This is a genomic window from Acinetobacter sp. 809848, from assembly GCF_000581275.1.
Taxonomy (GTDB): domain Bacteria; phylum Pseudomonadota; class Gammaproteobacteria; order Pseudomonadales; family Moraxellaceae; genus Acinetobacter; species Acinetobacter pittii.
Genome location: NZ_JEXG01000036.1, coordinates 1 through 41,048, shown reverse-complemented (window position 1 = coordinate 41,048; position 41,048 = coordinate 1). Strand labels below are relative to the sequence as shown.

Genomic DNA, 41,048 nt, shown 5'->3' with positions numbered 1-41,048 from the left:
TAACGCCATTCAATTTAGAAATTCCATTTGTTCCACCAGTATTCTGGTTTGTGATTAAAACAGCATTCTTTGTAATGATGTTTGTATTGGCACGTGGTTCTTTAATGCGTCCGCGTTATGACCAAGTCATGAACTTTGGTTGGAAAATTTGTTTGCCATTGGCGTTGGTCAACTTGTTAGTGACTGGTGCTGTGATTCTGATGAATCAGGCCTAGGACAGCAGGGAGTACAAAATGTATAAATTTCTAGCTGGATTCGGATCAATTGTACGTACGTTACTCATGGTGTTTAGCCATGCAACGCGTAAACGTGACACGATTTTATATCCAGAAGTTCCGGCTGAACAGATTGTGCCGCCACGCTTTCGTGGTCGTATCGTATTAACGCGTGACCCTGATGGGGAAGAGCGTTGCGTAGCATGTAACCTATGTGCGGTTGCATGTCCGGTTGGCTGTATCTCACTACAAAAAGCAGAAACAGAAGATGGTCGTTGGTACCCGGAGTTTTTCCGTATTAACTTCTCACGTTGTATTTTCTGCGGTATGTGTGAAGAAGCTTGTCCAACAACTGCGATTCAGCTCACACCAGACTTCGAGTTAGGCGAATATGTACGTCAAGACCTTGTTTATGAGAAAGAAAACTTACTCATTTCAGGTCCGGGCAAATACCCAGATTACAACTTCTACCGTGTAACGGGTATGGCAATTAACGGTAAAGAGAAAGGTCAAGCACAAAAAGAAAGTGCACCAATCGATGTACGGAGTCTATTACCATGATGTGGCCGTTTTATTTGATGGCACTCGTGGCCATCGTTTCTACGGTTCGTGTAGTGACTAACACGAACCCTGTACACGCTCTACTTAGTCTAATTGTTTCATTGCTTGCTGTTGCTGGTATTTTCATGATCGTGGGGGCGCCTTTTGCAGGTGCTCTTGAAATCATCGTTTATGCCGGAGCAATTATGGTTCTATTTGTCTTCGTGGTGATGATGCTTAACTTAGGTCAACACACCGTTGAACAAGAACGCAAATGGCTTTCTTCAGATGCTTGGGCATATCCAGCACTCATGAGTTTCTTACTCGGCTTGCTTTTAGTTTGGATGCTTGGTGGTGAATACACCACTATTTCAGCACCACTTGGGGCACAAGTGATTGGACCAAAAGTAGTTGGTCAAGCACTCTTTACTCACTATTTATTATTGGTTGAAGTTGCCGCGATGTTATTGCTAGCAGCCCTTGTTGCAGCATACCACTTAGGTAAACGTGAACCAGGTGCAGAAGAGGAAAAAGAATAATGGGCCAGATTCCTTTAGAACATGGTTTGATTGTTGCAACCATCCTTTTTGCACTCGGTTTTTACGGTGTAATGGTGCGACGCAACCTATTATTTATGTTAATGAGCCTTGAAATCATGATGAATGCTGCAGCATTGGCATTTGTTCTTGCGGGTAGCGTATGGGCACAACCAGATGGGCAAGTGATGTTCATCTTGATTTTGACCCTTGCAGCAGCAGAGGCATGTATCGGTCTTGCGATTGTCCTTCAGTTCTATCATCGCTTCCATCATTTGGATGTGGATGCTGCTAGTGAGATGCGCGGATGAGTTATTTATATTTAACAGTATTATTTCCGCTAATCGGTTTTATTTTATTGGCGGCAGGACGAGACAAACTCTCTGAAAATGTTGCAGCTGTTATTGGTGTAGGTTCTGTAGGTTTATCTGCATTATTTGCACTCATTGCTGGAATGGCATTTACTACGAGTGGTCAGCAAGTTTTTGTTCAAAACTTGTGGACATGGTTCAATGTTGGCGGTTTTGCGCCGGGCATTAGCTTACATTTAGATGGCTTATCTTTACTCATGATGGGCATGATCACGGGTGTTGGTTTCTTAATCCACATCTTTGCATCATGGTACATGCGTGGTGAAGAGGGCTATGCGCGTTTCTTCTCTTATTTCAACCTGTTTGTTGCAAGCATGCTTGTGCTTGTATTGGGTGACAACTTGGCGTTGTTATTCTTGGGTTGGGAAGGCGTAGGTCTTTGCTCTTACTTGCTAATCGGTTTCTATTATGCAAACCCTGCAAATGGTTGGGCTGCGATCAAAGCGTTTACAGTGACCCGCGTTGGTGACGTATTCTTGCTTATTGCTTTATTCTTGCTTTACCAACAATTTGGTACGCTGAATACTCAGTACATCGTTGAACACGCAGCAGAAGTAATGACGAAGAGTTCGTCACTTACAATCTGGACTGCATTAATGTTGTTCTTGGGTGCTGCTGGTAAGTCTGCTCAAATTCCATTGCAAACATGGTTGGCAGATGCGATGGCAGGTCCAACACCTGTTTCTGCATTAATCCACGCAGCAACAATGGTAACGGCTGGTGTGTACTTATGCTGCCGTCTATTCAGCGTATTTGAACTTGCTCCTGAAGTGATGCAATTCATTTCGGTAACTGGCGCGGTAACTTTGTTAGTTGCAGGTTTTGCTGCACTCGTTCAAACAGATATCAAACGTATCTTGGCTTACTCAACAATGAGTCAGCTTGGCTATATGTTTATGGCTGTAGGTGCGGAAGCTTATCAAGCTGGCTTGTTCCACATGTTGGCTCACGCATTCTTTAAGGCATTATTATTCTTGTCTTCTGGTGCGGTGATTTTGGCTTACCACCACGAGCAAAACATCTTCAAAATGGGTGGTTTGTTCAAACGTAACAAATTCCTGTTTGCTTGTTTCGCGATTGGTGGCGGTGCATTAGCAGCTATTCCATTCTTAACAATTGGCTTCTTCTCTAAAGATGCGATTCTTGGTGAAGTTTGGGTACAAGGTCAATCAGTTGCTTTATATCACACCTTATATTGGGTGGGTGTAGCAGGTGCATTCCTGACTTCAATCTATACATTCCGTTTAATCTGGGTTGTATTCTTTGGTCAAGAAAACACGCCTTACCATGAAATTAAAGGTGCAACTTACTGGGCTCCATTGGGTATTTTAGCTGTATTGTCTACTTTTGTTGGTGCGGTATTAAAAGCACCGGTAGCAGGTATTCTGAATACTGCAAAAATCCCTGAATTCCATGTCGCTGAACAATTTGTAGAGGGCATGCATGGGGCAGAGCACTTAGCAGTAGGTATTGCACTAGTTGGTCTAGTTGTTGGTATAGCATTATTTACATTTGCTTATGGTGCAGTGAAATCATTCGCTCAAACAAGTTTGGGTTCAGGTTTGGCACATATTTGCCGTACCGCTTTTGGTTTTGATGCATTGTATGACATCGTTTTTGTTAAACCTTATTTATTCTTCGCCAAAATCTTTGGCCGTGATCCGATTGACGGTTTGTGGTTAGTTCTTCCTGCACTCGTGAAAGGCGGAAATAGTTTTACAAGCTCACGTCAAACAGGTTCATTGCGTGAATACGCATCAAGCATGTCACTCGGTGTAGTGGTGTTATTGATGATCTTGATCGTTATTCAGGTAGTGGGGAAATAAAATGGAAAACAATTTAATTTTACCCGCGCTGATCCTTGTTCCGTTCATTGCCGGTTTTATTTGTTGGTTAGTCGATAAGCTCGACAAAACTTTGCCACGCTGGATTGCCTTAATTGGTATGCTCATTACTTTGGGCTTAGGTCTTGCACTTTGGCAAAGTGGAACTTATAGCTACGAGTTGGGTTCTAAAATCCCAACTTGGTCTGCTGAGTTCTATTTACCGTGGATTCAATCACTCGGTATTGGCATTCACTTAGCTGTGGATGGTTTATCTTTACTCATGGTGTTATTAACAGCGTTACTTGGTGTACTTGCTGTTGGTTGTTCATGGGGTGAGATTCAAAAGAACGTTGGTTTCTTCCACTTAAACCTATTATGGAGTTTAGGTGGCGTTATCGGTGTATTCTTAGCGATTGACTTGTTCTTGTTCTTCTTCTTCTGGGAGATGATGCTTGTACCAATTTACTTCTTGATTGCGTTATGGGGTCATAAAGGTTCAAACGGTCGTTCACGTGTTTACGCTGCTACTAAGTTCTTCCTTTACACGCAGATTGCCGGTCTAGTGATGTTAATCGGTATCCTAGGTCTTGTAGTTTATGGCTACATGATGACAGGCATGATCGGTTTTGATTACAACTATTTATTAGCTGTAGCTAACCACTTACCTGCAGGCTTAGCTTACGGTTTCATGATCTGTTTCTTCATCGGTTTTGCGGTGAAGTTACCAGTATTCCCATTACATGGTTGGTTGCCAGATGCGCATGCTCAAGCTCCTACAGCAGGTTCTGTAGACTTAGCGGGTATCTTGATTAAAACAGCTGCGTATGGCTTGCTTCGTTTTGTTATTCCATTCTTCCCGACAGCTTCTGCACAGTTTGCAGACATTGCGATTATTTTCGGTTTGATTGGTATTTTCTACGGCGCATGGTGTGCTTACCAGCAAACTGACATGAAACGTTTACTTGCGTATACATCGATTTCACACATGGGCTTTATCTTACTTGCAATCTATGCTGGTAATATTTTGACCTTCCAAGGTCTAATGATCATGATGTTGGCACATGGTTTGTCATCAGCTGCATTGTTCATTATGTCGGGTCAAATCTATGAACGTTTACATACACGTGATTTACGTTTAATGGGTGGTCTTCGTGGCCAGCTCCAGTACTTGCCATTTTTCTTGATGTTCTTCGTTGCTGCTCTTGTCGGTGTACCAGGTTTAGGTAACTTTATTGGTGAATTCCTGATTTTGATGGGTTCATTTAATAAATATCCTGTCTTCACGATTCTTGCTTCTATCAGCCTTGTATTTGCAGGTTTATATGGCTTGATCTTGATTCACCGTGCTTTATTTGGTGAACCAAATCCTGAACAAAAGCAACATTACACTAGTCCATTGAAAGACTTATCTGCTCGTGAAGTTGGTATTTTGATGATTTGTGCGATTGGTCTCGTTTGGCTTGGTATCTACCCACAAACATTCTTGGATGTATCTCATTCAAGCATGCAGTGGTTGGTCAATAGTTATGTGCCAGTACAAGAAGTCGTTGAAACTGTTCAGCAAACAGCTACTCAACTTGACCATGTGGAGATCCAATAATCATGAACTTCACAGTATCATTTTCTACGCTTATGCCTTTAGCTCCGGTGATGATTGTTGCTTTGACAACAATCGTCGTCATGTTGTTAATTTCAATTAAGCGTAATCATAATTTAATCGCAACAGCTTCTGTTGTCGGTTTAAACCTTGCTGCACTTTATATTTTATTTTCAGTATTTGGCGGTAAGTTTGTACCGGCAAATGTGATGGGCATGTTTATGGTTGATCCATTTACCATGTTCTATCAATTTATGATTTTGATTGCGGCATTGGCATGTTGTACTTTGTCTCATGCTTACATCGAAACTTATAAAGACAACCGCGAAGAGTTATACCTTTTGTTACTTGCTTCAGTAGCAGGTGCAATGTTGATGGTTGCAAGCTCTCACTATGCATCATTCTTCATTAGCCTTGAGTTAATGTCGATTCCTGTATATGGCTTACTTGCTTATACTTATCAACGTAGTAACTCACTTGAAGCGGGTATTAAGTACCTTGTACTTTCAGCGACAGCTTCTGCAATGTTGTTGATGGGTATGGCATATATCTATGCATATACAGGTTCACTTTCATTCTATGATTCTGTACAAGCATTATTTGAAGCAATCAAACAGCCAATGGTGTTATTAGGTTTAGCACTTATTATCTTTGCTGTTGCATTTAAATTGTCGCTTGCGCCGTTCCATAAATGGACACCGGATGTATATGCAGGTGCACCAGCGCCAATGGCAACTTTCTTAGCGACTGCTGCTAAAGTTGCAACAATTGGTTTGTTCGTGCGCTATATGCTTGCTTCAGGCGCAATGATGGTGAACTCGTTAGTAACTATTTTGACGATCATTGCTGTATTGTCGATTTTAGTTGGTAACTTACTCGCTGTTCGTCAAGTTAACTTAAAACGTATTCTTGGTTATTCATCTATTGCTCACTTTGGTTATTTGTTAATTGCTTTAATTAGCATGACTTATGCGAGCTTGGGTAGCGTAACTGTATATGTAGTGTCTTATGTATTAACAACTATTGGTGCCTTTGGTGCAGTAGCGTTAATGTCTAGCCCATATAACAACGTAGATGAAGCACAAAGCCTTGCAGACTACCGTGGTTTGTTCTGGCGTCGTCCAGTACTTACAGCAACTTTAACAGTCATGATGTTGTCTTTGGCTGGTATCCCATTAACAGCAGGCTTCATTGGTAAGTTCTTGGTGGTAATGGCTGCTGTAACAACTCAACACTGGTTCTTAGCTGCAATGATTATTGTGGGTAGTGGTATCGGTTTGTACTATTACTTACGTGTGATGGTTGTAATGTACATGACACCACCGGAAACTCCTCGTATTGATGCAGATGCTCATTGGGGACAAAAAGTGGGTGGTTTAATGGTATTGGCTGCTGCTGCATTAGTTATTATTTTGGGTGTTTACCCAGATCCAATGATTAATTTGGCACTAAAAGCAGAAATTTTATCTCCATTACATTTCATGCTTTCACAACAGTAATTCTGGTGTACAAAAAAGCCTCCAAATCTGGAGGCTTTTTTTTATTGAGCGTTAAAAAAAGATTATAATAAATACGTTTTTATATTTTTAGGTAACATCTGTGGCCATTCAAGAAATTCGTCACCCACTTATTCGTCATAAATTAGGCTTGTTACGCCGTGCTGACATCAGTACTAAAAATTTCCGTGAGCTTGCTCAGGAAGTGACTATGTTGTTGACTTATGAAGCAACAAAAGATTTGCCAGTTGTGGATTGTGAAATTGATGGATGGGCTGGAACTGTTACTACTCAGCGTATTGCTGGTAAAAAAATAACAATTGTACCGATTTTACGTGCCGGAATTGGTATGTTGGATGGTGTACTTAATCTGATTCCAAGTGCAAAGGTGAGTGTTTTAGGTCTTGAGCGTAATGAAGAAACACTAGAAGTTCGCACGTATTATAAAAAATTAGTTCCGGATGTGGCTAATCGTCTTGCGATGATTATTGACCCAATGTTAGCAACGGGTAATTCGTTAGTTGCTGCTATTGATGTGTTAAAGGCAAGTGGTTGTAAAGATATCCGTGTTATGGTGTTGGTTGCTGCACCTGAAGGCGTTGCTAAAGTTGAAGCGGCTCATCCGGATGTGCAAATTTATACGGCATCTATTGATAATGGCTTAAATGAACAAGGTTATATTGTTCCTGGCTTGGGCGATGCTGGCGATAAAATTTTTGGTAGTGTACAAAAAGATTAATTTTTTGAAATCGTAATAAAAAGAGACTTCATTCAACCGTATAATTTTAAAAACGGAATCGTGAGTCTCTTTTTTATTTACTGCAACGACTGGATTGGAAAAGTAGGGGAAAGATCATGAAGCAAGAGTTTTATACTGGATGGGTAAAACAATATAACCCTGATAAAGGTTTTGGTTTTATTGAAACTACTGAAGGAGATATTTTCTTTCATATTTCTGATTTCCCTGCATCAGAGGGCGAACCGAAAAGAAATGAAAAAGTGAGATTTCTTGCCGCAGATAATCAGGGCAAATTTAAAGCGATCAAAATTGAGCGTGTTGACCCGAATCCTGCGAAAACCAAGAAAAATAAAATTGCAGATCACAATAAAGCGATCACAAGCGAATTGCTATCAAATTTTCGACGCTAATCAATGAAAAGATCAGGTTTTAAACCTGATCTTCACAGAATTGTAAGAATGCTTTGAGACCTGGACCCTGATATTTTTGACGGTGTACCAGCATATAAAGCGGACGGGTAAGCTGCCAGAATGGTGTATCTAAAATTACTAATTGTCCCTTTTCAATTAAAGGTTCAATGGCAAGTTTAGAAATACATGACATACCTAAACCACCAGCAACGATTTTTAAAATTGCTTCATTGTGACCTAGGGTTAAGCGAATATTCGCGTCTGGCAGATCTTGCAATATCGCATTATCAAATACTTCACGCGTTCCTGAGCCTTCTTCACGTAAAATCCATTCGACTTGAAGAAAATCATGCGCTGTTAGAGGTCTATTTAAACGTGCTAACGGGTGATTTGGGGCGCAGCAAACTGCAAGCTCATCATCACGCCAATGAATACATTGGAGTTGAGGTAAGTGACATGAGCCTTCAATTAAAGCTAAATCAAGTTGGAATTGATTGACTGCTTCAATCATTTGGCGTGTATTGCCCACTTGTAATTGCAAATGCGCTTTAGGGTGATGCTGTAAAAAGTTTGCCATTAAATCTGGCATGAGGTAATCACTAATCGTTAAAGTGGCCCCAATACGTAAATCAATGCTTTGCAATTCACCTTTTGCAGCTTGCTCAAAAGCTTCACAGCGACCTAATATTTCTAATGCTTGAGGCAATAGAAAACGACCTAAATCATTAAGCTGTAATCGTTTACCTAAACGATCAAATAGAGGAGCACCAAGACCATCCTCTAAATCGGCTAAAGCCATACTTGCTGCACTTTGCGTCAGTCTGACCGCATCACTCGCTTTGGTGACAGTTCCTTCTTGAGCGACTGCTACAAAAACAGCCAACTGGCGTAATGTCATGCGCATGTTTAAAAAGCCTTAACGTTTAAAAGTATTCATTATTTCGGCTGTCATGCTAACATGAGCGCACTATTTCATGCCACGTTGAAATCATGTCAATTGAAAAATTTAGCGTAGAAAAAGTTTTATCTGTACACCGCTGGACTCCAACTCTTTTTAGTTTCACCATGACCCGCCCTGCACATTTTAAATTTACTGCTGGGCAATTCGCACGTATTGGGCTAAAAGTTGGAGAGGAACTCGTTGTTCGTGCTTATTCGGTAGTCTCATCACCATTTGATGAAACGCTTGAGTTTTTTTCGATTGTAGTACCAGACGGTGCATTTACGTCAAATCTTCAACATTTAAAGGTAGGAGATGAGCTGTATTTAGAAAAAATACCTTATGGTTATTTGACTTTAGCTCGCTATCAACAACCTTTACCCCATGATTTATGGTTATTGGCAACGGGTACAGGATTAGCTCCATTTTTATCGATGCTACAAGACTTCGATACATGGTCTAAATATCAAAAAATTAATTTGGTCTACAGTGTCCGTACCGCAGCTGAGTTAGCTTACGTTGATCGTATTCAAGAGATTGCTGAAACTTTTGGGGAAGGACATAACGGATTTAAATTTATTCCGATTATTACTCGAGATCCATCTGCGCCATTGCATGATCGTTTGCCGATTCTAATTGAAAATGGTGAATTAGAAAAATCTGCTGGTATAGAGCTGAATCCTGCCACAAGCCACGTCATGCTTTGCGGAAATCCGCAAATGGTAGATGACACGAAAGAGGCTTTAAAACGCCGTGGTTTGACGATGAACCGTCGAGGTGAGGGAAATATTGCGGTAGAAAATTACTGGTAATAAATTGCGGTGAAAACAACTTTATAATTAATTTTATGGATATGTTTATTAGTGGACAAACATATCCATAAATTCGCGAATTTCTGAAATTGCGCTGTCTACATCGGTTGAAAGCCAAGTTGGCTCAAAAAGACCTGCATAATGTTCCAAACGATCTTGTGGAACGACTAAGCGAACAGGACAGTCTTCTTCTAGTAAGCGCCAAGGTAAAATCGGAACATCATTGTCTAGAAAAATATTGATATTACGAATATCAACAATCATGGCATTAATGCAGTCAGGAAATGGCATGACGGAAAATTCTTCAGTACGGCGACGAAAATACTCTAAATCACCCCATTTGAGTTCATAACTTGGTTTATTAAATTCAATAATACCAATGAGATGTTCGTCTCTCGTCTGATGTATATAACATTGATGTGTGACGTCAGTGTCGAGATCAAGTGTTACGTTTTGCTGACGATACATCATAAAATAGAGCAGCTTTAAAACAAGGGGGCTTATTATAGCCTATTTTATAAAAAGTAAGCGCTAAAACATATTGTATTACAAATAGAACCTTAAAGAAGCTCGAGCATAACTTGTCATTATTTTTTAATGGCTAAATATTTTTGCCTAAATTTTATACTGTTTTTATTATTTTAATAGTAGAGTTTTGCAAACACAGACACCTTAGCATAATGCTTTTTCACACAATGCAACAAACCAAATTGCTATGATGATTATAAAGTTAATGATAAAAGAAGAGGGGAAAGAAGATGCATGATTTTTCAAAACCACCTCATGTGACGAGTCCTGAAGAAACTGCGAAAAAAAGAAGATTGCCAGTTTACATTTTAATTATTGTTGGGCTTTTTCTTATTGCACTCATCGTCTACATGGTTGCTGATCACAGCAAAACACCTAAAGAAGAAGCCGCTTTTCAACATGAGGTCACACCACATGTCATTAAGAGTACTTCAGATTTGAATATCTATAAAGGGTAATAAGCTAACCAGTATATCTTTATAGAAAGCCTTTGGGATGTGACCTGAAGGCTTTTTTTGCAACCTTTTGCATCAATTTGTTGTATTTATGCAGAAGTGTGTTGATTAGAAAATATTCAAAACATAAGGTGAGATAGACCGCATTTATCGTCATTTTTAACAACGAAAAGTGTTTTTCATAATTGATGGCACTGAAAAGAACATAACAATTGAGGACATAACAATATGAATGAATTTTTTGATGGGCCTCGCGGCGCTCAGTTTGATGCGATGTATTACTGGGATCAGTTTCATCCTATTTTAGCTGCAATCGTCATCTTACTGGTTGGCTGGATAATCGCTTTATTAGTTGCGGCAGGTGTAAAAAAACTTCTGCAAAAAGTAAATACCAATGCAAAATTATCTTCAGCAACTGGGCGTGCTCCAAACATAGAAGGTCTTATTTCAAAAGTCGTATTCTGGTTTATTCTAATCTTAGCTGTTGTCGCAGCTCTCAATGTACTTAACATTAGTGGAGTAAGTGGCCCGTTCAGCAATATGGTGAATCAGGTACTCGTCTATATTCCAAATATTATTGCTGCTGTTGTGGTGGGTTTTATTGGTTGGATCGTTGCTCGACTGGTGCGAGCAGGGGGGACCAATGTTTTATCCCGAACTCAACTTGACGATAAGTTAAGCAGTGAAGTGGGTGTAGGTGGAATTAGCCAGAATATTGGTGAAATTCTTTACTGGCTTGTATTGTTACTTTTCCTTCCGATTGTTCTTTCAATATTAGGATTAACAGGCTTACTGATTCCAGTTCAAAATATGGTAAATGATGCAGTAGCATTCTTACCAAATATCTTTATTGCTGGTGTTATCGTTTTTGTTGGTTATATCTTGGCAAAAATTGTACGCGGTATTGTTGAAGGTTTAGTAAATAGCTTAGGTGTTCAGGCTCAAGCTGAAAAAATTGGTCTTTTCAAAAGCTCTAATGTAGGCAAATTCTTAGGTTCATTTGTTTTTGCAATCATCATTATTACAACATTGATTGTAGCGTTTGAAGCTTTAGGCATTGAGACAATTTCTCAGCCAGCAACAGCTATGCTCAATGAGATCTTGCAGGCGATTCCAAACATTATTGCTGCTGGTTTAATTCTACTGGTTGCTTATATTGTTTCTCGTTTTGTTGGCCGCTTAGTAGCCGAATTAATTGCAGGTACAGGTGTTGATGAAATTCCTGCAAAGTTAGATGTACAACGCTTTTTAGGTCAAACTAAAGTTTCTAACGCAGTTGGCTGGTTAATTGTATTCTTTACTATGCTATTTGCAGTTTCTGAAGCTGCGGATCGTCTTGGTTTCGATCAAATTAGTGGTCTAATTGCAATGTTTATCCATTTCGGTGCAAACATTCTATTGGGCGCTGTAATCTTGGTTATTGGTTTCTGGCTTGCCAATGTTGTGGCGAACGTGGTTCAACGCGGCGAATATAATAGCTCGCGTTGGTTAGGTAGTTTAGTTCGTGTGTTAATTATTGGTCTTGTACTTGCGCTTGGTTTAAGAGCGATGGGTATTGCAGATTCAATCGTTAATCTTGCTTTTGGTTTGACTCTAGGCGCAGTTGCAGTTGCTTTCGCTCTTGCATTTGGTTTAGGTGGTCGCCAACCAGCAGAAAGACTGTTGAGTGATTTGTTAGATAAAGCTAAAAAAGAAGCGAATGAACCGAATCCGCTTTATCAACCACCGTCTACTACCACAACGAGCAGCCCATCTGCTGGTAGCTCATCTGCAACTACGAGTTCGTCAACATCTACAGTTGCACCAACGACTACAACCTCACCATCAACTGTTTCATCTGATGCAAAACCAGCTGATTCTGCACAAGTAAATCCAGCAGAACCACCAGTAAATAAACCGTTTGGATCTACTGGAGAAAATGACGAAATTTAGTAAGTAAAACTAATTTTCAGATAAACCGTACAAAAAATCTTTGATTTTTGTGATAAGTTCGACCACTCTATATTGAGTGGTCGTTCTTTTTAAGCGTTATAAAAACAAATAAGTGAGGAAAATACGATGAAGAAACCAAGTCGTTTTTTAGCACCGATTGTCATTGCGGGAATTACGGTAGGTTTTTTAGCAAGTGCTTATAAATTTGTGTTTAACAAATCTAATTCATCAAAACAGGCAACAACTCATACACGTAATTCTGAAAAATCTTCAAATGATTCGAAAGCTTCAAATTAGCTTATTCATCATTTAAACGTATTGTGCTGCTGCATAAGCGGAAGACCAAGCCCATTGGAAGTTATAGCCTCCTAAATGCCCAGTCACATCAAGTACTTCGCCAATAAAAAACAATCCTTTTTGCTTTTTACTTTCCATGGTTTTGGAAGATACTTCACTTGTATCAATTCCCCCTAAAGTAACTTCGGCAGTACGATACCCTTCTGTACCTGATGGTTTGACAGTAAAGCCGTGTAACTGTTCGGCAATATGGTCTAGCTGTGCATCACTGATATTACCAATCGCTGTTTCGCTCTGCTCTGACCATATAAGTTGTTGTAGCTCTTGGATAATACTTTTCGCAGTAAACTCACTAAGAAGGGTGCGCAATAAAACTTTAGGTTGGGCTTTCTTTTTATCTTTTAAATAAGTTGCTAAAGCTTGGCTCGGGAAAAAGTCAATTTTAAAACTTTCACCAGTATTCCAATAGTTTGAAAGCTGTAAAGAACTTGGACCACTCAAACCACGATGCGTAAACAATAATGCTTCAGTAAAGCTATTCTTCGAGTTACTTAGAGTCACATCTAAAGCATTACCACTTAGGCGTGTAGTGACTTCTTTAATATGATCTGAAAAAGTAAATGGGACTAACCCTGCGCGAGTTGGGAAAACCGTATGTCCAAATTTTTGTGCCAGTTCATAGCCAAATCCAGAACCACCCAAAGTTGGAATGGATAAACCACCTGTAGCAACCACTAATGACTCACAGCTAAATCGGCCTTGGTTTGTGTGTACAGTAAAACCGCCTTTTTCTAATGGATCAATCTGTACAGCTTCACATTGAGTTTGGATATCAACGTTATTGGTTTTATCACATTCACTCACTAGCATCTCTAAAATTTCTTTAGCACCGTTTAGCGTGAATAATTGCCCGTGTTTTCGTTCTTCATAAGCAATTTTATAATCACATACCAAACCGATAAAGTCCCAGTTGCTGTAGCGTGATAGGGCAGAAATAACGAAGTGTGGATTATGAGAAATATAGTTGTCAGGCTCTACATACAGGTTGGTAAAGTTACACTTACCACCGCCTGACATTAAAATCTTTTTACCAATTTTATTGGCTTTTTCTAAAATTAAAACCGAGCGTCCTCGTTTAGCAGCATGTGCAGCCAACATGAGTCCAGAAGCACCTGCACCTAAGACAATGACATCAACATGACTGTTAGACATAAGAGATTCTCGATTAATCGTGAAAATTTAAAAGGGGCATATACTATCATGCCGAGCCTTAGTCATGTTAAAGACATTTACTGCTATGCGAAGTAATGTGCACTAAAAACTAATTAGTTATTGATGTGATTTATTTCTTATATCTGCCTGTAAACCACCAGAATGAATTGCCAGAATGCGAGTTCCTTCAGAAAAGTAATTATTCTTTATAAGATCAAACAGACCAAACATCATCTTTCCCGTATAGATCGGTTCAAGTGGTACCGCATGCTGCTCTTCAAAACTTTCTATAAATGCCAATAACTCGGGTGAAGTTTTTGCATACCCACCACAGCAGTATGCATCTGTCACAGACCAGTTCTGTTTTTTGGTCCACTGCCGAATTTCTTGTTGTAAAAAGTTACCTTTTAAAGCCGAAAATCCTAAGACTTTTTGGTGTAGTCCACTGCTTTCAATGAGCCCCGAAATCGTTCCGCCAGTTCCTACTGCACAGCAAATCACATCATATTGATTTAAATCACTTTGGCTCAGAATTTCCTGACAACCTTGAACAGCCAATTCATTGGTGCCGCCTTCAGGAATAATGAAAGTTTCAGGAAATTGATGACGTAATTGTTGAAGATAGTTTGCATCATCTCGTAAGCGATATTCATTGCGTGAGACAAAATGTAGATACATTCCTAAACTTTGAGCTTTTGCTAAGGTTGGATTAAGAGGCTTATCAGCTAACTCTTCACCACGAATAATTCCAATACTTTTTAAGCCAAAAAGATGAGCGGCATAGGCAGTCGCGGCAATATGATTTGAATAGGCCCCTCCAAAAGTCAAAATGCTCGATAAACCTTGTTGTTTTGCGACAAGCAGATTGTATTTTAGTTTGAAAAATTTATTGCCTGAAATTTGGGGATGAACTAAATCTAATCGCTTAATGTCGAGATGAACTAAAGAGGGGGGGGCAATGTGCTGATAGGAAACAGGTTGGGCAATGTGATCAAACATTAGAAATTGAGAAAAATAATGATTGATCACATTGTAGCTTTTTAAATAGAGCTTTAAAAAGCTGTTTACGAACTTGTATCGACAGATGTAATCACTGACATGCCAGGACGTAAGTGTTCTATTCCTTCTTGATTTGGATCAATGGTAATGCGTACGGCAATTCGTTGAACCACTTTGGTAAAGTTTCCTGTTGCATTGTCAGGCTTTAATACACTGAACTCAGAACCCGCAGCAGGTGAGATCTGCTCAACATGCCCTGTAAATTTTTTGTGTTTCATCGCATCGACTGTAAACCATGCTTTTTGCCCAATTCGCATATTGGCAATTTGGGTTTCTTTAAAGTTGGCAATCACCCAAGTTTGCTGTGGAATGAGGTAGAGTAATTGTGACCCTGCTGCTACATATTGCCCAACACGAGGGTTCACCTCACCAAGTTGTCCATCCATTGGAGCAACAATGACACTATAGTCTTTGGTAGTTTGTGCCTGATCTAGTTGTGCTTTAGCACTGGAAACTTGTGCTTCTAAGCCAGCTTCCGCGACCTGCGCCGTTTTAAGTGCTTCTTTGGCAACTAAAACATTGGCTTCTGCCTGCTTCAGTGCTGCAAGGTTATTTTCAGCATCTGCTGCGGCTTTATCTTGCTCAGATTTAGAAGCTGCGCCACTATTACCTAACTGTTGATATCGTCTAATCTGTGCTAAAGAAAGTTCATATTGAGCTTTAACTTGATCTACTTTTGCTTGTGCAGCCACAATATCAGCTTGTTTTTGAGCAATAGACTGTGTCTGATTGGCTAAAGTATTTTTAGCTTGTTCAACTCCAGAAGCCGCTTGCGTTACTTTTTGGTCGTAGGTGGTTGCATCAATATGCATTAATACTTGACCCTTTTTAACGTGGTCAAAGTCCTTAACTAATACATCTTTAACATAGCCATTAATTTGCGACGATAAAATCGTTGTTTTACCTTTAACATAACTATTGTCAGTTTGCTGAACGCTCGTTGCGAAGGGTCCGATTCTCCATGCCCACAAAATCACTAAAATACCGACAATGAGCACAACTAGCATCCATAATAAAGTTGAGCGTTTTGTGGAAATCAGTTTACTCGCAGGTGCCGGTTCATTAGATGGAGCGGGAGCTGCTTGAGGTGGAGCTTGTTCTGGTTTGTTTTGATCATCTGACATATATCAATCTCAATTTCTATTTCATCAATAAAGAAGCCGTTAAGGACGGCTAATTCCTCTACGTTGTAGATATTTACTTCGTGCAATATTAAAACCACCCCACAAGAGTAGTGCGACAGCAAAAATACCGTTTAATGCAATAACGTCATTGTAGGCACGCACTTGCGCTTCACGAGTGACCACTTGATTAAGTGAGCGCATGGATTGGGCTGTTTGTAATGCTGGGTCAGTAGTCGTAACTGATGCACTGCGTTGATATGTAGAGAGCCTTTGAGCAACTAGAGGATCTGCTTGTTCCAAATCTTTAATAATCTCGACTTGATAGTTTTGTGTGCGGTGTTGTTGATAGGTCGAGAAGAATGAAGACCCGACAAGGCCGCCAAATGTTTGAGTTGCAGAGAACAGCACAATAAAAGTCACCACATACGAAGGACCTTTAGCCAAAGTTTGCGCAAAGCCAATCAGGAGCAATGGCCCAATAAATAAACCACCTGCAAAGCCTACTAAAAACTGACTTGCAAAGAAGTTCACAGGTCGGACATCACTGGTTAAGTGATAATCTAGTCCACATGCGACTAAAATTAAAAATTCTGCAAAAAGTAAGTGGAAGATAATCCGTTCGCGTGAAAAAGTCAGTGCACTAAAAAGTGTTCCGCTTAAAATCCCTATCAATATGACCACATAGAGTGGAACAAATTGGTCTGGACCCATCCCCATTGTTTTTAAGAAGTTAACAGCTGCGTAGCTTTGTTCTGACATTAAAAGTCGAATAGCAAAAGCACCAAAAATGAAGCGTAGGGTCGAAGCGGCGCCTAACCAGCGTGTCATAATTAATGGATTGGCGCGATAGTGCTCATAGAGCAAACCAAGAACAACTAAGCTAAAACCTGCAATTAAGACGTAAGCAAGCCATTCACTGTTAAACCACCATAAAATTGGACCTTGTGTGAGTACAATACATAAGCAGGCAAAGCCAGGCGCTAATAAAGCAAAGGTAAAGAAATCTTGCTTCTCAAAAACATAAATTCTTAAGCTACGTGGTAACTTCAATGAAACGACCATGGCTAAACAACAAAGTGCTAAGCCGAGCTCAAAGGTATATAGAACAGACCAACTATCTGTATTTACGAGAAATGGAGAAATAATCCAAGCTAACGGCACGCCAAGTTGCTGAAAACCAAAGGCAATATATATACCTTTTGCCATGTCTGCTTTTTTAAAAGCTTGCATGGTGTAATACATACCTAGTGAGCTTAATGGCGCACCAGCTAAACCAGCTACAACCCGCGCAAATAGGGCCATTTCATAAGTATGCACAAAAATATGTAATACCAGAACTGCAATAAAAATCACGAGTCCTATTTCCGAAAATACTCTTAGGCCATACTGTTGCCGGGCTTTAAATAAAATCAGGTTTGAACTGACATTTGCCATGACATAAGCAGCAGGCAACCAAGCCGCTTCGGAAGGAGTTAGTCCATACTCACCTTGGATTAAAGGTAAATTTGCCGTAATAAAACCATTACTTAAGCTTGCCGAAAGGGCGATAAATAAACCAATAAAAAAGTAAATAAACCGCTTAGGTACAGAGTGTTCAATAGCTGCTGGTGAACCAGGTAAAGTCGGTTGCTCTTCTGGGGTCCAGTCGGGTGGTGTTTCCAAATAACGAGGCGTTTTACTCATTCTATCCCTCGAATTTTTTGTATTTGAATACCATGAAATAGTAATTCAATTGCTCGTTTTGCTAAGCGAGTCTGTTCTTCTGGCTCATGTCCTTGAAATGAAGAACCCAACATTGCTGTGACCATTGCATAGTCATCGGCGGTCAGATCAGCTCGGCACAATTTTTGTTCTATCGCATTTTCAATCAGTGGGTTAAGTGCATTATTTCGCCGTTCATAAATTTTTAACATAATTGGATCTTGTCGATCAATCACTCTCCAAAAATCTTGCAAAATTGCGAGTTTGGGAAGTTGTCCAATATGTCCTTCAATTAAACGAAATAAACCATCTTCGAATTGTTGAAAATGAGCTGCTTTTTGCTCTAGCTGTGTAATCGCGCGTTCTAAAAGTGCACTAATTAAAGCTTTTCGATCACAAAAGTTGCGGTAAAAAGTTGCTCTGCCGACCCCAGCGTGGTCAATCACAACTTGTAAGGGAACATTAATACCATGAATACGAAAACATTCTTCGGCTGCATTGAGTAATTCATCCCGATTATGGGCTGCAATTTTTTGACGTTTACTCATGTCATCGGTTTGGGGAGTTCTAAAGGTTATATATTTAACGGACATTTTTGTCCGTTGTGAAGATTTAAATTGTAAAAACATGAAAATTCAATTTTCATCATTTATATCTTCGCCATTTTTATATGTGTCATAAAAAGCTGTTAGAATACCGCGCAATTGCATGATGCTAGGTCAATACAATGTTTGAGTCCCTTATTCCTCTTTTTTCAATTGCGATGGCATTGATGCTTGGAGCAATAAGTCCTGGGCCAAGCTTTATTTATGTTGCACAAAATTCAATTTCTAAATCACGTAAACATGGGTTGTTTACCGCTTTAGGGACGGGGACAGGCGCAGCGCTTTTTGGTCTATTAGCAGTTATGGGATTGCAAGCAGTTTTATTGGCGGTGCCTTCTGCTTATCTAATTTTAAAAATTGGTGGTGGGCTATATTTACTTTGGCTGGCTTTTAAAATTATTAAACATGCTAAAGAACCAATTGCGATGGAAAACGATGGCAAATCGAAAATGACCTATAAGCAGGCATATCGATATGGCTTAATTACCCAGTTAAGTAATCCAAAAATCGCAGTTGTATTGGCCAGCGTATTTACGGCTTTACTGCCAAAAGAAATCCCTAATTATTACTATGTCGCATTACCAGTGATTTGTTTTATGATTGATGCGGGTTGGTACTCATGTGTGGCAATGCTGCTCTCTTCAGAGAAGCCTAGAACAATGTACTTAAAAGCAAAAACTGCCGTTGACCGAGTAGCTGGAAGTATTGTGAGTGTATTAGGCTTAAAGTTAATTTTCTTCAAATGATAAGTCTTTAATTAAATTATCTAAAAAATCCAAAGCCAGCTATTTATAGTCTGGCTTTATTTTTGCGTAAAATATATACAAATTGAAATATCTTTTTTAGCACTTAAACACTTTAAAAGTGGTAACTTAATAAATAAAACAAAAAGAAATGAGGATCACGTTATGAAAAAACTAATGGTGAGCATTTCTGTAGTTTTTCTCATCTTAACTACAGGATGTGAGATGAGAACGATGAGTAAGCAACAACCGGCAAATGAGCGGGCCATGAGTATTGCTGGTTCTCCAGTTCACGAAAAGGACTATAAAATTTCCGATATACAAGTGAATAATCATGAGCAATCTAACTATTAAGTTACTTGCTGGATGTGCAACTTACTGTATTTTGAATATGGTAATTGCATGTGAGCCTGCTTCTTTAGATGGGGAGCTTTTTCAGGAAAAATATGATTTAAATCATGATGGCATGTATAGCCTAAAAGAATTTCAACGGGTTGAAGACTTTTATCCTTATAACTGGCCGAGTGATAAGCGTTTTCAAGGTGAAAACAAGCAGACAGAGCTATTTCATTATTTAGATGAAAATAAGAATGGCTATTTAACAAATGAAGAGTTGGGAAATATACACGTTTTATTTAATAACCCTTGCGAAGGGTGGCCGTGGTCATAATTTAGTAAGCTTTGTTTAAACCTATTCAAAGCCCTTAAAAATAAAAAAGCTCCCAATTTAGGGAGCTTTTTTTGAAAGCAGATTAAGAAACTTTATCGCCAGGTTTCGCACCGCTGTCTGGAGAAATAATGAAAATACCTTCACTATTTCCGGCAGCAAGTACCATGCCGTTTGAAATACCAAAACGCATTTTTCGTGGTGCAAGGTTAGCCACCATAACAACCAATTTACCTTTTAGGTCTTCTGGTGTGTATTGGCTACGAATACCACTAAATACATTGCGTGGTTCAGCTTCACCAACGTCTAAAGTAAGTTGTAGTAGTTTATCTGAACCTTCAACTGTACCTGCGTCAATGACCTGAGCAACACGTAAGTCAACTTTTAAGAAATCTTCAATACCGATAATTTCAGCTTCACCAACTGCTGGAGTAGGCGCTGCTTTGTCTTTTTTTACTGCCGCTTTTATTGCTTCTGGAGCAGGAGCACCTAAAGACTCTTTAGAAGCATCAACCATAGCTGCAACAGCTTTTGGATCAACACGCTGCATAAGCGGTTGGAACTGCGCAATCTCATGGCTTACAAGAATTTGTTTGCGTGACTCGAAATCGAAGCTTTCAAGTTTTAAGAAATCTTGAACTTGTTGAGCTAAAGTTGGCAGAACTGGAGCTAAGTACACTGCGAGTTGACGGAATAAGTTGATACCCACAGAGCAGACGTCAAGAACTTGTTGCTCTTGACCTTCTTGTTTAGCAAGTGCCCAAGGCTTTTTCTCATCAATATATTGGTTTGCACGGTCAGCTAGCGCCATAATTTCACGGATCGCCGTAGAGAATTCACGTGCTTCATATGCAGCAGCGATTGAATCGCCAGCATCAATAAAACTTTGTACTAAATCAGTTTCTGCACATTGAGCAGATAACGTATTGTTAAAGCTGCTGTTGATGAATTTCGCACAACGGCTAGCAATATTAACGACTTTACCGACTAAGTCTGAATTTACTTTTTGAACAAAGTCATCAAGATTTAAGTCAGAGTCTTCAACTTTATCTGAAAGCTTAGATGCAAAGTAATAACGTAAATATTCTGGGTTTAAATGCTGTAAGTAAGTCTCAGCCTTAATGAAAGTACCACGTGACTTAGACATTTTTTGTCCATTTACAGTCAAGAAACCGTTTACAAACAAGCCTGTTGGAGTGCGATAGTTCGCACCTTCAAGCATTGCAGGCCAGAATAAAGCATGGAAATAAACAATGTCTTTCCCAATAAAATGATAAACATCGTTTTGGCTGTCTTTTTTCCAGAAATCATCAAAGTTTAAATCTGGGCGTTTAGTTTTGATGTAGTTTTCAAAACTAGACATATAACCAATTGGGGCATCTACCCATACGTAGAAATATTTATTTGGTGCGTCTGGAATTTCAAAGCCAAAATATGGTGCATCACGAGAAATATCCCAGTCTGCTAAACCAGCTTCAAACCATTCATCTAACTTGTTCGCAATTGAAAGAGGTAAACGACCTTCATCACGCGTCCATTTTTGTAAATATTCAGAGAAGTTTGGAAGCTTGAAAAAATAGTGATCTGATGATTTTTCAACTGGTGTTGCACCACTTAAAGTCGAACGCGGGTTAAGTAGCTCAGTTGCATTGTAAGTTGTACCGCACACTTCACATGAGTCGCCGTATTGATCTTCTGATTTACATTTTGGGCATGTACCTTTAATGAAACGGTCAGACAAGAACATCCCTTTTTCTGGGTCAAATAATTGAGTTACAGGACGAACTGCAATATTTCCAGCTTCACGGTTTTTAATATAGATATCTGTTGAACGTGCTTTGTTTGCATCGCTATGCGTTGAATCGTAATGATCGAAATGTACACCAAAACCGTCAAAATCACGGATGTGTTCTTTTTGAACATTCGCAATTTGCTCTTCTGGGCTAATACCATTTGCTTCGGCACGTAGCATAATTGCTGTACCGTGAGCATCATCCGCACATACATAAGTCACATCATGACCCATTGCTCGCATGGCACGAACCCAGATATCTGCCTGGATGTAACCGAGTAAATGACCCATATGAATTGGACCATTAGCATAAGGGAGGGCATTAGTGACTAAAATTTTACGCACGGATTTCATTCTCTCATTCGTATTTATAAGGTGGAAGATTTTAACTGATGCAGGGAGATAAGCAAAGATTAATAATCTCCAGCTTGGCATAAGCGATTTCTATTAAAATGGATTTTGGTCAGGCATGGTTTCTCTTTAGAACAGATAAATAAATCAAAAAATATTTGAATCTTCCTGTATTGTCTTTGTTTCAAATTGCAGTTACGGTCAGAAAATAAGCCATAACGATGTATAACTAATAACTTATTTCAGGTAATTTTTTAATTAACTATGAGGATAACAACGATGACTACAGAAAATAAATTAGATGAATTAAAGGCAAAAGCGGCTGATGCAAAAGTACAAGGTGAAAAAGCTTTGGACGATTTAAAGGAAAATGTAAAAGAGAAGCAAGCTGCTGGTAAAGAAGCAGTTGAAGATAAGGTAGACCAATTAAAGGCAAAAGCAGCTGATGCGAAAGTACAAGGCGAAAAAGCTTTGGACGATTTAAAGGAAAATGTAAAAGAGAAACAAGCTTCTGGTAAAGAGGCTCTTGAAGAAAAAGCAACTGATTTAAAAGGTAAACTTGAGGATGTTCAGCATAGTCTACAAGATAAGTTTGATCATTTGCGTACAGAAGCAGCTCATAAACTTGACGATGCTAAAGCCAAAGCTGCGGAATTAAAGGAAGAGGCTGCTACAAAATTGGATGAGTTGAAAACGCAAGCAACCGCAAAACTTGATGAGTTGAAGAAAACTGCGACCGATAAACTCAATAAATTAAAGAACCATGATTCTGCTGAATAAGCTGATTTAAACTAAAATCTGCACTCCTTACCTAAAAGATGAGATGTGAAGTTAGTAATTATTCATCCCAAGGTGAGCGAGTGCGGAGCAATACTGTTACACTATCTCCATTAAGCTGTAATGATCTGTTTTTGGAGTAAACAATATGTCTTGGCTTTCTTCATTAAAGTCCGTTTTTTCACCCGCACAAGAGGTGAAAGAAGATGAAATCCAAACCGTACTCCAAAATTATTTATTACCGGATTCAAAAGATGCTTTAAAGGAGCGTATTAGTCAGCTTCAAGTTCAGGGTCGTGTATTACAACTTACGATTAATACATTTCCTGATGAAAAAGAGCATTTGCAGCAAATCCATGATGATTTAGCGGGTGCATTAGAAAAGTGCGGTATTGAAGAACTTAATTTACACGTGGTTCAACAAAAGCGCCCTACACAAGAAAGTTCAAATTTACCTCCTGTACTTGACGCCTCACCTAAATCAGAACCAGATCCAAATAATCCACCGATTCAAAAAGCCGCTCCGCAACAAAGAGATGTTCCTCTTCACCCTCGCATTAAGAATGTTATTTTAGTTTCATCTGGAAAGGGTGGTGTTGGTAAATCGACAACTACGGTCAATTTGGCACTTGCCTTGCAAAAAATGGGACTTAAGGTTGGAGTTTTGGATGCCGATATCTATGGCCCAAGTATCCCGACAATGCTAGGCAATGCAGGCAAAACACCTCTTATTGAAAGTGAAAATTTCGTGCCTTTAGATGCCTATGGAATGGCCGTGTTATCGATTGGACATTTAACTGGTGATAACAACACACCTGTCGCGTGGCGTGGGCCAAAGGCAACGGGGGCTTTAATGCAACTGTTTAATCAAACGCTTTGGCCTGATCTAGATGTACTCATGATTGATATGCCGCCGGGTACTGGTGATATTCAGCTGACACTTGCACAGCGTATTCCGGTTACAGGCTCCATCATTGTGACTACTCCACAAAATGTTGCCTTGCTTGATGCCACCAAAGGAATTAAGTTATTTAATAAAGTGGGTATTCCCGTATTAGGTGTTGTCGAAAACATGTCGACTCATATTTGCTCAAACTGTGGCCATGAAGAGCAAATTTTTGGTATCGGTGGTGGTGATAAGCTTTCCGAGCAATACCATATTCCATTGTTAGGCCGTTTGCCTCTAAATGCTCAAATACGTGAACATGCTGATCAGGGTAAACCGAGTGTTGTGGCAATGGATGATGCGGCTGATAGTTATATTGAGATTGCTAAAGCAGTCTGGCAGCAGATTGAAAAAATCCCTCAACGCACACGTGATGATAAGCGTATTTTCTAATTTATTAAAACCCGGCTTTAAGTCGGGTTTTTTATCATCTGATTAAAATAAAAAATTAAATTACTGAATCCTAATAACAAAGCTGAACTTGAAATTGGCATGTAGATTGCTACTTTACACTTTTTAAAAAGAAAGGTTAAAAAATGCAATTTAAGTATAGTTTGGGCGTAATCAGTTTATGTAGCGCTTTATTTTTAGTTGGATGTAACGATGACAACTCATCTGCTTCACAAACACCAACACTTCAGGAACAAAAACAGAAGTTACAGCCGATCATTATTCAGGGTGCTTTACCTGTAGAGTCGGAAAGAATGGCTTCAAAGTTAGAAAATAAGACTGTTGAAACCATTGGTGGATGGAGCTTCTGGAAAGGGACCTATAATGGTTATCCAATGATTATTTCTAAAACCCGCATGGGTATGAGTAACTCTGCTGCATCAACTGCTCTAGCGATTGAACGCTATAAACCAATTGCGATCATCAATCAGGGAACCTCGGGTGGACATGATCCTGACTTACATGTTTATGATATTGTTTTAGGAAAATATACAACCAATATTGGTGCATTTAGAACACCTAAACAGCCAGTGGGTGGTGGTTCAAACTCACTCACATGGGTTGAGGCTTTTGACGTTTTGCCAACAAGTGAATCTGACCCAGAGCCGATTGCAATACGCAAATTTGAAGGTGACCAAGAGTTGTTAATGGCGGCACATAAAGTCCGTTATGATAAAGGTGATGTGGTTGAAGGAACGATTGGTTCAGCAGATGTCTGGAATAATGAGCTAGATCGTATTCAATTTTTCCATCAACGTTATGGTACTTCTGTTGAAGAAATGGAAGCGGCATCTGTTGCGCAAATCGCAAGTCAATTTAACGTTCCTTTCTTAGGCATTCGAATCTTATCTAATAATATTACCAATAATGGAGCTTATGACCCTGGTACAGGAGAGGCTTGCCAAGAATATGTACTTAATGTAGCTGAAGAATATATGAAATCAAAATTGCCGAAATAATGATTTAAACTTATGCAAGAAGAGTGAAAATTTTATAAAACCTCTTCTTGCTTCTTTTGACGATGTCTACTTTTCCAGTTTTTAACAACCATCCAGCGCCAGAAAATTTCTGTACATATATATAAAATGACAGCAAATACAAAAGCTTCTACAACAAGTCCAGTCATCAAGATTTTCGCAAGACTAAAATCAATATGGCCATGGCCGAAATGAGTAATCCAACGAGAAATCTGATGCAATACACCCAGTAACATTTCTTTGTTAATCATATGCACATGAAAAATATGAGCACCGAACCAAAAACCGATATATAGAATAGGAACTAATGTAAGCGGGTTACTTAACCAAGCGAGCATCAAGCTAATTGGTAAATTTACTTCGAATAGTAATACAGCCATCACAATAAATACGCTGTGAAAAGGAATAGGCAGTAAACCAAAAAAAGTTCCGACAAAAACAGCTCGGGTAATTGATTTTCGATTGACATACCAAAGCACAGGATTAAGAGTCTTTTTACCAAAAATCCTTAGAAATTTCATATTTGAAACTTTCTCGGGGGAGGGAAGCCAAGATTGAAAAAAATGCTTTGCCATAATCATTAAGGGTAGTAAAGCGCGATGCTCTATATAAAAAATCAGAAACAATATATGAATTGAAACTTATTAAAAGCTTAAAATTTAAACTTACCAGTGCTATATATTTTTTATTATAAAGACTTTTGATGGAAAAATAGACTTAAAATAAAAATAGTTATGTTACTTAACTCAGAATCTATTTGAAAAGTATAACAACTGACCGTAAAGTTTTCTTCTCGACTTTATGTGGTAATTTTATAAATATTTGTTTTTATATACTTTATTTTTATTTTGAAAATAACTTGAAATACTTTGTCTTACAATTACCTTTTGCCTTGTGACAGGATATCTATTAATCTGAGATGACTATATTGTGAGGTCATTCAATGATTTCATGGCTTTTTATTGGCTTAGTAGCCACAATTTTACTTACTCCAGGCCCAACCAATACTCTGCTCGCTTCTTCAGGAGTACAAGTGGGTTTAAGGAAGTCAGTAAAACTTATTCCAGCAGAAGTTTTGGGTTATGTAATCTCTATTTCTGCATGGGGAATGCTGATTGGAAAAGTGTCTAGCACACTACCAATGCTGCCGCCTATTCTAAAGCTATTGAGCGCTTGCTATATTATTTTCTTAGCCATCAAGTTATGGCATACGGCAAATCAAGAAGTTGAATTAAATCAGCCAACGATTCGTGCTCGTGAGTTATTCTGCGCCACTTTATTAAACCCAAAAGCCTTACTCTTTGCCTCAGCAATTTTCCCGGTAGCTGCATGGAGTAATTTTCATATTTATTTAATTCATATGATGGCTTATTTAGCGCTTATTACCCCAATTGCATTGTTCTGGATTTTCTTGGGATCGGTTTTAGCTTCTAAGAAAGTGGGTTGGTTAAATCAAACTAACTTGCAAAAAACCGCTTCACTTGTATTGGTCAGCTTTTCAATTCCAATTAGTTATTCTGCTTTACTGAACCTTTAAACGTACTGCTGAGCTATTCTTATTTATTTGAGTAGCTCTGTGTTGTTTTCATAATTGGTTTTTTAAGTTAAAGTACGTCGAAATCAATGAATTTACCTTTTGGATAGAAAATACATGGCCATTAAGTCTGATCGTTGGATTCGCGAGATGAGCGAAAAACACGGCATGATTGAACCTTATGCAGAGAATCAAGTCCGTTTTGATAAAAATGGTGAAAAGTTGATTTCCTACGGGGTCTCTAGCTATGGTTATGATGTACGCTGTGCCCGTGAATTCAAGGTTTTTACAAACGTACATTCTGCAATTGTCGATCCAAAGAATTTTGATGACAAAAGTTTTATCGATATTGAGTCTGACGTTTGTATTATTCCGCCAAACTCATTTGCTCTAGCGCGTACAATTGAATATTTCCGTATACCTCGCAATGTGTTAACAGTGTGCTTAGGTAAATCGACCTACGCTCGTTGCGGTATTATTGTAAATGTGACTCCATTAGAACCTGAATGGGAAGGTCACGTTACGTTAGAATTTTCAAATACGACAAATTTACCTGCACGTATTTATGCTGGGGAAGGCGTAGCACAAATGCTATTCTTTGAAAGTGATGAAGTATGTGAAACCTCTTATAAAGACCGTGGTGGTAAATACCAAGGTCAAACAGGTGTTACGCTTCCTAAAACTTAATCTTTCCTCGATGAAAAGATTTTAAAAATAATGGGTCACTTAGGTGGCCCAATTTTATAAATAAAATTTTTTTGAGAAGCGTTTATCGGAATTATGATAAACGACAGTTTCCTTTTGTAAAAAATGATATAATATGATCAATAATTGATTTGTTTTTTGTTCTGCATCACAGAATTTAAAAGCAAATGTGGTTGATATAGGCTCTCTTTGATAATGTTTAGTTAAATATTTATCAAATGCAGATAGGCCAAATAAAAAGAAATTAAATAGGATTATGCCCCCACGGATACGGAGGTCGGCCATGCGACAGTTTACGTCTCTTCGAGTAGCACTTTTAACTCTCGGAAGCTTATGTTTTTCTTCAGCTTACGCTGCTTCTACACTAGTCCCTATGTCAGATGCTGAACTATCAGCAACTCGTGGCCAAGCTTTAATGGGTATGTCTTATATTGCGCCTACAGATTCTGCAAGTAACTCAAGTTCAAATGGAAATATGGGGTTTTACCGACTTGCATTAGATGCCCAATTAGAACTTAATGCCAATATTAAAAAATTACAGTTAGGTTGTGGTGGGGTAAATGGCGCTGGTGCCTGTGACATCGATATTGATTATTTGAGTTTAAGTGGTGGCACGGTAGATAGTACTAGTACTGAGCGTGCTTCTTCTTCCGCTATTATTACCAATCCATTTTTAGAATTTGCTGTTAAAAATCCAGATTCAGCTTCTACACGTGAGATCCAAGGTTTTCGGTTAAGTGCTAAGTCACTTTCGGGTTTACTTACTTTTGGTTTAGAAAATGGTGATGCTGCTAGTGGTATTAATTCATTAAGTGGATATATGGTAACTAAACCAACTGGAGGTACGGTAACTACGAATCCTTACTATGGTATTACCCAAGATGAAACCGGAACTGCAATTACAGGACGGGCAGAATTTATAGGTAACATAGCAACACTTCCATTTACATCTACGGCCTATAATCTAAATTTAGGTGCAGGTAGTGGAACATTGTCTATGGGGCAACAAATTATTACGGGTAAGCGTATTAATACAGCTAATTTGAATGCAACAGCAAGGGTTGGAGGGATTGCAGTTACGGGGACTTTAGATGCAACTGCTTCAGTGCTGGGTATTCCTGTTCCGATTTCGGGTGATGTAACTGGAACAGTAAATAATCTTGATGTAAATGTGGCAATTAAACAAAGTCTGGGTTATTTCCATGCTGCTCAACTGAATGGCTCTGCTGGTTATCTCTCCGTACAGGGCGTAAATATATTATGGCCAGAGGCAGCCTCAACGGCACAAACAGGATGGTGGCTAGAGCTTACAAACCCAATTGATATTGGACAAATTACTCCTACGGGAAATGTTGATATTGCATTAGCTACAATTACTGATGCCTTGGGACAAGTTAGTTCTTATCTAGAAACACATCCTGTTAAATGTGGAGCATTAGCATTAAACTGTTTAGCAGGTAATCTTCCTATTGGAACTGTTGATTTAACAGGGAAAACACCAGCTTCTATGGCCTTAACTAATGTAGTGCTTCAAAAACAAAACTTCTCAGCTAACTGTTATGGTTCTTTAAAATTCTGTTAAATGCATCTCTTATTTCTCGTTTATCGGAAAAATGAGTTTTTATTTATTTAATTTTGCATTTGAGTAAATATTCAGCATAATGGAAATGTGGAAAGGTTGGCAATTTTTAAAAGTTTGCCCCTTGTGAGATGAAAAAGGAAATAATCTCACATCAAGGACTGTTAAAGAAAAAGAAATATGGTGCGTGGCATCGTATAAAACAGGAAGGTCACGATGACTACACTTAATTATACGGTAAGGTTTCAAAAAACCGTTTTAGCAAGTTTAATTGGACTTTTTTTAAGTCAGTCAAGCTTTGCTCTTGAAGAACTTTCTGATGCTGGTTTAAGTGAAACTATAGGCGAAGGTATTGCAATATTACCACAAAATACATTCATGGTATTTCGTGGCGCTGGTCCAAATGAATCTGTAAATCAAATTATTACCGATCGTAGTAAAGATACAGGTTATATTAACTATGTACCCGTAGGGCCTTTGAGTGTTGGTGCGGCTGATACAAGTGGTAATGGCACTGTTGGACCAGAAGACCGCGCAGTAGGTAAAGCAGACATATTTCTTTATGGATTAGCATTATCTAAGTCAGATGGCGATGCAAATTCGCGTATTGCTAACACCTCAGCTGCAGCAGCGATTTCAAGTTGGGGCACAGGAGCCAATCCATGGATATTTAAAGTAAAAACTGCGACCAATGTTCCTAATTTTAGTACAACAGATAGCGGTGTTTACCCAGTAACGTATTTATCTTTAGAAGCTCCTCTATATCAACCATTAATTGATGGGGCAGAGGGAGCTGATGCATATAATTTAAAATTAGGGCTATGGGCTGATGCATTTGTACGTAATCCCAATGTTGTCGCTACAACAAATGGCTCTCTAGCCCAATTTCAATATGGTAATAATAACGGGTTAATTGGTACCAGTATTGATACAACTCGTGCTAACCGATTACGTTTGCAAGGCATTCTAAATGGCTTTAGTTTAAATGGTAGCCAGATTAGTATGTTCCAAACATTAGGTGGTGCAACTACGGCTGGAGGAATGAGTCCTTTTTATAATAATACGTTAGGAATGTCTGGACTAGTTCGCTTAAATACGGGTGATAGCAAAAATACCAGTATTGTGACTGAAAATGTTACGAGTCAAACGCAGACATACGCTACAAGTAGTAATAATGGATGGCAAACAGTACATGCGGGTGCAAACTCAACTTTAAGTGCAAGTAGTACTGGAGACTGTGGTAACAGTGGCACAGGGAGTTTTAGTACCTCTCGTGGATGCCGTTACTATGTAGAAAATCGAACTAGAACAGATACAAAAACATCGAATAAAACACGAATTGCCTTTAATGATACAAATAAGGTATTGCGATTTAGTACCCGTGAAACTTCAGACTCACCAAATGCATCAAACAATTTATATACACCTGCATTTGACTCTGCAGGCGCTGTAGCACCGAAGTTTGCTGATAGTGAAGGCTTATATCTCTACAATCCAAATATTAATTTAGTATTAGGTAATTTATATCAACCGCTTATTTTAGGTTCCGACGGCAAAAACTTTAGTATTGAAATTGCTCGAATTGCAAATAAACCAGAAATATATAAACAGATTTATACTGATTACACTGGTGCTGACACGACTTACAAAGGTTCTACGTGTAACGTTTATTCATGTGTTAACCCTACGCATAGTAGTATTACGATTGGTACCGTATATAGTCCTGATAATGGAAAAACCTTGTTAGCAAATACCGGCGAAGGTGCAATTGGCGTTTCCTTTGGGCGTTTAATTTCAACAGGTACGCAAGTTTCTGGGACTTCTGCCGGTAGTTTGGTATCAATGACTAATTCAGTATCTGGTACTACTTCCGCCACAATGACAGAGGTCCGTTTTAAACAAAGACAACAGAATACCCAGACATGGAAACAAGAATATAGTTGTGGTTTGTTTAATTCTAACTGTGGTTATAAAACATTAGGATATTTATATCAATGGGAATATAGCAAAGGAACTGGTGCGTGGGTTATTACAAATCCAACGCCAAAACCAGCTGATGCAACAACTTGTTCTGGTGCTTTAGGATGTACGAGTACATCGGGTTCGACGCCAATGTATGGAGCTACTTCGAATCGTGATTGGACTAACTCTGCTATTCCATGGTTGACTTCAAGAAATGCTGTCGTCAACGATTTAATTGGTAGTAGTAATGGCACAACTGGATACGTTATTCCTACAGCTAATCAAGCTCCAGCTTTGTCTAACATTAGTCCTTTAAATAACTTGGGATCCGCTTCAATCGACGGTGTTTTAATCCAACACTTGAAACTGACAACTAAAGGTCTATAAGAGGAGGAGAATGCTATGAAAAAAATAAGTACTTTAATCCTCGCTCTTTGTGCAACGGTCACTCATGCAGAGCTACAAACTTTAGATAATGACGCATTACAGGCGATTAATGGTCAGGCGGGTGCTGATTTATCTTTAATGCTCAATTTAAACCAGACAGTTAACGGTGTATTTGACAATGGTAGTGGTGGTGTCTGTGAGAACGTAGAGTTTTGCCATATTGGCTTGGCAATTAATAAGCGTTTTGTACAAGCAGATGCGACCAAACCAAGTGGTTGGGCCGAAAATAGTGATAGTGGTAATAAACTTTGGCTTGTATTTAAAGGCGTACAAGGTACTTTAAATATTCAAAAAATGGGTTTGGATGGCGCTGATTTAAAGTATTTGGATAAAAACAATACTGAAATGATTAAGCCTGCTATTCAGCTTAGTTTTAGTGCAGCACAGCCAATTCTAATTCGTAACTTTGGTTTTAATGCCTTATCAATTGAGCAAGATAACTTTACCAGCTCAACAACAGCGCAAGGGTCGAGTGCAAATATGTATGATTATGCATATTTCAAAAAACCAACTTATGCGGCGACTGCTAATAGTGCAAACCAGCAAGTTGCTACTGCAACACCATCGGCGTATGACCATGGACGTGAAACTGGTTTTATGGGCTTGATGATGAATGGGAATTTAGCTATCCAAGGAAAAGTCATGGTCTTTAGTTGTGATGGTAGCCATCCTCGTTGTTAAGGGTTAATGTAGATTTCAAAGGAACTGAAGTGATGAAAAAAAATAAAGAAAATCACAGCTCAAAGTTTATTTTAAACGCATTAACAACCAGCATGTTGTTAGTGAGCGGACATGTTTTTGCGTTAGAAGCTTTAACAGATGCTGACATGAGTGCTGTTAATGGGCAAGATGGGATTTCGATTCAAACGACGTTTAATGAAATCAATATTGATAATGCTTACTGGGACGATCATGCAGGTACACCTGGTAGTGCAGATCAGGTCTTAAGAGCGCAAGCGAGCGGGATAAAAGTTCAAAAAAGTAATGCATCTAGTCAGCCTTTAAGTACAAATTACCGTTTAGATGTAGGGAGTAACCCAACTACGGGTAAAACTGGACTCGACTTTTCTATGCAAAGCAGTCCATCACTTATAACTGTAAATAGTTTTAAAGTATGTAATAACTCTGCTACTTGTTCGCCGACACTGGGGCAGCTAGCTATTCAAACGACTTCTCCTCTAAATTTGGCACTTACAACCCAAGATGGTCTATTTAATGCAAATAGTCAGTCGAGCATGACGCTTGGTATTAATAATGCCAATATTTATTTAGGGCAATTAGATGCTCGTAGTCAGCTAAATCAGTTAATTTTAAGAAATTTTAACTTTAATTTTGTCGGTAAAGGAGCCATGCTGATTGACCCAACTCGTGGCCTAGTTTTACAGACGAATACTGGAACTAACGTTGCTAGTGTAGGGCAAACCCCAAATAGTACCTATGGTTATGTTGATTTTAACCGTGTAGCAGATTCAGCTTCTGGTCTAACAGCAGGAACATATGTAGATAGTAGTGGAAAAGTAACTAATTCAGGCCTGAATATTGAGGTCATGTTAAGTTCTAATGTGGATAAAACTAACCCTTATGCTTTAGATGCAACCAATAGTCCCCAAAATGCGAAAGGTTTGATTCGTTTAGGTGCTAGCGGACGTATGGTAAATAGTTATTTACAAGTCCGTGGCATGGATGGTACGTCAGATACAACAATATTAGGTACAGCAAATACCGCTACAGGTACGGGCTCAAGTAATAGTATTTTAGGTAATTCTGGGATTGCCTTTCGTATGAAAGGTGAATTCACTAAAGACAATGACTCAATGCTAGGCTCAGATGGCAAAGCAACCACTTTAGAAATTGGTGGAGCAGGTCTGAATGCCTATGGTTTCGAATTTGGTAATTTAACAGGCCTTAACTCAGCTACGCGCGGTTATTTTGACAGCGGAAATATTTATTTAAATCTTGCTGATACAAAAACATTATTAATGCCAAACAACGCGACTTTAAATGCAATTCGTTTAGGGGCGGGTACTTTAACAACAGCTGCTGATTATCAGCATAATATTCACCGTGATACGGTCACTAATCCGTTTAGCTTAATTCTTGCGATGCGTGGAGCAGAGTTTCAAGCATTTTCAAGACGCGGTCGTTTTACGACAAGTGCAAATGTTGCTGCTGCCAATCAGTTTGCAGACAATGGTGCAAATAACCAGTGGGGCTTAGCCTTACCTTTTTATAATTTAAATGCTAACGCTGCTGTATATGGTTTAGATGCACCGGCAAATAGCGCTTATTACTATACAAAAGATACAAATGGTAAGCCTATTCGAAATGCTGTAGCTGCATCTGGAACGACTTCGCGTTTAGGTTTTGGTATTGCTGCTGGAACTACGGGACGTGATGCGACTGGAACTAAAACAACCTCAATTTTATTAATTGATGGTTCTCCAAATGCTAATAATGGTGGTAGTCCTACTGATTATTACATGGGCTTACGTAATATCGATATGTTCCTCAAAGGCAACGGAAGTATTGGTTTAGAAAATGGCAGTCTTAATATTAGTTTAAAAGAGATGCTACTTGCTTTATCAACAGAAATTGCAGCAGGTTATTTACCGGGGGCTAAATATAAAACTTGTCCAGCGACGGGTTCATGTACTTCACCTATCGATAATTTTGCCAAAAATAATGATGTGTTATTTGGTCTAAAACTCCGTTTAGGTGGCGATCTTAACTTATCAATTGTGCCAAATAGTTCAATTGCAGATGGTAGTGCTTTAACTGTACTAGGCGATTTCACAGTGCCTGCGACAGCAACTGGAAATACGGTTCAAATTAGTGATCCGATTGATGGTTCTGCAATTGGTTTTGACAATATTACAGGAAAGCTAGCGTTTAATACCGCTTTGGTTGTGGGTAAAGATACAACAAGTGGTTTAGGTAAAGTTGGGGTAAATACAGCGGTTTATTTCAACCCTGATAAGAGTATTGACGGCGCGTTACGTGTTAAAGATATTAATTTCTATCCGCCTTCAACAGGAGCGGGCGCACGTTTAGGTGAGCTTGCAATTACGGGTGGACGTTTAAATAGTAGCTTTAGTATTGTGCCTAGAAATGGGGCCTTTAACTAATAAATAAAAGTGACGATTATCGTCACTTTTTTATATAAATTTTATTTTAGTGTGATTGGATTTGCATTCGTCGGGTTATAGAGATAATTACTTTGTACTTGAATATTATTCTGATAGTCTGAACAAATAATAAGCGTTTGTCTCTTAAGGATTAGAGCGACATGAAGAATAAAAATATAGGGTTCTGGCTGCTACTTGCCAGTAGTTCAAGTGTATTTGCAATGCAACCTTTGGATGATCAAAGCCTTGCAGCAGCGACGGGTCAAAATGGTTTAACTTTAGGAATTCAGGCCGATAAAGTTAAATTTAATCAAGTCGCACTTATTGATACTAACGGTGTTGCTTCAACTTCTTATAACAGTAAGGCTGGTTTTGTCATTGCTGGAAACTCTACTAATCCAGTTCCTAGTATAGAGTTTATTAAAGCCGCTGTATCGGGTAATCCTTCTTTTAATATTGCAATGGATACCGATGCTGGGGGTGGAAATCCTTTTTTAAATTTAGCTATATCTATGGGGAATGATGTAAACGGAATTCGACTTCTACCTTTTTCAGTTTATTTAGCCCCAAGTACATCTTTATCTAGTCCATCCGATTATGCATTAACAAGTTATGCACCCAAATCAATTTTTAGTTCGGGAACGACAGTAAATACGGGTGTAAAAGAAATCATTCGTTCTACTGGAAATCTAGATATTAACTTTGTACAAACCAATAAACCCCGTTTAAACATTCAACTGGGTCATGCTGCGCAGTCCGTCATGGTTAAATTTGGTGGGGCAATTCAATCTATTTGTTCTGCTGCTACGGGTTGTCCAATTACTTTAGTGTCCGATAATACGGGTGCTACATTTGGGTTTAAGTTTGCAGGAACAAATACCTCAACTGGTTTTGTATTAGATGGTTTTTATGCAGGAGTTGATCCAACTGGATTAACTTTTGGGAATACAGGCGCATCTAGTAAATTTGATGCTTCACTTAATAATGTCACTTTAGGGAATATGGCTACTCAAAATACAACAACATTTAATAATTTACCTAATGGTTCTATGGGGAGTTTTGGTGTCACTGGTGTTTCTGTAACTGACTTTAAAATGAAAGTAAGCGGCTTTTAAAAAAGAATAATAGCTTAACCTGAAATACGAGAGGGCGACTATGAAAATAATCGCCCTCTTTTTTTTAAAGGCTATGCCGAGTTAAATAGTATCTGATCTGGTGTGTTCTAATTGGTGAACAATTTCATCTAAAGCTTTAATACGTTTCACCTGATCCCATAATTCTTTTGCTTGAGGATAGGCTTTGGTCATCATGCCTAACCACTGCTTATAACGACCAACCATCCCAATTTCTGTTTTTGCTTGACCGTTTAAAAAGCGAATTTGTAAGTCAACGAGTTGTTCCCAACTAAATAATGCTTCATCCATATTTTGGCGAATGCATTGTGTTAAATCTGGAGTCGTTACCGCACCACGGCCAATCATTAAGTCTTCACAACCAGATTGTTGCTGACAAGCTCTAGCATCAGCATTGGTCCAGATTTCACCGTTAGCAATCACATTAATTTTTAAAGCTTCTTTAATAGGTAGAATTTTTTCCCAATAAGCTGGTGGTGTATAGCCATCTGCTTTAGTTCGAGCGTGTACAGTTAACCAGCTGGCACCTGCATCTTCAACAGCGTGGGCATTTTCCATCGTATGGTTTTCATCAAGATAACCTAAACGCATTTTTGCTGAAACAGGAATATGAGCAGGTACAGCATCTCTCACTGCTTTAATCAGCAGATGTACCACGTCTGGTTCATCAAGAAGGACTGAACCACCACGATGTCGATTAACGGTTTTTGCAGGGCAACCAAAATTAAGGTCGATTGCAGGTGCACCTAATTCAACAACTTTTGCTGCGTTTGCTGCCAGCATATCTGGGTTATTACCTAGGAACTGAACATGAACAGGCGTACCTGCTGCTGTTTTACCATCATTTTTTAGTTCAGGACAAAAACTATAATAGATGTGGTCTGGCAAAATACTGTCTGTAACGCGAATAAACTCGGTCACACACCAGTCGAAATCACCAACAGATGTGAGTGTATCCCGCATGATCGGGTCAGTTAAACCTTCCATTGGAGCGAGTATGAGTTTCACAGTCTGTGTCACCTGAGTAAAACGAAAACAGCGTTATACGGGATATGCATAACGCTGTCTAGTATCGATTAAATTTTAATTTCTCTAGCGCCCTAAGATCATCTCAAGCACAAATTTACTGCCGATAAATCCAATCGCTAAAAGTACAAAACCCATTAAGGTAAAACGAATTGCTTTTTGACCTCTCCAGCCAAGTTTGTAATGGCCGATCAGTAATGAGCCATAGATAAACCAAGAAATAATACTAAATACGGTTTTATGAGCGAGATGCTGAGCAAAGAAGCTATCAATTGTTAAAAAACCAAATGTAAGCGCAATTGTTAATAAAATGAAACCTGTAATGATTAGGTCAAATAATAAAGATTCCATCGCCTGAATTGGCGGGAGTAAGTTGACCCAGAAACGTTTTTTTTGTTTCTTTTTGAGTTCACGATTTTGGAACCACATTAAGATCGCATGTATGGTTGCCATCAGTAAAACTGCATAGGCAGAAAGCGAAAGAATGATATGAGTATCAAGCCCTAACGAATGCTGTTCAATAAATTGATCTGGTCGACTAAAGGCAAACCCTAAAATAAGACCAATAGCTGCGACAGGAATGCCTAACAAGTTTAACGGCAGAATAGGGCGGAAAGTACTAAAAATTAAGCTTAACAATAACATAAGCCCCGATGTAAAAGACATCAGGTTAAATACATCGTAGTTAATTCCTGCTGGTGTAAGCATGGCATCGCATAAAACTGTGCCGTGCAGTACTAATGCCAAGATAGTAACAAAAGCAAATAACCATGAGTTTGGTTCACGTTTTGACATTAAACGAATAAACAGATACCAGAAAGAAGTGGTATATGCGATGAGTGCCAAAATTGTATAAACCAAGGGGAGGCTAATCATGTCAAACCTTTTTCAGGATTAATTCATCTATATAAGATATAAATTCGCTGCGAACTAAAGTATCCTATAGCATTCTATGCATAAATTTTCTATTTCGAGAAAGATTTTTTTGCAACTAGCCATTTTAAGCGGATTTTGCAATGTTTGATACCTTAACAGAACGACTCACACAGAGTTTAAGAAATGTTACTGGCTCAGGGCAGCTGACCGAAGACAATATTAAAGATACCTTACGTGAAGTACGTATGGCACTTCTTGAAGCCGATGTCGCGTTAACTGTAACTCGTGAATTTATCGCGAAAGTTAAGGAAGAGGCATTGGGCCAAGAAGTGATGACCCAGTTATCACCAGGCCAGGCATTTGTAAAAATTGTCTATGACGAACTCACCAAGATGATGGGTGAGGCGAATGAAACACTTGATTTAAGTGCGAAACCTCCTGTTGTAGTATTACTTGCTGGTTTACAAGGTGCAGGTAAAACCACAACTGCTGCCAAGCTGGCACGTTTCTTAAAAGAACGTCAAAAGAAAAAAGTAATGACTGTTTCTGCCGACGTTTACCGTCCGGCAGCAATTAAACAGTTAGAAACTGTTTCAAATGAAGTTGGTGCAGGCTTTATTCCTTCAGATCCTTCTGAAAAGCCAATTGATATTGTTAATCGTGCAATTGAACAGGCAAAAATCCAGTTTGCTGATGTATTGATTGTCGATACGGCAGGCCGTTTACATGTCGATGCAGACATGATGGACGAAATTAAAGAATTACATGCAGCAGTTAAGCCGACTGAAACTTTGTTTGTGGTTGATGCCATGACAGGTCAGGATGCTGCAAATACAGCAAAAGCATTTAATGATGCTTTAGCTCTTACAGGTGTGATTCTTACTAAAACTGATGGTGATGCACGTGGTGGTGCAGCGCTTTCTGTGCGCGCCATTACTGGTAAGCCAATCAAGTTCTTGGGTATGGGTGAGAAGCTTGACGCTTTAGAACCATTCCATCCGGATCGTGTTGCTCAACGTATTTTAGGCATGGGTGACGTACTTTCTTTAGTCGAAGAAGTTGAACGTAAAATCGACAAAGAAAAAGCCGAAAAAATGGCGAAAAAATTGCAAAAAGGCGGTAGCTTCAACTTTGAAGATATGCTGATGCAATTTGAGCAAATGAAAAAAATGGGCGGCATGATGGGCTTCTTAGACAAGTTGCCCGGCATGAGCGGTGCAGGAATTCAGCAAGCGATTGAGCAAGCGAACCCTGAAAAACAAGTCAAGAAGATGGAAGCGATTATCCAGTCAATGACTGTTAAAGAGCGCCGTAATCCGGACTTAATGAACCCAAGTCGTAAAAAACGTATTGCGGCAGGTTGTGGTATGGATGTTGCTGAAGTGAACAAACTCATTAAGCAACAAGCGCAAATGGCTAAAATGATGAAGAAATTTGCGAATCCATCTGGTATGAGCAAAATGATGCGTTCATTAGGCAATATGCAAAAGCAATTTGGCGGCGGCGGTGGCGGAATGGGCCCACTCTTTGGTAATAATGACCAAAAGAAATAAATCCATAAAATAAAAGGCGCATATAGCGCCTTTTATTTTGTTGTGTATTTTAGTCTTTAGGATAATGGGCAATATATTGCTGTAATCCTTTGAGTAAAAGATCGGTTTCTACCACAGGCTCATATTTTTGTAAGAACTTGGCAAATAGTGTTGCATCACCACCAGTCAGCAGTAGCTTTTTAGGAGATTGCTGCATAATATTTTCAATGGTACTAATGAGGCCTAATAAAATACCGTGATGTACTGCATCTACAGTGTTATTGCCCGGATTTAGGTTATCAAAAGCTGAGTCTGGAATTTTAATACCCTTGGTATTTTGAATAAGAGCATCTCGCTGCAAATACAAATTAGGCAGGATGTAACCTCCTAAATGCTGTTTACCTTGAGTTAGGTCAATTGTGAGCGCTGTTCCGCAACCAATAATGCAATAGTTTTCATCTGCTTGAGCTACAGCGAGTACTTGTAGCCAACGGTCGATCCCGAGCTGACTCGGAACTTCATAGCCGCACTTTAACTCAGCATATTCAGCATGCACTTTGGCAAAAATAACAGGAATTTCAAGCCATTTTAAAATCTGCTGAATACGTTGGTTATTTTCGGTATCGAGTACCGAAGAAATCCCGATTCGATGCAGGCCTTGATGTTTAAAGTGTTGGATTAACCCAAGTAATAAATCGGCAGGAGACTGTAAATGTAGCTCAGCTGCATGTTCAATAATTTGCTGATTTTCAGTAATCCAGTATTTTAAACGGGTGTTTCCGATATCAAGCCATAAACTTTTCATGGGGAAAATACCTGATTACTGAGTTGTTTGTGGTCTTAGGCGACCTTGATAAAACTGCTGTGGTTCTGGAGTTTCAAGAATTACTGCACCTTCATTGGAGATTCCAACAAAACGACCATGTACCAGTCCCTGACTATGTTCAAACTGAACTAGCTGATTAAGCCATGCAGCGTGGTGGTTAAAACGCCCCGCCAAATTGTAGCAGCCATGATCAAACCAGCGAGCAGCATTTTGAATCGCAATATAAAGTTCTGAAATTAACTCAAGACGACCCATTTGCTCTAGGCCCAAATCTTCTAAAGAGGTAATTGGTTGATTACTATCAGTCACTGGTGGTGTTTTTAAATTAATACCTACACCTACAATAGCCTGATGCTGAGACAGTGGTTCGACTAAAATTCCACCCCATTTGCCCTGAGCACTATATAAATCGTTTGGCCATTTCACTTGCAGATTAAGAGCTTGTAACTGTGGGATTTGCAAAATATTCAGAGCAACTTCAAGTGCTAAGCGACCATCTAAGGGTGTTCGAGTTTGCACCAATGTGCTTAAATAAATGTTTCCTTCAGGTGAAATCCATTGCCGTTGATGTTGACCTCGCCCTTGAGTTTGTTGAGCACTGCAAACCAAGCCCGTTGTAATGCCTTTTTGGGCAATTTCACGAATATCATCATTGGTCGAAGTTGTGGTTGCTTTTAATAAAACCACTTCTGGAAGCTGGTTTTTTGCGCTTAAAAGTTGTTGTAGTTGGCGAGTCTCTAAATCCATGTTGAATATGAGCAGAGTGGTAAAACATTTATGGAGTTAATCATATATTTACTCATTGGCGCAATTGCTGGTTTTACTGCCGGATTGTTTGGAGTGGGTGGTGGACTAATTATTGTACCAATCCTCTATGTGGTTTTTACCCAATTGCACTACGACCCCGCAGTAATCATGCATATTGCAGTCGGAACATCGCTTGCAACCATTATTGTGACGTCTTTTAGTTCTGTTACAGCTCATCATAAAAAGGGTGCAGTACTTTGGCCTGTTTTTCGTAATTTAGCACCTGGACTGGTGTTGGGCTCATTTTTAGGGGCGGGTATTGCTGACCTGATGTCTGGTCAGCATTTGCAACTTCTTATTGGTATTTTTGCGGTTGTGATGGCCTATAGGATGTTTAAAGGAGCACATGTAGTTGTTGATCCAACGCGTCAGCTCCCTTCAACCCCTATGCAATTCAT

At 39.1% G+C, this 41,048-nt stretch carries 41 protein-coding genes; 28 read left to right on the top strand and 13 right to left on the bottom strand.

All coding sequences use genetic code 11. The annotated features are described in order from the left end of the window. The 9 genes from J536_RS20200 to J536_RS20160 form a co-directional block, all read left to right on the top strand. Positions 1-215: NADH-quinone oxidoreductase subunit H (locus J536_RS20200; RefSeq protein ID WP_032063734.1), on the top strand; the 215-nt coding region annotated here is incomplete at its 5' end. Positions 216-233: 18 nt separating this feature from the next. Next, positions 234-776 carry an NADH-quinone oxidoreductase subunit NuoI gene (gene nuoI, locus J536_RS20195; RefSeq protein ID WP_002120012.1) on the top strand — a complete coding sequence of 181 codons (543 nt, stop codon included), beginning with the start codon at positions 234-236 and terminating at the stop codon, positions 774-776. Further along, positions 776-1,294, top strand: coding sequence for an NADH-quinone oxidoreductase subunit J (gene nuoJ / locus J536_RS20190; RefSeq protein WP_014205902.1), 519 nt, complete (start codon positions 776-778; stop codon positions 1,292-1,294). Before nuoI ends, nuoJ begins: the two co-directional genes overlap by 1 nt. Further along, on the top strand, positions 1,294-1,602 hold the full coding sequence (gene nuoK / locus J536_RS20185; protein WP_000529822.1) for an NADH-quinone oxidoreductase subunit NuoK: 309 nt from the start codon (positions 1,294-1,296) through the stop codon (positions 1,600-1,602). The genes nuoJ and nuoK overlap by 1 nt, the downstream gene beginning before the upstream one ends. Beyond that, a complete protein-coding gene (gene nuoL / locus J536_RS20180) occupies positions 1,599-3,488 on the top strand; it encodes an NADH-quinone oxidoreductase subunit L (protein ID WP_002120008.1) in 1,890 nt (629 codons plus the stop codon). The genes nuoK and nuoL overlap by 4 nt, the downstream gene beginning before the upstream one ends. A gap of 1 nt (position 3,489) precedes the next feature. Then, positions 3,490-5,088 (top strand): NADH-quinone oxidoreductase subunit M, encoded by a 1,599-nt coding sequence (gene nuoM, locus J536_RS20175; RefSeq protein ID WP_002120006.1) that lies wholly within the window; start codon positions 3,490-3,492, stop codon positions 5,086-5,088. 2 nt (positions 5,089-5,090) lie between these two features. Continuing rightward, positions 5,091-6,584 (top strand): NADH-quinone oxidoreductase subunit NuoN, encoded by a 1,494-nt coding sequence (nuoN, locus tag J536_RS20170; protein ID WP_017481285.1) that lies wholly within the window; start codon positions 5,091-5,093, stop codon positions 6,582-6,584. A 100-nt stretch (positions 6,585-6,684) separates the two neighbouring features. Beyond that, a complete protein-coding gene (gene upp / locus J536_RS20165; protein WP_002120045.1) occupies positions 6,685-7,320 on the top strand; it encodes a uracil phosphoribosyltransferase in 636 nt (211 codons plus the stop codon). A gap of 116 nt (positions 7,321-7,436) precedes the next feature. Continuing rightward, positions 7,437-7,730 carry a cold shock domain-containing protein gene (locus tag J536_RS20160; protein ID WP_005803269.1) on the top strand — a complete coding sequence of 98 codons (294 nt, stop codon included), beginning with the start codon at positions 7,437-7,439 and terminating at the stop codon, positions 7,728-7,730. A gap of 19 nt (positions 7,731-7,749) precedes the next feature. On the opposite strand, the gene gigC is transcribed toward J536_RS20160, so the two are convergent. Beyond that, on the bottom strand, positions 7,750-8,634 hold the full coding sequence (gene gigC, locus J536_RS20155; RefSeq protein WP_002120024.1) for a LysR family transcriptional regulator GigC: 885 nt from the start codon (positions 8,632-8,634) through the stop codon (positions 7,750-7,752). A gap of 86 nt (positions 8,635-8,720) precedes the next feature. On the opposite strand from gigC, the gene J536_RS20150 reads away from it, so the two are divergent. Beyond that, positions 8,721-9,482, top strand: coding sequence for a ferredoxin--NADP reductase (locus tag J536_RS20150; RefSeq protein ID WP_002120057.1), 762 nt, complete (start codon positions 8,721-8,723; stop codon positions 9,480-9,482). A gap of 48 nt (positions 9,483-9,530) precedes the next feature. On the opposite strand, the gene J536_RS20145 is transcribed toward J536_RS20150, so the two are convergent. Beyond that, on the bottom strand, positions 9,531-9,950 hold the full coding sequence (locus tag J536_RS20145) for a hypothetical protein (protein WP_014205905.1): 420 nt from the start codon (positions 9,948-9,950) through the stop codon (positions 9,531-9,533). 290 nt (positions 9,951-10,240) lie between these two features. Here J536_RS20145 and J536_RS20140 point away from each other — a divergent pair, with 290 nt between their 5' ends. From J536_RS20140 to J536_RS25450, 3 genes are all read left to right on the top strand, one after another. Beyond that, the gene (locus J536_RS20140; protein WP_002120072.1) at positions 10,241-10,468 is read left to right on the top strand and encodes a hypothetical protein; all 228 of its coding nucleotides are present in this window, start codon (positions 10,241-10,243) and stop codon (positions 10,466-10,468) included. 225 nt (positions 10,469-10,693) lie between these two features. After that, positions 10,694-12,397: a mechanosensitive ion channel gene (locus tag J536_RS20135; RefSeq protein ID WP_032004295.1), complete on the top strand. Its 1,704-nt coding sequence runs from the start codon at positions 10,694-10,696 to the stop codon at positions 12,395-12,397. Positions 12,398-12,523: 126 nt separating this feature from the next. Then, the gene (locus J536_RS25450; RefSeq protein ID WP_017481288.1) at positions 12,524-12,694 is read left to right on the top strand and encodes a hypothetical protein; all 171 of its coding nucleotides are present in this window, start codon (positions 12,524-12,526) and stop codon (positions 12,692-12,694) included. Between the two features lie 12 nt (positions 12,695-12,706). Here J536_RS25450 and J536_RS20125 read toward each other — a convergent pair whose 3' ends face one another. The 5 genes from J536_RS20125 to J536_RS20105 all read right to left on the bottom strand — a co-directional run bounded on the left by J536_RS20125 (position 12,707) and on the right by J536_RS20105 (position 18,338). Further along, a complete protein-coding gene (locus J536_RS20125) occupies positions 12,707-13,906 on the bottom strand; it encodes an NAD(P)/FAD-dependent oxidoreductase (RefSeq protein ID WP_002120047.1) in 1,200 nt (399 codons plus the stop codon). Positions 13,907-14,023: 117 nt separating this feature from the next. Then, the gene (locus tag J536_RS20120; protein WP_002120010.1) at positions 14,024-14,905 is read right to left on the bottom strand and encodes a 1-aminocyclopropane-1-carboxylate deaminase/D-cysteine desulfhydrase; all 882 of its coding nucleotides are present in this window, start codon (positions 14,903-14,905) and stop codon (positions 14,024-14,026) included. 65 nt (positions 14,906-14,970) lie between these two features. Next, positions 14,971-16,089: an HlyD family secretion protein gene (locus J536_RS20115; protein ID WP_032063732.1), complete on the bottom strand. Its 1,119-nt coding sequence runs from the start codon at positions 16,087-16,089 to the stop codon at positions 14,971-14,973. A 39-nt stretch (positions 16,090-16,128) separates the two neighbouring features. Further along, entirely contained in the window at positions 16,129-17,772 is a 1,644-nt protein-coding gene (locus J536_RS20110) for an MFS transporter (RefSeq protein WP_017481291.1), read from the bottom strand. Beyond that, positions 17,769-18,338 carry a TetR/AcrR family transcriptional regulator gene (locus tag J536_RS20105; protein WP_002120318.1) on the bottom strand — a complete coding sequence of 190 codons (570 nt, stop codon included), beginning with the start codon at positions 18,336-18,338 and terminating at the stop codon, positions 17,769-17,771. The genes J536_RS20110 and J536_RS20105 overlap by 4 nt, the downstream gene beginning before the upstream one ends. Before the next feature lie 179 nt (positions 18,339-18,517). Between J536_RS20105 and J536_RS20100 the strand changes: the two genes are divergently transcribed. The 3 genes from J536_RS20100 (at position 18,518) to J536_RS20095 (ending at position 19,808) form a co-directional block, all read left to right on the top strand. After that, complete coding sequence (locus J536_RS20100; protein WP_005071049.1) at positions 18,518-19,141, top strand: LysE family translocator; 624 nt, start codon at positions 18,518-18,520, stop codon at positions 19,139-19,141. A 162-nt stretch (positions 19,142-19,303) separates the two neighbouring features. Continuing rightward, positions 19,304-19,492: an NF038215 family lipoprotein gene (locus J536_RS26045; RefSeq protein WP_005075219.1), complete on the top strand. Its 189-nt coding sequence runs from the start codon at positions 19,304-19,306 to the stop codon at positions 19,490-19,492. Continuing rightward, positions 19,473-19,808 carry a hypothetical protein gene (locus tag J536_RS20095; RefSeq protein ID WP_017481292.1) on the top strand — a complete coding sequence of 112 codons (336 nt, stop codon included), beginning with the start codon at positions 19,473-19,475 and terminating at the stop codon, positions 19,806-19,808. Before J536_RS26045 ends, J536_RS20095 begins: the two co-directional genes overlap by 20 nt. 82 nt (positions 19,809-19,890) lie before the next feature. Here the strand turns inward: J536_RS20095 and metG are convergent, their stop codons facing one another. After that, the gene (gene metG, locus J536_RS20090; RefSeq protein ID WP_032063731.1) at positions 19,891-21,942 is read right to left on the bottom strand and encodes a methionine--tRNA ligase; all 2,052 of its coding nucleotides are present in this window, start codon (positions 21,940-21,942) and stop codon (positions 19,891-19,893) included. A 285-nt stretch (positions 21,943-22,227) separates the two neighbouring features. Between metG and J536_RS20085 the strand changes: the two genes are divergently transcribed. From J536_RS20085 to J536_RS20075, 3 genes are all read left to right on the top strand, one after another. Continuing rightward, a complete protein-coding gene (locus tag J536_RS20085) occupies positions 22,228-22,728 on the top strand; it encodes a hypothetical protein (protein ID WP_032056915.1) in 501 nt (166 codons plus the stop codon). Positions 22,729-22,873: 145 nt separating this feature from the next. Beyond that, positions 22,874-24,064, top strand: coding sequence for an iron-sulfur cluster carrier protein ApbC (gene apbC / locus J536_RS20080; RefSeq protein ID WP_032056914.1), 1,191 nt, complete (start codon positions 22,874-22,876; stop codon positions 24,062-24,064). Positions 24,065-24,207: 143 nt separating this feature from the next. Continuing rightward, positions 24,208-25,080 (top strand): 5'-methylthioadenosine/S-adenosylhomocysteine nucleosidase, encoded by an 873-nt coding sequence (locus J536_RS20075; RefSeq protein WP_032056913.1) that lies wholly within the window; start codon positions 24,208-24,210, stop codon positions 25,078-25,080. Between the two features lie 32 nt (positions 25,081-25,112). On the opposite strand, the gene J536_RS20070 is transcribed toward J536_RS20075, so the two are convergent. Then, on the bottom strand, positions 25,113-25,679 hold the full coding sequence (locus J536_RS20070; RefSeq protein ID WP_017401861.1) for a DUF2062 domain-containing protein: 567 nt from the start codon (positions 25,677-25,679) through the stop codon (positions 25,113-25,115). Positions 25,680-26,041: 362 nt separating this feature from the next. Between J536_RS20070 and J536_RS20065 the strand changes: the two genes are divergently transcribed. The 7 genes from J536_RS20065 (at position 26,042) to J536_RS20035 (ending at position 35,565) form a co-directional block, all read left to right on the top strand. Further along, positions 26,042-26,635 (top strand): LysE family translocator, encoded by a 594-nt coding sequence (locus tag J536_RS20065; protein WP_005071033.1) that lies wholly within the window; start codon positions 26,042-26,044, stop codon positions 26,633-26,635. 114 nt (positions 26,636-26,749) lie between these two features. Continuing rightward, positions 26,750-27,319 carry a dCTP deaminase gene (dcd, locus tag J536_RS20060; protein ID WP_002120290.1) on the top strand — a complete coding sequence of 190 codons (570 nt, stop codon included), beginning with the start codon at positions 26,750-26,752 and terminating at the stop codon, positions 27,317-27,319. A 301-nt stretch (positions 27,320-27,620) separates the two neighbouring features. Next, positions 27,621-28,919, top strand: a complete 1,299-nt coding sequence (locus J536_RS20055; RefSeq protein WP_005071030.1) for a hypothetical protein — start codon at positions 27,621-27,623, stop codon at positions 28,917-28,919. A 213-nt stretch (positions 28,920-29,132) separates the two neighbouring features. Then, positions 29,133-31,265 carry a hypothetical protein gene (locus tag J536_RS20050; protein ID WP_017481297.1) on the top strand — a complete coding sequence of 711 codons (2,133 nt, stop codon included), beginning with the start codon at positions 29,133-29,135 and terminating at the stop codon, positions 31,263-31,265. 15 nt (positions 31,266-31,280) lie between these two features. Then, positions 31,281-32,006, top strand: coding sequence for a DUF6160 family protein (locus J536_RS20045; RefSeq protein ID WP_017481298.1), 726 nt, complete (start codon positions 31,281-31,283; stop codon positions 32,004-32,006). Between the two features lie 32 nt (positions 32,007-32,038). After that, positions 32,039-34,450, top strand: a complete 2,412-nt coding sequence (locus tag J536_RS20040; RefSeq protein WP_017481299.1) for a DUF6160 family protein — start codon at positions 32,039-32,041, stop codon at positions 34,448-34,450. A 161-nt stretch (positions 34,451-34,611) separates the two neighbouring features. Then, positions 34,612-35,565 carry a DUF6160 family protein gene (locus tag J536_RS20035; protein ID WP_017481300.1) on the top strand — a complete coding sequence of 318 codons (954 nt, stop codon included), beginning with the start codon at positions 34,612-34,614 and terminating at the stop codon, positions 35,563-35,565. Between the two features lie 81 nt (positions 35,566-35,646). On the opposite strand, the gene J536_RS20030 is transcribed toward J536_RS20035, so the two are convergent. Together J536_RS20030 and J536_RS20025 are read right to left on the bottom strand one after the other, a co-directional pair. Then, positions 35,647-36,591 carry a tRNA-dihydrouridine synthase gene (locus J536_RS20030; RefSeq protein WP_025468420.1) on the bottom strand — a complete coding sequence of 315 codons (945 nt, stop codon included), beginning with the start codon at positions 36,589-36,591 and terminating at the stop codon, positions 35,647-35,649. Positions 36,592-36,675: 84 nt separating this feature from the next. Further along, positions 36,676-37,485: a cytochrome C assembly family protein gene (locus tag J536_RS20025; protein ID WP_002120294.1), complete on the bottom strand. Its 810-nt coding sequence runs from the start codon at positions 37,483-37,485 to the stop codon at positions 36,676-36,678. A gap of 140 nt (positions 37,486-37,625) precedes the next feature. Here J536_RS20025 and ffh point away from each other — a divergent pair, with 140 nt between their 5' ends. Then, entirely contained in the window at positions 37,626-39,038 is a 1,413-nt protein-coding gene (gene ffh, locus J536_RS20020) for a signal recognition particle protein (protein ID WP_017481302.1), read from the top strand. A gap of 49 nt (positions 39,039-39,087) precedes the next feature. Here ffh and J536_RS20015 read toward each other — a convergent pair whose 3' ends face one another. Next, positions 39,088-39,822, bottom strand: a complete 735-nt coding sequence (locus J536_RS20015) for a pantothenate kinase (protein WP_002120277.1) — start codon at positions 39,820-39,822, stop codon at positions 39,088-39,090. A 15-nt stretch (positions 39,823-39,837) separates the two neighbouring features. Continuing rightward, entirely contained in the window at positions 39,838-40,590 is a 753-nt protein-coding gene (locus tag J536_RS20010; protein ID WP_017481303.1) for a biotin--[acetyl-CoA-carboxylase] ligase, read from the bottom strand. 30 nt (positions 40,591-40,620) lie between these two features. Here J536_RS20010 and J536_RS20005 point away from each other — a divergent pair. Next, positions 40,621-41,048, top strand: a 428-nt coding sequence (locus J536_RS20005) for a sulfite exporter TauE/SafE family protein (protein ID WP_032063729.1), incomplete at its 3' end; no start/stop codon positions are given.

Coding starts and splice junctions, on each gene's coding strand:
- nuoL (WP_002120008.1), top strand. CDS start 1,599: ATGAGTTATTTATATTTAACAGTATTATTTCCGCTAATCGGTTTTATT.
- J536_RS20065 (WP_005071033.1), top strand. CDS start 26,042: ATGATTTCATGGCTTTTTATTGGCTTAGTAGCCACAATTTTACTTACT.
- J536_RS20015 (WP_002120277.1), bottom strand. CDS start 39,822: ATGAAAAGTTTATGGCTTGATATCGGAAACACCCGTTTAAAATACTGG.
- J536_RS20075 (WP_032056913.1), top strand. CDS start 24,208: ATGCAATTTAAGTATAGTTTGGGCGTAATCAGTTTATGTAGCGCTTTA.
- J536_RS25450 (WP_017481288.1), top strand. CDS start 12,524: ATGAAGAAACCAAGTCGTTTTTTAGCACCGATTGTCATTGCGGGAATT.
- gigC (WP_002120024.1), bottom strand. CDS start 8,634: ATGCGCATGACATTACGCCAGTTGGCTGTTTTTGTAGCAGTCGCTCAA.
- nuoJ (WP_014205902.1), top strand. CDS start 776: ATGTGGCCGTTTTATTTGATGGCACTCGTGGCCATCGTTTCTACGGTT.
- ffh (WP_017481302.1), top strand. CDS start 37,626: ATGTTTGATACCTTAACAGAACGACTCACACAGAGTTTAAGAAATGTT.
- J536_RS20050 (WP_017481297.1), top strand. CDS start 29,133: ATGACTACACTTAATTATACGGTAAGGTTTCAAAAAACCGTTTTAGCA.
- J536_RS26045 (WP_005075219.1), top strand. CDS start 19,304: ATGAAAAAACTAATGGTGAGCATTTCTGTAGTTTTTCTCATCTTAACT.
- J536_RS20045 (WP_017481298.1), top strand. CDS start 31,281: ATGAAAAAAATAAGTACTTTAATCCTCGCTCTTTGTGCAACGGTCACT.
- J536_RS20135 (WP_032004295.1), top strand. CDS start 10,694: ATGAATGAATTTTTTGATGGGCCTCGCGGCGCTCAGTTTGATGCGATG.
- J536_RS20040 (WP_017481299.1), top strand. CDS start 32,039: ATGAAAAAAAATAAAGAAAATCACAGCTCAAAGTTTATTTTAAACGCA.
- J536_RS20025 (WP_002120294.1), bottom strand. CDS start 37,485: ATGATTAGCCTCCCCTTGGTTTATACAATTTTGGCACTCATCGCATAT.
- dcd (WP_002120290.1), top strand. CDS start 26,750: ATGGCCATTAAGTCTGATCGTTGGATTCGCGAGATGAGCGAAAAACAC.
- nuoN (WP_017481285.1), top strand. CDS start 5,091: ATGAACTTCACAGTATCATTTTCTACGCTTATGCCTTTAGCTCCGGTG.
- J536_RS20095 (WP_017481292.1), top strand. CDS start 19,473: ATGAGCAATCTAACTATTAAGTTACTTGCTGGATGTGCAACTTACTGT.
- J536_RS20115 (WP_032063732.1), bottom strand. CDS start 16,089: ATGTCAGATGATCAAAACAAACCAGAACAAGCTCCACCTCAAGCAGCT.
- J536_RS20110 (WP_017481291.1), bottom strand. CDS start 17,772: ATGAGTAAAACGCCTCGTTATTTGGAAACACCACCCGACTGGACCCCA.
- J536_RS20120 (WP_002120010.1), bottom strand. CDS start 14,905: ATGTTTGATCACATTGCCCAACCTGTTTCCTATCAGCACATTGCCCCC.
- J536_RS20145 (WP_014205905.1), bottom strand. CDS start 9,950: ATGTATCGTCAGCAAAACGTAACACTTGATCTCGACACTGACGTCACA.
- J536_RS20055 (WP_005071030.1), top strand. CDS start 27,621: ATGCGACAGTTTACGTCTCTTCGAGTAGCACTTTTAACTCTCGGAAGC.
- J536_RS20160 (WP_005803269.1), top strand. CDS start 7,437: ATGAAGCAAGAGTTTTATACTGGATGGGTAAAACAATATAACCCTGAT.
- J536_RS20105 (WP_002120318.1), bottom strand. CDS start 18,338: ATGAGTAAACGTCAAAAAATTGCAGCCCATAATCGGGATGAATTACTC.
- nuoM (WP_002120006.1), top strand. CDS start 3,490: ATGGAAAACAATTTAATTTTACCCGCGCTGATCCTTGTTCCGTTCATT.
- J536_RS20070 (WP_017401861.1), bottom strand. CDS start 25,679: ATGATTATGGCAAAGCATTTTTTTCAATCTTGGCTTCCCTCCCCCGAG.
- nuoK (WP_000529822.1), top strand. CDS start 1,294: ATGGGCCAGATTCCTTTAGAACATGGTTTGATTGTTGCAACCATCCTT.
- J536_RS20085 (WP_032056915.1), top strand. CDS start 22,228: ATGACTACAGAAAATAAATTAGATGAATTAAAGGCAAAAGCGGCTGAT.
- J536_RS20125 (WP_002120047.1), bottom strand. CDS start 13,906: ATGTCTAACAGTCATGTTGATGTCATTGTCTTAGGTGCAGGTGCTTCT.
- J536_RS20035 (WP_017481300.1), top strand. CDS start 34,612: ATGAAGAATAAAAATATAGGGTTCTGGCTGCTACTTGCCAGTAGTTCA.
- apbC (WP_032056914.1), top strand. CDS start 22,874: ATGTCTTGGCTTTCTTCATTAAAGTCCGTTTTTTCACCCGCACAAGAG.
- J536_RS20010 (WP_017481303.1), bottom strand. CDS start 40,590: ATGGATTTAGAGACTCGCCAACTACAACAACTTTTAAGCGCAAAAAAC.
- nuoI (WP_002120012.1), top strand. CDS start 234: ATGTATAAATTTCTAGCTGGATTCGGATCAATTGTACGTACGTTACTC.
- J536_RS20100 (WP_005071049.1), top strand. CDS start 18,518: ATGTTTGAGTCCCTTATTCCTCTTTTTTCAATTGCGATGGCATTGATG.
- J536_RS20140 (WP_002120072.1), top strand. CDS start 10,241: ATGCATGATTTTTCAAAACCACCTCATGTGACGAGTCCTGAAGAAACT.
- J536_RS20150 (WP_002120057.1), top strand. CDS start 8,721: ATGTCAATTGAAAAATTTAGCGTAGAAAAAGTTTTATCTGTACACCGC.